Here is a 50,123-nt window from a genome sequence, read left to right on the forward strand (position 1 = left end):
CGAGACCGGGTGGCGGGTGTTGCACCTCGGTGACGGCACGCTTGAGTGGACGTCGCCGACCGGGCGCACGTTCGTGAGTGAGCCGGCCACGGTCATCCGCTCGGCGTCGCCTGTGCCGAGACCCGCACCGGAACCGCGCACGCCTGCGGCTGAGTCCGAGCCCGAGCCCGATCCCGAGCTCGACCCGGCGCGGTACTGACGGGCGGCTCGCCCGGCCGCAGATCCAGAACTCAGTCCCGCTCCCAGAGGCTCAGTCGGTGCTTTGAGGGGCTAGCGTTGGGTCATGACTGCGATCACTGACGATCTGCCCGCCCGCCTCCTTCACGAAGAGCACGAAGGGTGGCAGGCGATTCTCGCCGGCCGCGGCGGAGACTATTACCGGCGAACGATGACCGCGGACGGACTGCTGATCCTGCCGGGCAGGATCGTCACCCGCAACGAAGCGATCGCCTTCTTCAAGGAGATGCCCGCCATCACGAGCTACCAGCTCCGCGAGCCGGCCGTGGTGCGCCAGAACGAACACGCCGGGGTGCTCGTCTACCGGCTCCTGGCCCACCGCGGCGACGAGGTGATCGAGGCGAACGCGGCCACGACCTACGTATTCGCCGACGGCGGCTGGTGCGTCGCGACGCACCAGCAGACCGCCCTGTAACGACCGGAGAGGGGCCGCTTTTCCGCTCCGCTGCGGACCGTCCGGCAGGGTTGTGAACGCCGGAACCCGGGGATACCGTGGTTAATAAACTGCCACAGAAAGGACTCCGCAATGGCTGATTTCGGTAATGAGGGGCTCGCGGACTTATACCGTCGATCCGGTTCGGTGTCGAGTGCCTACGTTGACGTGACCCAGGATGCGCAGAACCCCCGGCGAACCTCTTCCCTGCGCCAGCGCACCCTGCGGGAAGCGCTGACCGATGCCGGTGCCCCGGAGATCGACATCAGCACCATCATCGAGCTGATTGAGGAGCCGCCGGGCGTGGGCGGTTCGATAGGCAGGCTGATGTTCGTGCGGCAGGGCGTGGTCGAATTCAACGAGGTGCTCTCGGGGGAGCCGCTCGGCGAGTTGCTGGTCTCCTACGGGCCGGTGCCCGCTCTGATCCCCCTGCTGATCCACCGCCCACGGGACCTCAGGTACGTGGTGGCCGAGGCCGGGCGCGACGGCGGCGAGGTCACCCTCTACCGGCTCAGCCGCTCGCACCCGGTTTCCAAGGTGAAGGTGGAGGGCGACACGGAGTTTCTCACGAAGGTGGGTTCCGAAGACGACTTCCTTGCGAACGGGCGCTATCAGCACCGCACCGAGGAGGTGTGGAAGCGCAACGAGGGCCAGATCGCTGCCGCGATCGACGAGGTCGTGCGGGACAGTAAGGCCGAGCTGCTCGTGCTCACCGGCGACGTGCGTGCCCGCCAGTTGCTCGTCGACCAGCTCTCTCCCGCCAGCCGCGAGGTGCTGCACGTCGTTGCCACGAACACCCGCCCGGATGGTGCCACGCAGGAGGAACTCGAAGGTGACCTCAATCGCCACCTCGCGGCGATTCTCGCGCAGGAGGAGCACGACGCCCTCGAGCGGCTGGGGACGGGACAGGGCAGCGGCCTCTCCGAGCTCGACTTCGCGGCCGTGGTGCGGGCCCTGCAGCAGGGCCAGGTCGATGTGCTGATGCTGGCCCCGGACCGGATGGCGGGGACGACTCTGATCGCCCTCGACCGCGAGCCGTGGCTGGCAGCCACCTCGGCCGATGCCCTCGGCGCAAGTGAGCTCGGCTCGGTGCCGGCCGCCGACGCGCTGATCCGGGCGGCGATGCTGACGGATGCGCGGGTGATGGTGGTGTCTCCCGGGGAGCTTCCGGCGGAGACGAGCGCCGCCGCTCTGCTGCGCTGGTCGACCCTCCCGGCCCCGGCCGAAGCTCCCACCCCCGCGGAGGCCGAGCTCGCGAAGCTTCCCAGCCGCGGCGACGCGGTGACATTCCCGCGTCGTCGCGCAGCATCCGGTACTCCGGAGTCTTAGCCGCGGCCAGAACGGCGTTCAACGTGGCGAAGGCCACGTCACCGTCCGGGCGGCACCCGGGGCGCGCCGGCCTGAGCCGTGGCACGCGGCACGTCGATCCCTTGTTCTATACTGACTAGTCAGTACAAACGAGAGGATCGACGTGCAGTCGACAGTGAGGGCGCACGACCTGGCCCTGCGATTCAAGCGGGGCTCGGTTTACGGGCCCCTGAGCTTTGAGGCCGGTACCGGCCTCACCGTGCTCTGCGGCCCCACCGGCAGCGGCCGCACCAGCCTGATGCTGACCCTGGCCGGTCGCATGAAGCCGAGCGAGGGAACCCTCGAGGTGCTTGGCCACGAGCTGCCCCGCCGGGCCCGCCGGGTGCAGAAGCGCACCGGCATCTCCGGCTTCCACGACATCGACACCCTCGAGGAATCGGTCACCGTCGGCGCCGCAATCCGTGAGCGCACGGCCTGGATCTCCCCCTGGTGGGCGTTCATCCGCTCGGTCGACGACACCGAGGTGCGCCGCGTCTGCGCCCCCGTGTTCGGCGGCGTGCCGATTCCGGCTGCCGACACCGTGATCTGGGACCTCAATGAGGTGCAGACCGTGCTGCTGAGGGCCGCGCTCGCGGTCATGAACGAGCCGAGCATCCTCTTCTTCGACCAGGTCGAGCAGGTGCACGCACCGGAGTCCCGGCGCATCCTCTGGCAGCGCCTCGCCTGTGTCGCCGCCGCCGGAACCAGCGTGATCGCGTCCGCGACCGCGCCCGAAACCGAGATGTGGGCCGAGCTCGGCATCGACCCGGCCGTTGTCGTGATGACCAAGGCCGGGATGACCTCGGCCCTCCCATTGAATCAGGAGACCCGCTGAATGTTCGCCTTCCTCTCCTCCGGCACCGAACTGCACCGCTTCGGCAAGGGCAAGATGCCCAAGATCGCCCTCGTCGTGCTTATGTTCATCCCGCTCATTTACGGGGCGCTCTACCTCTGGGCCTTCTGGGCGCCCGACCACGAACTCGACCACCTCCCCGTGGCGCTCGTCAACGGAGACGCCGGCGCCAGCCGGGACGGCGAACCGGTCACCGCCGGCCAGGACCTGGTTGACGAGCTGGTCGACGGCCACGAGCTCGGCTGGACCGTGACGAACGGGGCGGATGCCGCCGCGGGCGTCAGGGACGGCGACTACTACTTCTCGGTCACCATCCCGAGCGACTTCTCGGCCAGCGCCGTCTCCGCCGGCACCGACACCCCGCTTTCGGCCACCGTGCAGGTCGACTACAACGACAGCAACAGTTTTCTCGCCACGACCATGGGCAAGCAGGCCATGGTTCAACTGCGGGACGCGGTCGCCACCGAGATCGGCGACCAGACCGTCAATGCGCTCCTGGTGGGGGTGAACGAGGCCGGTGACGGCATCCGTTCGGCAGCGGGTGGCGCCGGCCGGCTGTTCGACGGGCTCACCACAGCGTCGGCCGGGACCGGCTCCCTCCTGGTCGGCCTCGATGCCCTTGCCGAGGGAGCGCTCACCCTCGACGACGGCGTTGCGCGCCTCACCGACGGCGCCGGCACCCTGGCGACCGGACTGGACACGCTGTCCGACGGCGCCCGGGCGCTCGCCGGCTCCTCGGTGACCCTCTCCGACGGCACCGTGCAGGTGTCCGAGGGGATGCAGGCCGCCGCCACGGGTGCCGCGACCCTCTCCGAGAAATCGGTGCAGCTCGCCGACGGCGCCGACCAGATCGCCGCGGGAACCGGCACGCTGGCCGGCGGCACCGCCTCGGTGTCGACCGGACTGCACGACCTGCTCCTGCAGATACAGGCGGCACCGGAAGGCACCCCCGCGTCGGCGTTCCTGCCGGCCGTGGAGCACCTCGACGCCGGCGCCGGCGCCGTGAACGCGGGTGCCCAAGGCGCGCTCACCCAGACCCAGACCTATGCCGGGCTCAGCGACCAGTTCTCCACCGGAGCCGGGGAACTCTCCGGCAAGCTGATCGCCGGGGCTTCCGGCGCCGCCCAGGTGGCCACCGGTGCCGGGCAACTCTCGGCCGGCGCGGCCTCCCTGGCCGAGGGGGCCGCCACCGCGGCCTCCGGGGCGGACTCCGTACTCGCCGGCAGCGAGCTGCTGGGCGAGGGCACGGGGTCACTGTCCGACGGCACCCGGCAGCTCGTCGACGGCGGCGTGAGCCTGAACACCGGCGCCGCCGAACTCGCCGCCGGCAGCGGCACCCTCGCCGACTCCCTCACCACGGGCGGGCAAAGTGCGCCCGACCTCACCGCGGACCAGATTGCAAAGAAGACGGCCGTAATCGCCAGCCCGGTCACGCTCGTGCAGAAGTGGGAGAACGCCTCCGACAGTTTCGGCGAGGGGTTCGCACCCTTCTTCCTGGCCCTGGCCACCTTCGTCGGCGGGCTGATCACCTGGCTGATCCTGCGGGCTCTGCCAACCCGGGCCCTCGCCAGCGCCGCCTCCGGGCTGCGCTCGACCATGACCGGCTTCCTGCCGGCGATGGCCATCGGGCTCGCCCAGGTCGTGATCATGGTGCTCGTGCTGGTCTACGGCATCGGCCTGCAGCCCGAACACTGGTTCGGGATGAGCGCGTTCCTCTACCTGACGACGCTCGCCTTCCTGGCTCTGCAGCAGATGTTCATCATCCTGCTCGGCGCCGCGGCCGGCCGTGTGGTCAGCCTCGTGCTGCTCATGCTGCAGCTGAGTTCGTCGGGCGGCACCTATCCGGTGGAGACCACGCCCGTGTTCTTCCAGGTGCTGCATCCGTTCATGCCGGCGTCGTACGTCGTGACCGGGCTGCGCGAACTGATCACCGGAGGCATCGACTCTAGACTGTGGGTTTCGGTTGCCGTCCTCGCCGTGATGCTGGTCGGCTCGATCGCGATCAGCGCCTGGAGCGCCGGCCGCCAGAGGATCTGGACCGTGGGCCGGCTGCACCCCGAACTGACCATCTAGCGCGGCCCCGGCACCGAACCGAACCTGCCGGCACCGAACCTGCCGGCACCGAACCTGCCCGTGGAAAGGAACTCCAATGGCACGCGCCACCGGAACGAAACGCGCCATCCTCGACGCCACGCTGGAGCTGGCCGCGACCAGGGGCATCAGCGGCACCACGATGGATGAGGTCGCCGAGCGGGCCGGGGTGGCCAAGGGCAGCCTGTATTACAACTTCAGCTCCAAAGACAAACTGTTTGAGAAACTGCTGCAGGAGGGGGTCGGCGCGCTCGCCGAAACCCTCCGCGCCGCGTCGGCCGGCCTGCACGGCAGCGCGGCCCTCGAGGCGCTGGTGCGCGCGCTGCTCGACCGGATCGCGGCGAACACAGCACTGTCCAAGCTGATGGCGGCGGAGATCTTCCGCACCGACCGCACCTGGCAAAAGACGCTCTTTGCGCTACGGCACGAGGCCCTCGCCGTGTTCGCCGACGCGATCGCGGAGGCGAAGCCGGGCAGCCGTGCCGACGCGACCTGCGGTCTGATGGCGTCGAGCGTGTTCGGTGCCGTGCTGATGGCGGGCCTGGAATGGCTCGTTTTCGAACCGGACCGGCCGCGGGACGAGGTCGCCGCGGCCATCCTCGGTTCCCTCTCCGGTGGCCTGTTCGGCGAGGAGCGGTCCGGGCCTTGTTAGGATCGAGTGTGACCGGCGACAATTTGATTGAGCAGCCCGAGACCCTTCTTCCCGCGGAACCGGAGGTGATCGAGGCGCTCCGCCGAGCCGATAGCGGCAGTATTTCCGGCGTGGTGGAGGCCCATCCGACGTCCTCCCTGGCGTGGGCCGTGCTGGCCGACGCCACGTACCTCGAGGGTCGAACCCTGGAGTCCTATGCCTATGCGCGCGTGGGCTACCACCGCGGCCTCGACGCGCTCCGCAAGGCAGGCTGGCACGGCCAGGGCCCGGTGCGCTGGACCCACGAACCCAATCGCGGATTCCTGCGGGCGCTCTATGCGCTGCGCCGGGCCGCGGGCGAGATCAATGAACAGAACGAGTTCGACCGTCTCACCACCTTCCTGAATGGCGCCGATCCCACGGTGATCAGCCGCCTTGATCAGGAGACCAGCACACCGGACGGCTACCGGGCCACCGACCCGGCCCCGCCCACCGAGGCGTTCTTTATCCGAGGAGAAAACTAAATGCCAGCGATCGTTCTGATCGGAGCCCAGTGGGGCGACGAGGGCAAGGGCAAGGCCACCGACCTCCTCGGCAGCCGGGTTGACTACGTGGTCAAATTCAACGGGGGAAACAACGCCGGCCACACCGTGGTCATCGGCACCGAGAAGTACGCGCTGCACCTGCTGCCGTCAGGCATCCTCACCGCCGGTGTCACGCCGATCATCGCCAACGGCGTGGTCGTCGACATTGAGGTGCTCTTCGAAGAACTTGACGCGCTGATCTCCCGCGGCGTGGACGTGTCCGGACTCAAGGTGAGCGCCAACGCTCACATCATCACCCAGTACCACCGCACGGTCGACAAGGTCACCGAGCGTTTCCTCGGCAAGCGCCAGATCGGTACCACCGGCCGTGGCATCGGCCCGACCTACGCCGACAAGATCAACCGCGTCGGCATCCGCGTGCAGGACCTGTTCGACGAGAACATCCTGCGCCAGAAGGTCGAGGGTGCCCTGGCCCAGAAGAACCACCTGCTGGTCAAGGTCTACAACCGTCGCGCGATCACGGTCGACGAAATTGTCCAGGACCTGCTCAGCTACGCCGAGCGTCTGCGCCCGATGGTCGCCGACACCGCCCTGCTGCTGCACGAGGCCCTCACCGCCGGAAAGACCGTGCTCTTCGAGGGCGGCCAGGCCACGATGCTGGATGTCGACCACGGCACCTACCCGTTTGTCACCTCCTCGAACGCGACCTCCGGCGGCGCCGTGACCGGCTCGGGCATCGGCCCGAACCGGATCGACCGGATCATCGCCGTCGTCAAGGCGTACACGACCCGCGTCGGCGCCGGCCCGTTCCCGACCGAACTGTTCGACGAGTCGGGCGAGTTCCTGCGCGCCAACGGTTTCGAGTTCGGCACCACCACGGGGCGCCCGCGCCGCTGCGGCTGGTACGACGCGCCCGTCGCCCGCTATACGGCCCGCATCAACGGGGTGACCGACTTCGTGCTGACCAAGCTCGACGTGCTGACCGGCCTGGACACGATTCCCGTCTGCGTCGCGTACAGCGTCGACGGCGTGCGCTTCGACGAGGTGCCCGTGTCGCAGTCCGACTTCCATCACGCAAAGCCCATCTTCGAGGACTTCCCCGGCTGGACCGATGACATCACCGGCGCCCGCACCTTCGAGGACTTGCCGCGGAACGCGCAGGCCTACGTGCTCGCGATCGAGAAGATGAGCGGCGCCCGCATCTCGGCGATCGGCGTCGGTCCTGGCCGCGAGGAGATCATCTCGCGCCACGATCTCGTCGACTGAGGCAAGCGCGGCTGTGGGCCGCGGGCCACGGGCTGTCAACGGCGGGCTGCGGGCGGTGCTGAAGGCCTCCGCTCGGTGCCCTGACGAATTCGACGGAGATTTTGCTGCTGGAGGGCGAAAACCGGCCCGCGGCATCCGGTTTCGCCAAAATCTCCGTCGAATTCGTTCGCGCCGACCTGACCGCTGCCGTTCATTCGGTGGCAACCTGGCGCTGCCACAGTGTCGGCATGACTGCCGAACGACCTCAGAGCATCGCCATCGTGGGCCACTATGTGCGGCTCGAACCTCTCACCCGTGCGCTGCTGTCCGAGCTGCACGGCGCGATCGCGCATCCAATGGTTTTCGACGGCGGTTTTGGCGGTGGCCCGGGCGGGCTCCGCACGGACCCGGCCGAGTTCACCGACTGGGCGGATGCCTACGTTCACTGGGCGGGACTGCCCTATGCGGTGCGCTTGGCCGGCGGCCCGCACGCCGGTGACCTCGTGGGCATGTCCACGCTGGGCGACCTGCACCTGCAACACGAGTCGGCCCACGTGGGCTGGACCGCTTACGATCCGCGGGTCTGGGGCACCGCCGTCAACGCGGAGACGAAGCTACTACTGCTCGGGCTGGCCTTCGACCATGGGTTCGGGCGGGTGAAGATCCAGGCGGATGTGATGAACGTGCGGTCCTGCGCGGCTATCGCGGGCATCGGGGCCACGTATGAGGGGATTATCCGCCGGGAGCGGCGGCGGGCCGACGGCAGCTGGCGGGACACCGTGATCTACTCGATCCTCGACAGCGAGTGGCCTCGGGTGCGGGCCGGGCTGCGGGCGCGGCTCGACGGGTACGGCGCGCCTTCGGTTCAGTACCGGGTGCGGCCGCTCGAGACGAGAGAAGTGGCCTGACGGCGGCACCGCCGGATGCCCGTTTGCGTGCTCCGGCGCGCTTCGGCGCGTCTTCCGGCGCGTTCCGGCGCGTTCCGGCGCGTTCCGGCGTGCTCCGGCGTGTGCAGCGGGCCGCGGTCGAGCGCGTCCGTGCGGAGTGTCGGCGGGGCGCGGTACAGTCGGCAGGTGAGAGACGTTCCCGCCGCCGGACGAACCCGGGTCACCCTGCAGTTCCTGGGCATGGGTGTGGTCTGGGGATCCAGTTTCCTGTTCATGAAAGTGGCCCTCGAGGGGGTCACGTTCGGCCAAGTGGCGTGGTCGCGGCTGGTGCTCGGCGGTTTCACGCTCGGCCTGATCGTGCTGACCAGCCGTCCGCGTGTGGCCAATGGGCCGGTGCTGCCGCGCGAGAAGATGGTCTGGCTGCATTTCCTGGTGATCGCGATCACCGGATGCGTCGTGCCGCACCTTCTGTTCGCGTGGGCGGAGCAGTACGTGTCGTCGAGTCTGGCCAGCATCTACAACGCCGTGACGCCGATCATGACCGCGGTGATGGCGACGCTCGCGTTCCGGGTGGAGCGGCTCGCGCGCGGGCAGGTGGCAGGCATCCTTGTGGGCATCGCCGGCGTGGTCGTGATCATCGCGCCGTGGCGCTACGCGGCCCTGACCGGCGACCTCTGGGGCCAGCTGGCCTGCCTGGGCGCGGCGGTCTGCTACGGCTTCACGTTCGGCTACACCCGCCGGTTCCTGAGCGGCCGGCCGATCGCCCCCGCGACTTTCGCGTTCTTGAACATCGGCATCGCCGGGGCGATCATGCTTGTGGCCACCCCGGTGGTGGCGGCGCATCCGGTGGCACTGACCGTGCCGATCGTGGCCGGACTGCTCACTCTCGGCGCGCTCGGCACTGGCGTGGCCTACATCTGGCACATCAACGTGCTGCGCGCCTGGGGACCGACGAACGCGTCGACGGTGACGTATGTCACACCCGTCGTCGGGGTGCTGCTGGGGGTGCTCGTGCTCTCGGAGACCTTCTCGTGGCACGAGCCGGCCGGGGCGGCGCTGGTGCTGCTCGGCATCCTGCTGACCCAGCGGCGGCTGCGCTTGCCTGGGCGGGCGGGGTCGGCGCGGCGGTCGGCGCGGCCGGTGAGGGCGGCCCGGTCGGCGGAGTCGTCTGGGTCGTCCGAGTCGTCTGGGTCGTCCGGGTCGTCCGGGTCGGCGGAGTCGCCCGCGCCGCTGCAGTGGTCACGGAGTTAATGGCGACCGGTATGGCGCCGGAATCGACACTTCCGGTCGAGATCGACTCGCGCGCCGGGCGAAGTCGACCGGAACTGTCGACCTCGGCGGAGCGGGCGTGGAATGCGTTGGAGCGGGTGACCGCTTCCGGGTGGTAGCCCGCGGCCTCCATCGAAGACGGCGGGCAGTGCCGGTCGTGCGGTCACCGCGCGCGAAACGGTATCGTCGAACCATGGCTGCACACGAGGAATTGCCCGCCGGCGCGGGGCAGGAAGCGATCGACGAACTGGGCAGCATCCGTCAGAGTATCGACAACATCGACGCCGCGCTGATCCACTTGCTGGCGGAAAGGTTCAAGTTCACCCAGCAGGTCGGACGGCTCAAGGCCGCGCACGGCCTGCCCCCCGCCGACCCCGAGCGGGAGCTGCTGCAGATCCAGCGACTGCGCGGACTGGCCGAGGAGGCTCGGCTCGACCCGGCCTTCGCCGAGAAGTTCCTGAACTTCATCATCGCCGAGGTCATCCACCACCACGAGAAGATCGCCGGCACCGAGTCGGCGAACGGGTCCGCGCCGCGAGCTGCGGGGGCACGAACGGATGTCGCACGGCCGGTCGTGGGCACCAGCCCCGATTCTTCCGCCACCACGTCGCCGGCCACCTCATGACTTCTCAGACCTCCGCGCTCCCCGGGGCGTCGCGCGCCCTTCCGGCCCAGTTCGGGAAGACCTTCGTCGTCACCGGCGCCAACGCCGGCCTCGGCTACTTCACCACCGAGCAACTCGCCGCCGCGGGCGCCCACGTCGTGCTGGCCTGCCGCAATCTCGCGAAGACGGAAGCCGCGGTCGCGGCCATCCACGCCCGGGTGCCCGGGGCATCCGTGTCGGCGATACCGCTGGACCTGAGCGACCTCACCCAGGTACACCGTGCCGCGGACGCGCTGCTGGAGCTGCCGCGGATCGATGGGCTGATCCTGAACGCGGGCATCGTGCACCCGCCGCGCACGCGCGAGCTGAGCCCCGACGGGCACGAACTGGTCTTCGCGACCAACTACCTCGGCCATTTCGCGCTCACCGCGCGGGTGCTGCCGGCTCTGCGGCGCACGCCCGGCAGCCGGGTCGTCGCGCTCGGGTCGATGATTTCGCGGCTGCTGGACTCGCCGCTGCTCGACCTGCAGTTGGAGTCCGGCTACAACCGGTGGAAGGCCTACGCGCAGTCGAAGATCGCCATGCAGGTGTTCGGCTTCGAGCTCGATCGACGGCTGCGGGCGGCCGGAGCCGGCGGCACTGACGGGGTGCAAAGCCTCGTCGCACACCCCGGTTACTCGATTTCGGGTCTGACGCCGGGCATCCGCGGGGTCAATCAGCCGTCGCGTGCGAGCCGATTCGCCGACACCCTGCAGTCCTTCGGTGCTCAGGGTAAGGACGCCGGGGCCTGGCCCACGGTGAGTGCGGCCGTCGACCCGGACGCCCGTGGCGGCGACTACTACGGCCCTCGCTATCTCACGCGCGGCCTGCCGACGCTGCAGGAGCCCACGCGCACCTCGCTCGACCCCGCGGTCGCAGAGTCGCTCTGGTCACGCTCGGAGCTCCACCTCGGCGCCCCCTTCTCGATCTAGCGGGCGCCCCGCTGCACGGCCCCGCGTGCGCTCAAAATGCCGCCATACGACGGGGAATGGCGGCGTTTCTAGCGCACGCGACCCCTGGAGAGGGTGTGGGGCTGGAGGTGGGATTTAGGGGATCCAACCGCGATCGAGAAGGGCGGTGCGAATTCGGGCGATGACCGCATGGGGAGAGTGGGATTTGTTGACACGGATGACCCGCCACCCTTCTTCCATGGGCTCGTCCAGCCGGTCGATGTCGCGGTGAAACTGTCGTTCGTCTTCGCGGTGCTGGCCGCCGTCATACTCGATCAGGACCTTGTAGCGCAGGTAGGCGAGATCACCCAAGGCCATGAAGGCGCCGTATCGATTGACGAGGGTCAGGTTCACTTCCGGCTCCGGCAGGCCTGCCCGCACGATGAGAAGTCGCAGCACTGTTTCCTTTGCAGAATCGGTGCGCGGACGGACCAGGGCGAGGGCCTCGCGGAGACGACAGGCACCGGGCAAGCCCGCGTGCCGCGCAACGGCCAGGTGAAGTTCCGCCATCGTGGCCGTAGGCCGCTGGCGGCGCACGAGGGAGTCGCCAATGATGATCAACTCATCGAGGGTGAGGACCGTCGACAGCTGGACCCACGCGTCGACCGCTGAAGCGACGGCGAGGTGTCCCACCGAAACGACGCGCACCCGGTCCAGCGGAATCAGATGTCCGCGCACGCCCGTGCCCCGGCGGCGCCGGGTCCGAATGCCTGTGCCTACATCCACGATTGACCGCTCGAGGAGTCGCGCGGGGAGAGGCAGCCCGTGGAGAAGCGCGGCCGTCGCGTGGCTGAAGAACTGATCTGACGGCATCCGCACCGCGTAGTCATAGGCCCGGGTGCGCGCTGCTGCACGGATCCGTGCCCACCTGTCCGCGTCGCTGATGGGGGCCGGTGACGGGCCGCGCCCCACAGGCGCCCGCACGCCGTGGAAGGGCCGCGCGAGGTCGCTGCGCCGCAGTCGCCCGGAATTGACTCCCCGCTGTCGAGCGTCGGCGACGGAAAACGGCCCATCACCGAGCTCGGCCGGCAGCTCAGAAGGCGGTCTCATCGCACGATGATGCCACCCACTGCGATTCGCACGGTGCTCTATCCACAGGCGCCGACCGCAGGCGCTCGCGCGTGCGCGGAAAGTGCCACTTTGATCCCGGCGATGGCGGCCGATTGGTCGCACGCAGGGGCGAAACGGGGTCGGTCGGTCGGAGGGGAGCGGGAGAACGGGCGGAGGAGGAACCCCTACTGCGCGAAACGGGAGGGGAGGGTGCTGCGGTGACGCGTCTGCAAGTCGGCGAGCGACACCGTGAAGTGGTCCTGGATCTCCAGGCTCGCCGAGGTCGAGTCCGTCACGCCGATGCGCAGCACCGGGTAGCCTCGCCCCTCGCAGAGGCCGAGGAACTTCACGTCGTCTTCCCGAGGAACCGATACGATCACGCGCCCGGCCGACTCCGAGAACAGGGCGACGGATGCGTCGATCCCGTCGCGCTCGCAGATGTCGCCGAGCCACACGCGGGCTCCGACCCCGAACCGAAGCACCGCTTCGGCCAGCGTCTGCGCCAGCCCGCCCGAGCTGAGATCGTGAGCGCTGTCGATGAGCGCCTCGATCGACGCCGCGTGCAGCAGCCCCGCCAGGGCGGCTTCGCCGGCCAGGTCGACGACGGGCGGCAGCCCGCCCAGGTGGTCGTGGATGACTTCGGCCCAGGCCGAGCCGTCCAGTTCCTCGCGGGTCACGCCGAGCAGGTAGATGTTGTGGCCGTCGTCCTGCCAGCCGCTGGGCACGCGGCGGGCGACGTCGTCGATCACGCCGAGCACGGCGACCACAGGGGTCGGGTGGATCGGCTGGTCGCCGGTCTGGTTGTAGAACGACACGTTGCCACCGGTGACCGGGATCTCGAGCGCCAGGCATCCGTCGGCTAGACCGTCGACGGTCTGGGCGAACTGCCACATCACCTCGGGGTTCTCCGGCGAACCGAAGTTGAGGCAGTCGCTGATGCCGACCGGCACCGCGCCGGTCACGGCCACGTTGCGGTAGGCCTCGGCCAGAGCGAGCTGCGCGCCGCGGTACGGGTCAAGCTGGCAATAACGGCCGTTCGCATCGGTGGCGATGACGAAGCCGAGGCCCGACTCCTCGTCGATCCGGATCATGCCCGCGTCGTCGGGGAACGAGAGGGCCGTGTTGCCCATCACGTAGCGGTCGTACTGGTCGGTGATCCAGCTCGGGTCGGCCAGGTTCGGCGAGCCGAGCAAGGCCAGGAACTGCTCGCGCAGCACCTCGGGTGAGGTCGGGCGGGGCAGCGCGGAGGCGCTGTCGGCCTGCAGCGCGTCGAGCCAGGTGGGGTAGGCGACCGGGCGGTCGTAGACCGGCCCGTCGACCGCGACGGTGCGCGGGTCCACGTTGACGATCTCCTCGCCGTGCCAGTCGATGATGAGCCGGCCGGAGTCGGTGACCTCGCCGAGCACGCTGGTCTCGACATCCCATTTGGCGGTGATGGCGAGGAAACCGGCGAGCTTCTCCGGGGTGACGACGGCCATCATGCGTTCCTGGCTCTCGCTCATCAGGATCTCTTCGGCCGTCAGGGTGGGGTCGCGCAGCAGCACCTTGTCGAGCTCGATGAACATGCCGCCGTCGCCGTTGGAGGCGAGCTCGCTGGTGGCGCAGGAGATGCCTGCGGCGCCCAGGTCCTGGATGCCCTCGACGAGCTTCTCGCGGTAGAGCTCGAGGCAGCACTCGATCAGCACCTTCTCGGCGAACGGGTCGCCGACCTGCACGGCGGGGCGTTTGGTGGGGCCGCCTTCGGAGAAGGTGTCCGAGGCGAGAATGGATGCCCCGCCGATGCCGTCGCCGCCGGTGCGGGCTCCGAAGAGCACCACCTGGTTGCCGGTGCCGGTGGCGTTGGCGAGGTGCAGGTCCTCGTGGCGCAACACTCCCACGGAGAGTGCGTTGACGAGCGGGTTGCCCTGGTAGACCTTGTCGAACCAGGTCTCGCCGCCGAGGTTGGGCAGGCCGAGGCAGTTGCCGTAGAAGGAGATGCCGGACACGACGCCGTGCACGACGCGGGCGGTGTCGGGGTCGTCGAGACGTCCGAAACGGAGGGCGTCCATCACGGCGACGGGGCGGGCGCCCATCGAGATGATGTCGCGCACGATGCCGCCGACGCCGGTCGCGGCACCCTGGAACGGCTCGATGTAGGAGGGGTGGTTGTGCGACTCGATCTTGAACGTGACCGCCCAGCCCTCGCCGACATCCAGCACACCGGCATTCTCGCCCATGCCGACCATGAGGTTCTTCTTCATGGCGGGGGAGACCTTCTCGCCGAACGAGCGCAGGTATTTCTTCGAACTCTTGTAGGAGCAGTGCTCGCTCCACATCACCGAGTACATCGCGAGCTCGCCGCTCGTGGGGCGGCGGCCGAGGATCTGTCGGATCTCGGCGTACTCGCCCGGGGTCAGCCCCAGCGCGTCGAACGGCTGCTCTTTCTCGGGCGTCGCAATCGCGTTTGCAACGGTGTCGGCAATGCCGCGGGAGGGTGTGGTGGTAACAGCGGTCACGAGTGGCGTTCTCCCAGAGATAACGGATGCTTGACCTGGCGAGTCTACCCGCCGCGCCGCTCCAGCGCCGGTTCCGAGGCCGCCCGGCTATAGCCTGGCAGCGGCCTGGCCGCCCGCTAGCTGCGCCCGCCGGGGGGACCCAGCGACAGCATCACCGTCATGATCGCCACCGCGGCCACGGCGAAACTGCTGATCAGGATCACCGGACGGTTCAGCATCCAGCGCAGCAGCGTGCCCACCCAGGTGTGGTCGCGCGGGTCGTCGGTGGCGACGCGGCGCCAGTCGCCGTCGAGCCGGCCGCTGCGGTCGAGACGGATGTCGAACGGCACCGTTGCGTAGGGCACGATCGCCGTGGCGACGGCGAGCACCATCAGCCGGACCGGCCAGCGCTGGTTCAGGCCCACCAGCACGGCGGTCAGGGCGTAACTGATGAAGACGAACCCGTGCAGGGAGCCGGCGATCCGCACCGGGGTGCCGCCGGCATCCGCCACGTATTTCAGCAGCATGCCGCCGATCAGGAGGGTCCAGGTCACCGCCTCAGCGATGGCGATGGTGCGGTAGAAGAGGCGGGGAGACACGGGGGAACACTCCAGGGGGTGGGGAACGGGACGAAAGAAGGGGGAGCTTCGATCTTCGCAGGGTTGCGGGGGAGCCGCGCATCGGCCGAACGGATGACACGGCGGATCAGTGGGGCAGAGGGCTACCCAGCCGACTGTGCGAGTCTGAAGGGATGACGTACCTTCCCGCGGACACCCGCTACGACTCCATGCCCTACCGCCGCACCGGGCGCAGCGGCCTCAAACTACCCGCGATCTCGCTGGGCCTCTGGCAGAATTTCGGCGGCACCGCACCGATGGAGACGCAGCGCGCCATCCTGCGCCGCGCCTTCGACCTAGGCGTCACCCACTTCGACCTGGCCAACAACTACGGTCCGCCCAAGGGCAGCTCCGAGAGCAACTTCGGCGTGCACCTCGCGCAGGATTTCGCCCCGCACCGCGACGAGCTGGTCATCTCGACCAAGGCCGGCTACGGCATGTGGTCGGGCCCGTACGGCTCGTGGGGTTCCCGCAAGTATCTGCTCTCGAGCCTCGACCAGTCCCTCGGCCGCATGGGCCTGGACTACGTCGACATCTTCTACTCCCATCGGGCCGACCCGGACACCCCGCTCGAGGAGACGATGGGTGCGCTGCACACGGCCGTCACGAGCGGTCGGGCGCTGTACCCCGGCATCTCCTCGTACTCGCCCGAGCGCACCCGGCAGGCCGCCGCGATCCTGGCCGAGATGGGCACGCCGCTGCTGATCCACCAGCCCTCGTACTCGATGTTCAACCGCTGGGTCGAAGACGGACTGCTCGACACCCTGGACGACCTCGGCGTCGGCTGCATCGCCTTCTCCCCGCTGGCGCAGGGGCTGCTCACCGACCGCTACCTGAACGGGGTGCCCGAGGGGTCCCGAGCCTCGCAGGCCGGCTCGATGAGCCGCGACATGGTGAACGACCAGACGGTGGGGCGCATCCGTGCCCTGACCGAGATCGCGGATGCCCGCGGTCAGTCGCTCGCCCAGCTCGCCCTGTCGTGGGTGCTGCGACGCGAAACCGTCACCACGGCGCTCGTCGGCGCCTCCTCGGTGAAGCAGTTGGAGACGAACATCGCCGCGATCGACAACCTCGCGTTCACCGACGCCGAGATCACGGCGATCGACGAGCACGCCGTCGACATGGGCATCAACCTGTGGGAGCCGTCCAGCGCCGTCTAGCCCGGGCGACATCGACGGATGATTCGGGCGGGCCGCTGCGGCGCCCGCGCCGTGATCGCCGGGCAACTTTCCTGGACAGGTTATTAAAAGCAGAGTTATCCTTTTAATAAATCACACGATGAGATCGAGGAGACTGCTAGTGGCAAGAATGAGTGTGGAAGTGGAACTCGAGAAGGGCCAGGTGACGAAGTACCGGCGTCACGAGAACGGGCGTGGACTGGTGTCGCCCGGTGCCCAGGTGAACCCGAGCGCCTACGTGTCGAGCGCAACGTATGTGGAAAGTGACGCCCAGGTCGGGCCTGAATCGTGGATCGGGCAGGGGAGCTGGATCGACCACGGGGCGATCATCGGCGCGCGGGTCTTCGTCGGCGCGAACGTGCATGTCGGGGCCGATGCGATTGTCGGAAACGAGGCGCGCCTGGCCAGCAACACGGACATCGGCCGTGGGGCTTTCATCGCCGACGGTGCGGTCATCGACCACGAAATTGCGGTCCCGGAGTTCACCGACGTCAGTGCACGGCCGACCACCCGAGCACGCACTGTTCCACCGGGGGGCCTGTCGGCGGCATCCGGTCCCGACCGTGCCGGATGGCGGCGAACCTGGGGTGCTCGACGCACGCCGTCACCTCGCCTGCCGGTCCCCCCGGTGTTGGTCACGGTGTCCTAAGCCTCAATCCACCGGTGAGGCTGGGGAGTTGACGGCGCGTTAAACAGAGAATGCCTTCCAGATCAGGAAAAATAGAACTCACTCAGGGTTCATTTCGACTGACACGAAAGGCATCTCGTAGATGCAATTTTTCCATAGGCCCACGGCCTTGTCAGCGTCCCTCGATGACACCAATCTCGTGTCGGCCGCCGGACTCGTCCCTGCGATGATGTTGGCCGCCTCCACGGGCCTGGGCGAGCTTGCCAGCCGGTGATTGACGTTGCCGGGGTACCTCGGGGCGAACGCAGGGTTGAAAGTCACCGCGTTGGTCGCGGGGATGCTCGCCGGCGCGGACTCGATCGATGACATGGCTCTGCTCCGCCACGGCGGGATGAAGAAACTCTTCGCCGATGCCAGACATCAGGCGCCTGCGCGGAGATCGAAGGGGCCATTCGCCCGGCTCGCGCGGCCGCCTGAAACCACTCACCCCTGGAGTCAACTGAACTCGAGGCAGTCCCTCGTGAGTCTTGTGAGTCTGGTGCGATTTGTGAGTCGTGTGAGCTTGGGCCGCACCCGACATTCCTGCCAAATGTGGGCACGCGTGAACCTCTCCGCCCGTAAAGGCACCGGAGTCTGCCCGCCACACGCCCGACACGCGGCACACTCGTCCGGTGCGCTGCGATCCGCCGCAGACGGGAAACCAATTTAAGGCGAAGTATCAAATGCTTTATAAACGTTAGTGTATAAAATAATAGACGTTAGGGAGGAGAGTCAATGGTTGAGAAGCGATTAACCCCCATCCCCGTCCGGCGTGCTCTCCGTGAACTTGGCACAGACATTCAGACGTGGCGGAAACTTCTCGGGTTGACTGCTGCGCAGGTCGCGGACCGCGCGGGCATGAGCCGGGCAACCCTCCACAAGCTGGAATCAGGGCAGGGAGGCGTCAGCCTCGAGACCGCGCTGCGTGTCTTCCGGGCACTTGGAATCATGGACACGGTCGTTGAGAGCGCCGACCCTTATCGCAGCGACATCGGCCGGCTTCGCTCCGAGGAAGTTCTCCCGCAGCGTGTGCGTCAGAGCCGGCCGAAGAAACAGGCCGATGTCTGACGCGGAAGTCTGGGTGCAAATAGACGGTGTCGACGTCCGCGCGGGCACGGTCTACGCGCATCGTCGACGCAACTCCGAGAGCGCCACTTTCACCTACGACATCGATTATCTGGCCAGACCAGACGCGTACTCGCTCGATCCGGGACTACCCCTCTCATCCGGGTCTTTCAACACTGCGGACGGGCGTCGCCTTTTCGGGGCGTTCACGGACTGCGCTCCCGACCGCTGGGGACGCAAACTCATCGAAAGATCCGAACACCACCGTGCCGCACAAGGCGGTGGAGCTGCACGCAGTTTCGGCGAACTTGATTACACGCTCGGTGTTCGCGACGACCTTCGTCAGGGCGCCTTCCGGTTCCGTCGTCCGGGGACCACTGATTGGCTGGGGCCGGCGGCTGCAAGCGTGCCGCACCTGGTCGGCCTGCCGAGACTTCTCCACGCTGTTGAATCTGTTGAGAGCGACCATCCCGATGACGAATCGTTGCGGCTACTCCTGCGTGCGGGAAGCTCTATCGGTGGTGCCCGGCCCAAAGCTTCCGTTGTCAACGGCCGGGGTGCATTGCTCATTGCGAAGTTCCCCCGTGTTGCCTCCGACGAATGGGACGTCATGGCGTGGGAGCAGCTTGCTCTGACGCTGGCCAGCCGGGCAGGCATTCGAACGCCGCGCACTGAATTGATGAGTGTCGCAGGCCGGAACGTGCTGCTGCTCAACAGGTTCGACAGAGTTGGGGATAGTCGCATCGGATATGTGAGCGCTATGACGATGCTCGAAGCAGTTGACGGCGAGCACCGCAGCTACTTGGAAATCGCCGAGGTCATTGAGCAGTCATCCTCATCTGCGACGCGTGACCTTCGCGAGCTGTGGCGCCGGATCGCGTTCTCAATCCTGATCTCTAACACCGACGACCATCTCAGAAACCACGGGTTCCTCCGGTCGGACACCACACGCAGCTGGGACTTGTCTCCCGCGTTCGACCTCAACCCCAACCCGGCAGCGGGACCCAAAGAGTTGTCCACGTCCATCGACTACGACACCTTTTTCGCGGACACCGCCGCCCTCCTAGACGTGGCTCGGTACTTCCGTGTGAAAGACGCCGTCGCACTGCTATTAGAAGTCAAGGCCGCTGTTTCCGGGTGGGTCGTGGAAGCCCGCCGACTCAATATCCCGGAAAGCGAAATTGACCTGATGGCTGGCGCGTTCGTTGCCGGATGAGCCCAGAAGGCTGGACGGACCGAGTGTTCAAGTACTCGACGCCGGTAGCGGGGGTTTCGCGATCTGATTCATCTGCTCACGCTGGCGCTGAAGAGCCGGAGCGAGCACGGTATCCGCGATTTCCGAGACCAGGCGTAGGAGTAATCGGATAAGCCGTTCGAGGGGCATTGTTGCGCGGAGGCTAACCGCGCGCAACAGAGACTCGGTCGATGGAGCTCTCCCTCGCTCCATATCCGCTGAGGGTTCTGCGAGGATTGAATTCCAGTAGATACTGACCGGACTCGCCCGGCCGACCATTGGCGTCGTGCAGATCGTCGGGAACAACGCTATTGGTGGATGGCACAGCCCGCGCCCGCAGTAGTTTCTGCCCGACGTGCCCGACTTCTAGGGCTGAATGTCGGCCAAGGAATTTATTGCGGGGACTCGGGCGACTCGTCGCGATCGACCGGCGCATCCTGGGCGGTCTCGTCGGAACGTTACCCGGCAGCGGCCCCGACGCGACTTTCCCAAATTGCCTCAGTAGAACCTTCGTGCAGGGCCTTGGCCAGTGGCAGGAGAGTTCGGCAGTGCGCCACCGATCGCGGTGAGCACGACGTCGTTGACCGTGGCTTTCTGGGCGTGACCGGCGTTGCGGATCCCGTCCAGCGCCACCGTGACCGTAGCGAGGCTTCGTCGCGGGCCGGTCGGCCGGTTAAGCGACGTTGGCCTCAGGCGCGTCCACCGCACCGACCGCAATTCCCGGGCCGCGTCCTGGAGGCGGCGCAGCAGAGCGGGGAGAGCTCGCAGTGAACCTAGCCGGCGGGTCCAGGCGTCGATGGCGAGCTGGCGAATGGATGCTTGCGGCCGCGGGAAATCGGATTCATGCGTCTTCGGGCCCACGGCCCTGGGCGTCCCGGTAGCGTCCGACTGGTCTACGAGCCCGCCCAGCACGACCAGGCCGGCCACTCCGTCGGCGAGCACGTGGTGAAAGACGACGATCAACGCGGCTTGGTGCCGCGCTACTCCGGTGACAAGTGTGGCTGCCCAGAGCGCACGGGTGCGCGGCAGCGGAGCGACGAGCAGCACTGCGGCTAGATCGAGTACCGCCTGCTAGCCCCCGGGGGCCGGGCAGCCGGGGCGAACAATCTGCTTTCCCGCAGGCACGCCTGGTGGCCCTGGCTGAGTGCGGAACGCATGCCATTCTGGACGCGGTGATTGGCCCGTGCGCGACGTTGGAAATTGAACTCTCCCGAGAGCTCGCAGGGCGCTTCGAACCGGGCATGTTGGTCCTCGCCGACCGCGGCTTCTCCGGCTTCCGGTTGTGGGCTCAAGCGGCAGCGACGGGCGCTGACCTGCTCTGGTGGGTCAAGACGAACCTCCGCCCTCGGCATCAGGAGACCCTCGCTGACGGGTCCTGGCTGGCGACGATCATCCCGACCTCGGGCCGGGGCGGCAATCGACACCACCATTGACCGTGCGGGTCGTGGACTACACGATCGACGACGGACGCGACAACCCTGACGCCGACCGGCTGCTGACCACGATCCTTGATCCGGCCGAGGCCTCCGCGATAGAACTCGCGACCGTGTACTACCCCTCCACGAGCCAAAATCACCACTCAAACGCTTAACTGAACGGTATTGAGGCTAAACGGAGGAGGAACCGGCGAGGGAGAGAATTCAATTTTGAGTCGTCCTCAGTCGTGGCTGGCAGGCTCTGTTTCGGGGCCCGCCGAGTGCCGGGCAAGCACGTAGAGCAGGTCGGAGAGCCGGTTGAGGTAGTGCCGCGCGTCGTCGCTGACCGGATGCCCGACCACACCGGCCCGCACCGTGTGCCGCTCGGCCCGCCGCACCACCGTTCTGGCCAGATCGATGGCGGCCTCGGTGGGCGTCGACCCGGGGATGAGGAAAACCGGCCGCAGCGGCCGGGCGGTCACCAGCCCGTCGATGATTCCCTCCAGCTCCGTGACCATGTCCGGAACGACCAGCGATATGCGCGGGACGAGGCGGTCGCGGTGAGCTGGGTTCACGACCAGATCAGCTGCGACGACGAACAAATCGCGCTGCACGCGGAACAGGATCGCGGCATGCTCGGGCTCGGCGCATCCCGCTCGCGCCAGACCGAGGGCAGACACCGCTTCGTCGATGTCGCCGACCGCGTCCATGAGTTCATCACCCTTGGAGACCCTGCCGCCATGAAGCATCCCGGTGCTGCCGGCGTCGCCGGTTCTGGTGTAGATTCTTGCCATTTCGTGGCCTCCCGTTGATCGCCGGACTAGGTTGACGAAGCTGGGCCGGTACCGGACAAATCCATCGTTTCATGCATTCGCGTGCCGGTGCGGCTGTCTGCCGTCGGTGCGCGGGTGCCCGGCCACCGTCGGGATGCTGCACACCGCACGGAACACCACCCCTCTATCGACGTGGTTGCGCCGCGGGGCTCAGATTTTCCCCTTCAGCAGCGCAACGTTTTTTGGTGGGGATCTGATGCGGGCCGTCGTCCTGGCCGACGGCGCGGCACTGATCGGCCGGCCTGTGCGTGCAGCCCTGCTCCGCACCGCCAGGCGGGCTTTTTTCTGCAGCACTGCCCGTCGAGGACACGCCCGAGCCGAAGCAGAAAAACACAATCACTACATGTAGTGGTTCACTGAGGAGTCGACACCCACTGGTAGTAATTCGGCATTCGGGTGTCGTGAGTGGGGAGCGAACGTGAGTAGCAGGAATCAGAACGCCGAAGCCGGGTCTGACGGAAGCGATCAGGGTGCGCATAGTGCCGGACTGGCCATCGAGCGCCACTTCAGCACGCCCGGGGTCCACCCGTACGACGAGGTGGTCTGGGAGCTTCGCGATGTCGTGCAGACGAACTGGAAGAATGGCGAAACCGTCTTCGAGCAGAAGGGTGTCGAGTTCCCGGACACCTGGTCGGCGAACGCCTCCACCATTGTGAGCACCAAGTACTTTCGCGGGGCCATCGGGTCGCCCGAGCGGGAGTCCAGCCTCAAGCAGCTGATCGACCGGGTGGTCACGCGGTATGTGGTTGCCGGGTCGGCGAACGGTTACTTCGCCGGGGACGGCGACGCGGAGGTCTTCGGTGCGGAACTGACCTGGCTGCTCCTGCATCAGGTCTTCTCGTTCAACTCCCCGGTGTGGTTCAACGTCGGGACGCCATCGCCGCAGCAGGTCAGCGCCTGCTTCATCCTCTCGGTCGAGGACACAATGGAGTCCATTCTCGGCTGGTACCGCGATGAGGGGATGATCTTCAAGGGCGGTTCTGGGGCGGGGGTGAACCTGTCCCAACTGCGTTCCTCCAAGGAACTGCTCTCCTCCGGCGGAACGGCCAGTGGGCCCGTCTCGTTCATGCGCGGCGCCGATGCCAGCGCGGGCACGATCAAGTCCGGCGGGGCGACCCGGCGTGCTGCCAAAATGGTGGTGCTCGACGTGGACCACCCGGACATCGTGGAATTCATCGAGGCCAAGTCGAGGGAGGAAGGCAAAATCCGTGCTCTGCGGGATGCCGGCTACGACATGGACCTCGGCGGTGCGGACATGGCGAGCGTGCAGTACCAGAACGCCAACAACACCGTTCGGGTCAGTGACGAGTTCATGCGAGCCGTGGAAAACGGCACCAGCTTCTCCCTCACCTCCCGGCAGGACGGAAGCGAGATCGAGTCAGTGCACGGACCGGGCCTGTTCCGTCAACTCGCCCAAGCGGCGTGGGACTGCGCCGACCCGGGAATCCAGTACGACGACACCATCAACGACTGGCATACCAATCCCGAATCGGGTCGGATCACGGCGTCGAATCCCTGCTCGGAGTACATGTCGCTCGACAACTCGTCCTGCAACCTGGCCTCGCTCAATCTGCTCAAGTTTCTGCGCGCCGACGCCGTCCCGGGGGAGGACGTGTTCGACACGGATGCCTTCGTTCGGGCGGTCGAGCTGATCACCACGGCGATGGACATCTCGATCTGCTTCGCCGACTTCCCGACGCCGGCCGTCGGTGAGACGACCCGCGCGTTCCGCCAGCTGGGCATCGGCTACGCCAACCTCGGTGCTCTCCTGATGGCCGCCGGTCACGCCTACGATTCCGAGTCGGGCAGGGCCGTGGCCGCCGGGATCACCTCCCTGATGACCGGAACCGCCTACCGGCGTTCGGCCGAACTGGCCGGGGTGGTTGGCCCGTACGAGGGCTTCGCGCGCAATGCGGAGGCCCACACGAGAGTCATGCGCAAGCACGAGGCAGCCGACATCGCCCTGCAGACCTCGGGTGGCATGAGCGGCGAGATCCATGATCGCGCGTCGGCGGCCTGGCAGCAGGCCCTGATGTTGGGGGAGGTGTCCGGCTGGCGAAACGCGCAAGCCAGTGTTCTCGCTCCGACCGGCACGATCGGCTTCATGATGGACTGTGACACCACGGGAATCGAACCGGATTTCTCACTGGTGAAGTTCAAGAAGCTGGTGGGTGGCGGCTCCATGCAGATCGTCAACCAGACCGTGCCCCGAGCGCTGCGCGGCCTGGGGTACCCGCGGGAGGCCGCCGAGGCGATCGTCGAACACATCGCCCTGCACGGACAGGTCATCGGTGCCCCCGGGCTCGAACCGGAACACTACGCGATCTTCGACTGCGCCATGGGGAAGAGGGCCATCGCGCCGATGGGCCACGTGCGCATGATGGCCGCGGTTCAGCCGTTCCTCTCCGGAGCCATCTCCAAAACCGTCAACCTCCCGCAGAGCGCAACGGTCGACGAAGTGGAGGAGGTCTACTTCCAGGGCTGGAAGCTCGGGCTCAAGGCGGTGGCCATTTACCGCGACAACTGCAAGGTCGGTCAGCCCCTATCGAACGGCAAGGCCGCCCCGGCGTCCGTGCCGGTCGTGCAGCCCGCGTCGCCGATCCGGCGGCGACTCCCGAAGTCCCGCACGTCGATCACCACGTCCTTCGCCGTCGCCGGCGCCGAGGGGCATCTCACGGCGGGGTTGTACCCCAACGACGAACTCGGCGAGATCTTCCTCCGGCTGGGCAAACAGGGTTCTACTCTGTCCGGGGTCATGGACGCATTCTCCATCGCGGTCTCGATCGGCCTACAGTACGGGGTGCCGCTGCCGACCTACGTCGAGAAGTTCACCAATCTGCGCTTCGAACCGGCGGGGATGACCGATGACCCGGACATCCGGATGGCGCAGTCGATGATGGACTACATTTTCCGCCGCCTGGCCCTGGACCACCTGCCGTTCGCCACGCGCTCGTCGATGGGGATCTTCACGACCGCCGAGCGCGTTTCCCAGCTCAATGCGGGTGGCTCTGAAGCAACGGAAACGGCGCCACCGAGCCAGGTGCTGCCTCCGGCCCAGCCGCCTGCAGGGGCGACTCGAGCGGTGCATTCCTCGGCGGAACTACTCGAGGCTCAGCAGGGTCTCAGCTTGGATTCGCCGCTGTGCATGTCGTGCGGCACCGCCATGCGTCCGGCCGGTTCGTGCTACGTCTGCGAAAGCTGTGGCAGCACGAGCGGCTGCAGCTGAGGCCCATCGCTGCCTGACGGCGGTGGGCTGTCGGCGCCGATCTTCGACATCGTGCTCAAGGGCCTCACCATTCGCGGTTCGATCGGGGGCACCCGCCGTGACCTTGTCGAAGCCCTGATTTCCACAACCGTGGAGTGTTCCACCCGGCTGTCGCCACTGGCCGCCTCGAGGAGCTGACCGACGTCCTCGATGAGATGCGCCAGGGCAGGATCGACGACCGGGTCGTCATCACGGACTCGGCGCACCCGCTGCCGATGCGGCGCCGGACAGGGGGCTCGCCGTCGTCAACTGGATGACGGCCAGCGCGGACCGAGCGTGGACCGCGGCCTCGGCGGCGGTCACCGGTTCGAGCAGCCCGAGCAGCCGCCGCCGGTAGTCTTCGCCCAGCAGCAGTGCGTAGAGCTGCTCGGCATGGGCAGCGGCCGCCTGGCCGTGCTCGGCCCGAATGTGGTCTGCGAGGCGCGCGATGTGGCGCATGTCGCCGTTGTCGTGCAGCCGTCGGGCGAGTTCGGGAAAACGCAGCGACTCGGCGATCACGAGGCGGTGTAGTCCGATCATCTGGGCCGAGTGCAACCCGTACACGATACGCGCGGCGAGTGATTCCAGCGTCTCCGTGCGGAGAGGCTCGCCACTGACGTTCGCGGCCAGGCGTCGCTGCATCTCGGTGAAGACGCCATCCTTGTCACCGAAGTAGGTGTAGATCGTGCGCTTGGTGACGCGGGCCGCGGCGGCAATCCGGTCCACCGTCGCCTTGCCGAAGCCATATTCAAGGAAGACCGGCAACGCGGCGTCGAGGATCTGGCCTCGACGCTCGACGCGCCCCGCCTCCGTGGGTCGGCCGCGCTTGCGAACCGGGCTCGCTGGGGTCGCTGAGTCCATGTCCGGCCCTTCGGATCTTCAAAAAAACGTTAAACGCAAACGTACTCTCGGATGTAGAATGAAACTAATTCGTATCATTAAAATTCGATGCGACTCTTCGATCTCCGACCTCACGAAGGCCGAGCAGGGAGTTCTTTCATGACCACTCGAGCGCGTACATCCGTGGCGACTCAGTCCCGACCAACCACCTCCCCGGATCGGCCGACCCCGGGCGCAAAACCCGATGTCTCCCCGGCCGACCGGGAACTCTTGACCGGGTTCTACCGCCAGATGATGCTCATCCGCCGGTTCGAAGAGCGAGCCGCACGGGCCTACACGCAAGCGCTGATCGGCGGCTACTGCCACCTGAATCTCGGCGAGGAGGCTGCGGTCGTCGGGCTCATGTCCGCGCTGCGCCCGAGCGACTACCTCTTCACCAACTACCGCGAGCATGGCTACGCGATCACCCGCGGCATCCACCCCAACCGGGTGATGGCCGAACTGTACGGCCGATCCGACGGGGTGTCCAAGGGGTGGGGCGGCTCGATGCACATGTTCGACTTCGAGAAGCGGATGCTGGGCGGCTACGGCATCGTCGGCGGCCAGATCCCGCTGGCGACGGGGGCCGCCCTGGCCATCGACTACCGCGCCGGCGACGAGATCGTGCTGTGCACGATGGGCGATGGCACCACGAACATCGGAGCATTCCACGAGTCTTTGAACATCGCGTCTCTCTGGAACCTACCGATCGTCTACGTCATCATCAACAACAGGCTGGGAATGGCCACGACGGTCGACAAGGCTTCGGCTGAGCCGGACCTCTACAAGCGCGCATCCGCGTACCGGATGGCGTCGGAACGCGTCGATGGGCTCGATCCCGTCGCCGTGTTCGAGGCCGCCCAGCGTGCCGTTGCTCAGGCTCGCAGCGGTAAGCCCTTCCTTCTCGAGGTCGTGACGGAACGACTGCGTGGGCACTCCGTCGTCGACCCGGCCAAGTACCGCTCCGACGAGGAGATGTCCCTGGTCAAGGAACGAGACCCGGTGCACACCTTCGCCGCCAAGCTGGTCGCGGACGGTCTGCTTGACGAGCAGGAACTGGCGAAGATCGACGAGGAAGTAACCCTTCAGGCAACCGAGGCGGCGGCGTTCGCCGAGAACAGCCCGTTCCCGGATGTGTCGACCCTGTTCGACTACACCTACGCCACAGCCGTGGCCAATGACTCCCATCGGTTGCCCGGGCAGCCTCTGTTCGAGCCGGCACCGATCCCCGACTACGGAGTCAACCAATGAGCATCATGACCTATCGCCAGGCACTGCACGACACGCTGCGTTCCGAGATGCTGCGTGACGAGAATGTGTTCCTGATGGGTGAGGAGATCGGTCTCTTCGAAGGCGCGTACAAGATCACCGCGGGCATGCTCGACGAGTTCGGCGAGAAGCGCGTGCGGGACACCTCGATCGCCGAAGAGGGTTTCACCGGTGCCGCCATCGGCGCCGCGATGCTCGGGCTCCGCCCCGTGGTCGAGATCATGACCATCAACTTCTCCCTGCTCGCGCTCGACCAGATCGTGAACCACGCCGCCAAGATCTACGGCATGTTCGGTGGACAGGCCCGAGTGCCTCTCGTCATCCGCACGCCGGGTGGCGGCGGACAGCAGCTGGGTGCGACCCACTCGCAGAACATCGAGCTCTTCTACGCCTTCGTCCCCGGGATGAAGGTCGTCGCACCCAGCACGCCGGCCGACGCCAAGGCGCTTCTGATCGCGGCGATCCGGGACGATGACCCCGTGCTGTTCCTGGAAAACCTGTCGCTCTACAACATCAAGGGCGAGGTGCCTGACGGCGACGTGTCGGCCGAAATCGGCAAGGCTGCCGTCACCCGCAAGGGAAGCGACATCACTCTGATCGGCTATTCACGGATGGCCCACGTCGCGTCGCAGGTCGCGGCGCAGCTCGCGGAATCGGACGGCCTCGACATCGAGGTCATCGACCTGCGCAGTCTGCGTCCATTGGACCGCGAAACGGTTGTGGAGTCCGTCAAGAAGACGCATGCCGCCGTCATCCTCGAGGATGACTGGCTGACCTATGGAATCGGCGCTGAGATCGCGGCCACGATTTCCGATGGCGCCTTCGACTACCTGGACGCGCCCGTTCGACGCGTCGCGATGGCAGAGGTGCCGCTCCCGTACTCAAAACCTTTGGAGACGGCCGCGTTGCCGTCGGCGGAGGACGTCATCGGCGCCATCCGTCAGACCCTCGACGCCGTCGGTCGCCGCCGCTACCCGATGGGTGAAAAATCATGATCGAAATCACAATGCCCCGCCTCTCCGACACGATGGAGGAAGGCGCGATCGCGATCTGGCACAAGCAGCCCGGTGACCGGGTCGAGGTCGGGGACCTGCTCGTCGAGATCGAGACCGATAAGGCCACGATGGAGTACGAAGCCTACGAGGCCGGCACACTCTCGGAGCATCTCGTGGCAGAGGGGAAGCTGGTCTCCATCGGCGAGCCCATCGCACTGCTGGACGACGGCAAGCCGAGTGTCATGCCGGGGGCGACGCCGGCCGCCGCTGCCGACGCACCGGCGGCTACGCCGGAGGCCGAGGCCGCACCGGCAGTTCCTCCGACCGATGGCAATGCGGACGGGAACGCCGCCGGGCGCGGTGAGCGCCTCTTCGCGTCACCGCTGGTGCGCAAGCTCGCGCGGGAAAACCATCTCGACCTGAGCCAGGTGCGCGGCACGGGCCCCGGCGGCCGCATCATCCGCTCGGATACCGACGCACTGCTCGCCCAGGCGACCGCGCCCGGTGCCGACTCCGCCGTCCCTAACGCGACCGTGGTCGCTCCGAGCGCGGCAGCCGCCGCACCCTCACCGGACACCCTCGACAAGCGCGCGTCCGAGGCGATCCCGCTGAGCAACATGCGCCGCATCATCGCGCGGCGGCTGGGTGAGAGCGCCCGCACCATTCCGCACTTCTTCGTCACCGCCGCGGCCGACGCCGAGAACCTCGTGCAGTTGCGCACCGAGCTGAACGCGCAACTCGTTCAGGCCGGTCGGCCGAAGGTGAGCATCAACGACCTGCTGATTCGGGCGAGCGCGCTCGCCCTCCGCGAGCACCCCGAGGTCAACGCGTCCTACATCGACGACGCGAGCGTCGAGATGCTGGTGCACCACCGCGTCAACATCGGTGTGGCTGTCGCCTCGGGCAACGGCCTCGTGGTTCCCGTGATCGAGGACGCGGACCAGAAGACCGTCAGCCAGCTCGGTACGGAAGCCAAGCAGCTCGTCTCCCTGGCCAACGCCAAGAAGCTCACAGCCGGTCAGATGTCGGGCGGCACGTTCACCATCAGCAACCTCGGCATGTTCGGTGTGGAGCAGTTCACCGCGATCATCAACCCGCCCGAAGGGGCGATCCTGGCCGTCGGCGGCACCGTCCGCGAGGCTGTCGTGGTCGGGGACGAGATCGTTGCCCGGCACAGGATGCGCTACACCCTGTCGGCGGACCACCGGATCATCGACGGCGCTGTGGCCGCACAGTTCCTGCAAACGCTGACCCGACTGATCGAGAACCCGTGGACGATCATCGCCTGATCACCGGCACGGGGGACCGCTGCGCGCCTGTCGCGGCGGTCCTCGATCTGGCGTTCTAGCCCTTCTTGGCAACGGTCATCAGGACCGTGGAATCTACGACCGCCTCAAGGCTGTGCCGTGCGTCCGGAACGATCAGGAAATCACCGGCGCGCCCCTCCCAGACGTCGTCGCCGGCTCTTAGCCGCACGCGCCCGCTGAGGACATAGACCGTCGCCTCACCCGGATTCTCATGCTCGCTCAGGGAGATCCCGGCCAGCAGCGCGATGACGGTTTGACGCATCACCTTCTCGTGGCCGCCGAAGACCGTTCCGGCTGCGCGACCACTGGTGCCGGCTGCGGCTGCCTTCAGGTGTTCGCGGGCGAACGCCTCGATCGAAATTTTCTGCACGGGTCGGTTCTCACTTTCTCGGTTGGCCGGTGACTGCGGGCTCAACGGTCAGGTGCCGCGGGTCAGGGGATCCACGAAACAGTCCACCTGCCCGCAGCGGCTGGCGGACCATCGCGGTGAACATGACCAACCACACCACGAGAGCCACCCAGAGTGAGACGGTCCCGATCTGCCCGACCAGTGGAAGGTCATCGGCCTGGCCCAGGTAGATTCCGGCGACCGCGTACATCCCGACGGGAAATGCGATGCTCCACAGCGTCGCTTCGTAGCGCAGTGGCACTCGGTGTGTGACGTGACGCCAGAACCCCACCGCGATGAGCACGGGGATGAGCCAGGTGGCGAACGCCCAGAACATGACGGAGACGCCCGCAACGAGCCCCCGGGTCGCGGTCACCATCGGGGCGTCCGCCATTTCGACGATGCGGGCACCGGCCAGCACCGTGATCGCGCACGCGCCCATAGACACCCAGTAGGGCGGGTCCAACTGCTCAGGCCGGATGTCATAGAGCACCAGCCGTAAGGATACGAAAACACCCGCGGCACCGTAGAGGAAGATGCCCACCGACCAGGACAAGATCGCGAGGACTGCGAGCAGTGCCCTGGCATCGCCCGACACGGGCTCCAACGAGGCCGCCACGACGGCGACCGACTGGCTGGCGACGACCCAGATGAACCAGGTCCCGTTCGCGGCGTTGAGCACGGGGCGCACGCTGCGGCCCAGGACCGCGAACCACGGGAGAGCGTAGCCGAGCAGCAGCCAGGTGATTCCGGACACGCCGAGGAGAACTGTCGCCAGGCCGAACCAGCCCTCGATGGCGAGACGGGCAGCCAGGACGTTGGTGCCGGCGACGAAAGTGAAGAACTGGAATCCGCGGTGGGGATCGTGCATGTCCGCAAGGAAGGCCGCGGAATAGGCGATGAGCCGCCACCCGGTAAGCGCCACGAGAATCAGGTAGGCCGCGGCACACACGACCATGAGGATGAAGCTGAGCGTCTGGACGCCGATCAGGTGCATCCCGACCGAGATGATCCCCGTGGCCATGACCAACGCGAAGTAGCCAGGCGGCATCCCTCGGACAGCGGCACCCACACGCACACCGCTGTTAGACGTCACCCTGACAGGCTAGCGCGCCGGCGCTCCGGCGCGCCGACAACCGCATGGTGCGGACGCTGTTACGCGCTGACGAGCATCCGTTCGATCACGGAGGTGAAGAAGGTGATCCCGTCGGTGCCGCTGCGCATGGCGTCGACGGTGTCGGGGCCGAAGCCCGGCTCGACCGCGTGCTCGGGGTGCGGCATCAGGCCGACGACGTTGCCGCGCATGTTGCTGATGCCGGCGATGTCGTTGAGCGAGCCGTTCGGGTTCATGCCGACGTAGCGCACGACCACGCGGCCCTCACCCTCGAGGCGCTCGAGCGTGTCGGCGGAGGCGATGAAGCCGCCCTCGCCGTTTTTGAGCGGGATGGTGATCTCCTGGCCGGCCGCGAAACCACCGGTCCAGTCGGTGAGGGCGCTCTCGACGCGCAATTTCTGGTCGCGGCAGATGAACGAGCCGTGGTCGTTGCGGATCAAGCCGCCCTCGAGCAGGTGCGCCTCGGTCAGCATCTGGAAGCCGTTGCAGACACCGAGCACGGGCATGCCGCTGTTGGCCGCGCTGATGACCTCCGCCATGATCGGAGAGAGGCTCGCGATGGCGCCGCAGCGCAGGTAGTCGCCGTAGCTGAAGCCGCCGGGCAGTACGAGCGCGTCCACGCCGTGCAGGTCGTGCTCGCCGTGCCAGAGGGCGACGGGCTCGGCGCCGGCCAGGCGGATCGCGCGCGCGGCGTCGCGATCGTCGAGCGAACCGGGGAACGTGACGACGCCGATGCGCATCAGTGCGTCTCTCCGGCGGGTGCCTCCAGCACGTGGATGCCGATGACATCCTCGATCACCGTGTTGGACAGCACGGTGTCGGCGAGTTCTTGCACCTCGGCGAGCACGGCGTCGTCGACGTGGCCGTCGATGGTGAGTTCAAATCGCTTGCCCAGGCGAACGCTGGTGAAACGGGTCTTGCCGAGGCGACCCAGGGCGCCGGCGACGGCCTTCCCCTGCGGGTCGAGCAGCTCGGCCTTGGGCATAACTTCTACGACGATTGTTGGCATAGCTCACTCCGGAGGCGTCGGGGGGTGGATTCCACGATCCTACAGGCCGACCCCCGGGCCGCCGAGCGCACCGGCCAGGCCGGTGCCCAGGCCGGTGCCGAGACCACCGTTGGCTCCGCCGGCAAGCCCGCTCTGCCCGAGCAGCACACCGCGCAGCACGTCCCGGATCGCCGCGACCCCCTCGAAGGTCTCGACGAAGCTTGTGCTCAGCGGGGACAGGCCGATGCGCAGTGCGTCGGGCATGCGGAAATCGGGGATCACATCGTGCTCCCACAGAATCTGCGTCACCTGCCGCATGGCGGGGTGGTTCACGGTCACGTGACCGCCGCGGTGCGTGGGCTCTCGCGGCGACGACACAGTCACGCCCATCGGGGCAAGCCAGACATCCACGAGGGTCAGCGCGAACTCGGTCAGCGCCACCGACTTGGCGCGCACCTGGTCGATGCCCGCCTCCTCGATCATCGCGAGCGAATCCTGCATGGCCAGCATCCCCACGATCGGCGGGGTTCCGCTCATGAAACGACGGATGCCGTCGGCCGGCACATACCCCGGGCCCATCGTGAAGACATCCTTCGTTCCCATCCAGCCCTGAATCGGCTGGGTGAGAACGTCTTGCAGGTCGCTGCGCACATAGGCGAACGCGGGGGCGCCGGGGCCGCCGTTCAGGTATTTGTAGGAGCAGCCGACGGCCAGGTCCACGTCGCACAGGTCGAGTTCGACCACCACGGAGCCGACCGAGTGGCTGAGGTCCCAGAGCACGAGGCCGCCCGCGGCGTGCACCACCGCGGTGATCTCGCGCATATCGGCAAGGAAACCGGAGCGGTAGGCCACGTGGCTGAGCAGCACGAGCGCTGTCTGCGGGCCCACGGCCTGCCGCACCTGCTCTACTGTGACGCCGCTCGCGGGGTCGGAGTGGATCCAGTGCAGCGTCATGCCACGTTCGGCCGCGATGCCCTCGAGCAAGTAGCGGTCGGTGGGGAAGTTGTCGGTGTCCAGCACGATCTCGGTGCGCGTCGGTTCCGCGTCGACGCGAAGGTAGTCGACGGCCGCCCGCGCCAACTTGTAGAGCAGCACGGTGGTCGAGTCGCCGACGAAGACCTGGCCGGGCGCGGCACCGAGGGCGGCGCGGCCGATGTCGTCGCCGATTTTCAGCGGAAGGTCCAGCCAGGCCTCGTCCCAGCCGCGGATCAGGCGGGTGCCCCAGTCGTGGGTGAGGAACTCGGTGATGCGGGCCACGCTGGCCCGGGTGGGCCGGCCGAGGGAGTTGCCGTCGAGGTAGGCAACGAGGCTCGGGGTGTGCCCGGTCGCGCCGGTCGCGCTGTCGGGTTCGATGCCGACGAACTGCCGCCGGTAGTGTCCGAGCCCGTCGATGCGGTCCATCCGGCGGGCGAAGGCGAGCTGGGCATCCTGGCTGCCGTTGCCGGAGGGGCTGGTGTCGGTGTGGGGGGTCATCTGGATTCCTCGAGGTCGAACGGATGATGGGCAGCCATCTCTCGCAGCGATGCGCGCTTCCCGGGGACTCGCCGACACCGTGCCGCGCTGGAAGTATCCCACCCACGCGGGTGACCGCGCGACTACGGAAAGCGCGGACGGCCGTGCGGCGGTGGATGCGGTCGGGGGTGCGCTCAGGAATCCGGCGGGTCGAGGGTGCTGAGGTCGCCGAGGTCGCCGAGGTCGGCCGGGCTGATCGCCCGGGCGGTGCCGAGCCAGGCGCTGAACGCGGCCGGGTCGGCCGGGCGCTTGCCACGCAGCACCGTGACCAGGCGCTCGCTGCCTGTTGGGCCGCGCAGCACGGTCCGGAAGCCGCCGAGGTTTCCCATGGTCAGGCTCCGCAGCACGTCGTCGCCGCTCAGGCCGGCGCCGAGCAGCGCGTTGATCTCCCGCCGGTTCAGCCCGAGCGGCAGCGGGCCGTTGCCGAGGTCGGTGCCGTAGAGCACCTGTCCGCCGGCCCGGTGGAAGCGGCGCAGATTGTCGACCGCGCGATCGAAGTCGTCGGTCGGCTCGCCCCAGCCGTGGATGTCGAGGGTGCTGATCCATGCCATTCGCCTGGCCATGGCCGCAATCACCTCGTCGCCCAGCCGCTCGCTGAACGGCGTGTGCGCCAGGGCGTCCACCCCGGCCTCGAACGCGCGGAGCGCCTGGCCGGCCCCCTCGGCGTGGGCGAGAACGGGGGCCCCGCGATCGTGGGCGTGCCCGACTATGGCCGCGAGAACCGCGCGCGGCAGCACTGGCCCGGCGTCGCCGTTCAGCGTGACCTTGATCACGGATGCCCCGAGCGCCAGCTGATCGTCGACGGCGGCCGCGGCATCCGTTGCCTGGGCCACGAAGCGCACGCTGCCTGCCGGGGCCCAGGACCGTTCGCTCGGGTAGCCGCCCGGCGCGGCGAGAAACTGCCCCGCGAACACGGTCTCGGGAAGGACCGCGCTCGCCTGACGCCCCGCTCGCTGGGGCTCTCCCGCGCCCACCTCCACCCGCCGAGGTCGAGCACCCGGGTCGGACTCGACCGGAAGCGTCGACCTCGGCGGCGTCCACCCGCCGAGGTCGAGCACGCGGGCGATGCCGGCCGCGGTGAGCGGGGCCGGGTCGATCAGCGCGAGGTGAACATGCGCATCGAGGAAGCCCGGGAGCACGGTCCTGCCGACCGTCCTGCCGACCGTCCTGCCCGGCACCGATCCGCCCGGCACCGATCCGCCTGGCACCGATCCGCCTGGCCGGCCGCCGGTCATCCGTGCCTCATGTGCCGAGTTCGGTGCGCACGGCGAACAACTCGGGGAAGAAGGTCAGCTCGAGCGCCTTCTGCAGGAAGGCGGCCCCGCTCGACCCACCGGTACCGGTCTTCATGCCGATGATGCGCTGCACGGTCTTGAGGTGACGGAACCGCCAGAGCTGGAAGTTGTCCTCCAGGTCGACGAGTTCCTCGCAGGCCTCGTAGGCACCCCAGTGCTCGCCCGCGTTCTCGTAGATCCCGCGAAAGGTGGCCACGAGTTCCGGATGCAGCACCCACGCCTCCGTGACGTCGCGCTCCAGCACGGATGCCGGGATAGCGAACCCCTGCCGGTGCAGGTAGCGCAGAAACTCGTCATAGATGCTGGGGGCCGCAAGCATCTCGGAGAGGAGCGCGTGAGCATCCGGATCGCTCTCGAACACGCTCAGCATGCGCCGGTTCTTGTTGCCGAGCGCGAACTCGACGGCCCGGTACTGATACGACTGGAACCCGGACGAGTTGCCCAGGAAATGCCGGAACTCGGCGTATTCGCTGGGCGTGAGCGTGGCCAGCACCGACCACTGCTCGGTCAGGGTGCGCTGGATGTGCTTGACCCGGGCGATGCATTTGAGGGCCGGGGCGATCTGGTCCTGGCGCAGGAACGCGGTCGCGGCGCGCAGCTCGTGCAGCACGAGCTTCAGCCAGAGCTCGGTGGTCTGGTGCTGGATGATGAACAGAAGCTCGTCGTGATGCTCGGGTGAGCTGACCGGCTTCTGCGCACCGAGCAGGGTGTCCAGATCGAGGTAGGAGCCGTAACTCATCCGCTCCCGGAAATCCGTCACGATCTCGGGATCGAACTCGCGGGTGTTGTGCTCGACCGACATGGTGCTCCGTTTCGTTCGGGTGCTGACTGCATTGTGCGGGACAGCCCCGGCCCGGCGCAACTGGCTGACACCTGCCAGGGGGAGGCGTGGAGGTGAGCCTCCGCGATGCCAAGGTTCGGGACCTAGACTCAGGGTCATGACTTCGCCCGAATCGACCCCGCAGGATGGGGCGCAGCCTCGACGGCGTGACGCCCGGCAGAACCGTGAGCGTCTCCTCATTGAGGCGCGGGCACTGATCGCGGTGCACGGCGTTGACGCTTCGCTGGAGGAGATCGCTCGCCGCGCCGACGTGGGCGTAGCCACGCTGTACCGCAATTTTTCCACCCGGGACGACCTGGTCAGGGCCCTGCACGACATCTCCCTCGCCGAGCTGGCCTCGGTGCGCGACGAGATCGCGGCTGCCCCCACCGCGTGGGACGGCATCGTCGTCTACACCGAACGCGTCGCCGAGTGGCTCGTCGCCGACCCGTCGCTGCCGCCCATCCTCAAGCGCATGGAGACGGTCGACCCGGCGCGCGGCAAGGCGGCCTCGTTCAAAGCGGTGCTGTCGGCCCTCGTCACGCAGGCCAAACGCGACGGCGACCTCCGAACGGATGTCGATGCGGTCGACCTCGCGGTCCTCGTCACCATGGTGGGCTCGCTCGGCACCCTCGGCGGCGGTTACACCGGCCAGTGGCGGCGCCAGCTGTCGATCGTGCTCGACGGGCTGCGGGCCGTCGACCGGGGCCGGCCCAAGCTGCCGGGACGTCCGCTGGGAGCCAAGGAATACCAGGCGGCCGTGCACGGCCTGAGCCGCCGTGCCACCCGGGCGGCCTCCCGCGGCACGGGTGCGGCGCCGGGAGCCGGTGCGGCGCCGGGAGCCGGCGCATAGGACATCTGCGTTCGGCGTCGGCGGGGTGCGCCGCGCTGACGCCGTGCGCTGACGCCGTGCGGGCTACTTCGTGCGCACCACGATCTGGTTGCCCCACGGGTCGTCGAAGCCGAGGGCCTGCCCGTCGTGACGGGTCTGCACGCCGAAGTGGGACATCCGTTCGTTGAGGGCGCCGATGTCGTCGGAGCCCGGCAGGATGATATCGACCTCGCCGAGCCCGAGGGCCAGTCGGCGCTTGCCGGCGCCGGCGCTGTTCCAGGTGTTCATGGCCATGTGGTGGTGGTAGCCGCCGGCCGAGACGAACAGGGCCTGGCCGCCGAGGGTCGCCGTCGCCTCGAAGCCGAGGCGGTCCACGTAGAACTCGCGGGCCGTGCCCACGTCGCCGACGGAAAGGTGCACGTGCCCGACGATGGCGTTGCCGACCGACGGATGCGCCTGACCGTCCCGGGTCAGGTGCTCGCCGATGAAGGTGTTCGGGTCGAGGTATAGGGTGGCCATCTCGACCTGGCCGTGGGTCCAGCTCCACTCGGTGCGGTCGCGGTCCCAGTACAGCTCGATGCCGTTGCCCTCCGGGTCGGTGAAGTAAAAGGCCTGGCTGACCAGGTGATCGGCACTGCCGGTGAACGATCCCGGATGCGTTGTGCCCACCGAGTAGACGGCCGCGGCGAGCTGCGCCTGCGTATCGAAGAGGATGGCGGTGTGGAACAGCCCGCTCGAGCGGGGCTCGGCGGCGGCCAGCTCCGGGGCGTGCTGCAGAACAACGATCGGTGTGGTTCCGCGCCCGAGCACGGCGACCGGCCCCTCGTGGCTCTGTAGCTCGAGGGTCACCGCGTCGCGGTAATACGTGATCATGGCGTCGAGGTCGCCCACCCGCAGGGTCACCGCGCCCATGCCGGTGGATGCGGGCAGCAGATCGTTCGCAAATCGATTCACACTGGCCCCAACGGATGATCCGGGCCCGGTATTCCGGCCGTGCGCCGCGTGGCGGGGGCTAACTCAGGAGATCCGGCGGCACGGTCGCGATCGGACGCCATCCGCCGCGGAAACAGTGGCCCCGGGGACGGCCTTGGTCGGGATCTCCTGAGTTAGCCCCAGATTGGAGTCGGGAGGTGGAGTCGGGAGTTGTAGGGGGATCGGGAGTCGGGAGCGGGTCGGAGCGCAGAACGCGACCCGGCAGTCAGGGCGCTCGCTACTGCTCGTCTTCGTGGAGCTGGATCAGGTTGCCGCAGGTGTCGTCGAAGATGACGGAGGTGCCGTAGGCATCCGTGCTGGGGGCGCCGGCGAACTGAACGCCCAGGGTGCGGAGTCGCTCGTACTCGGCCTGCACATCCGGTGTGCCGAACACGATGGCCGGCAGCCCGAGGCTGCGGATGCCCTGAGCGTACTTCTGGTAGACCTTGTTGTCGCTCGGCTCGAGGAGGAGGCCGACCCCGTCGGGGTCTTCCGGGGACTTCACGATGTACAGCTGGTGCTCCGGCATGGATATCAGCTTCTCGAATCCGAGCACGGACGTGTAGAAGTCGAACGCGGCGGACGGATCGTTCACGTGGACGCTGCACATCTTGATTCGCATGGCCGGAGCGTATCAGTTTGCGGCCCGTGGCCGCCGGGCCGTGACGCCTCGCGACGGCACGCCCGGCTGCGGGGAAACCCAGCGACGGTGCGGTGCCCGCGGAGAAACGCGGGCCACCGCGGCCTCGCCTACGCCGCGCCGGCCGCGGAAGCCGCGTGCGTCAGCCGCGCCAGCAGTTCCAGGTAACGGGCCGCGGTCTGCCCGATGATCTCCGCCGGAAGTGCCGGCGGTGTGCCGGTCAGGTCCCAGTTGGCCGCGAGCCAGTCGCGAACGATCTGCTTGTCGAAACTGGCCATCCGTTGTTCCGGGGTCGTGCCGGACTGCCAGAGCGAGGCGTCCCAATAGCGGCTCGAGTCGCTGGTGAGCACCTCGTCGGCGAGCGTGATGGCGCCCGTGAGGCGGTCGGCGCCGAACTCGAATTTCGTGTCGGCCAGGATGACCCCGGCTTTCTCGGCGATCGCCGAGGCGTGGCCGAAGATCTCCAGCGACAGGCGGCGCAGCTCGTCGGCAACGGAGGCCCCGACCAGCTCCACCGTGCGCTCGAACGAGATGTTCTCATCGTGCTCGCCCATCGGGGCCTTCCACGCCGGGGTGAAGATGGGTTCGGGCAGGCGGTCGCCGTTCTGCAAGCCGGCAGGCAGTTGGATGCCGCACACCGTCTGGGTGGACTGGTATTCCTTCCAGCCCGATCCGGTCAGGTACCCGCGCACGACGCATTCGATCGGGAACATGTCGAGGGTCTTGCAGAGCATGGCGCGCCCGGCAACGGCGGATGGGAGCAGGCTGGTCACAGCCCCGTTGACAGTGTGATCCGGCACGAGGTGGTTGGGGAAGCCCACGAGCTGGTCGAACCACCAGAGGCTGAGAGTGGTGAGCAGTTCGCCCTTGCCCGGGATGCCGGGCTCGAGAACGTGGTCGAACGCGCTGACGCGGTCGCTGGCGACCACGAGCACGCGTGCGGCGGTCGCGAGGTCGGCCGCGGCATCCGGAACATAGAGGTCGCGCACCTTGCCCGAGTAGGCGTGACGCCATCCCGGCAGGTCGGGCAGAGCGGATGCGGCGGGCTGGTCTAGTGCGGTCACGGCTATATTCTTGCGCACCGGCCGGTGCCCGCGCCAACGCGGTGCCGGTGTGGGCTCGTGCCGGGCTCGTGCCGCCCGCGGCGTGCCGCGCTTCCGCGCCGAGGATCCCAGGGGGAGGGGCTAACTCAGGAGATCTGCGCTGCCGGTGTCATCCGGCCTGGTGTTCTCGGGTGTTCTCAGCGCTCGCCGAATGGATCTCCTGAGTTGGCCACGGAAACGGCGGGCGGCGACAGCTCAGCCGGGCCAGTGAGACGAGGGTTCGGCGGGCTCGGCGGGCGACGCCGGCGACGCGGGCTCAGCGGGCGACACCGGCGACGCGGGCTCAGCGGGCGACAGCGGCGACGCGGGCCGCGATGTCGGTGCGGAACTGGCAACCCTCAAGCGTGATCAGGGTGAGCGCCTCGTAGGCGCGGGCGCGGGCATCCGCAAAGCCGTCGCCGACCGCGACGACGCTGAGCACGCGTCCGCCGGTGGACACGAGGGTGTCGTCGACGACGGCCGTCGCCGCATGCGCAATACTGACGCCGGGCACAGCGGATGCCGCGGCCAGGCCGGTGAGAGCGCGTCCGGTGACCGGCGCATCCGGATAGTTCTCGCTCGCGAGCACGACCGTGACGCAGGCGTCAGCCGAGAATACCGGGCGGGCCAGGCCGCCGAGGCCGCCGGTGGAGGCCGCGAGCAGCAGACCCGACAGTGGCGTGACCAGGCGCGGTAGAACCACCTGGGTCTCCGGGTCGCCGAATCGGGCGTTGAATTCGATCACCCGGATGCCCTCGGTCGTGAGAATGAGGCCGCAGTAGAGCAGACCGATGAAGGGGGTGTCCTCGGCGGCGAGCTTGCGCACCGTGGGCAACGCGATCGTTTCGATGACCTCGTCTATGAAAGCCTGTTCACTGCCGAATTCGGCGTCGAGCCAGGGCAGCGGCGAATAGGCGCCCATGCCGCCGGTGTTCGGGCCTAGGTCACCGTCACCGAGGCGTTTGTAGTCCTGGGCGGGGGAGAGCGGCAGCACGCTGTGGCCGTCGCTGAGCAGGAAGAGGGAGACCTCCTGCCCGTCCAGGAATTCTTCGATCAGCACGCTGCCGTGCTGAAGCCAGTAGATGGCGTGGTTGATCGCGGCCGTACGGTCCACGGTGACGAGCACGCCCTTGCCGGCGGCGAGGCCGTCGGCCTTCACCACGTAGGGCGCCCCGAACTCGTCGAGTGCGGACGTGGCTTCGGCGAGCGACCCGGCGCGTTCGGCGCGTCCGGTGGGCACGCCCGCGGCGTCCATGATGCGTTTGGCGAAGGTTTTGCTGCCTTCGAGGGCGGCTGCGGCCCGGTCCGGACCGAATACCGGGATGCCCCGGGTGCGCAGCGCATCGGCGACCCCGGCGACGAGCGGCGCCTCCGGCCCCACCACGACGAGCTCGATGCCGTTGAGATTCGCGTAGTTCGTGACCTGCTCGGGGTCGGCCGGGTCGAGCGGAATCACCGGCACATCCCGGGCGATGCCGGCATTGCCTGGCGCCGCCACGATGTCGTGGCGCGGCTCCTCGCGGAGCAGCGCGGTGATGATGGCGTGCTCGCGGGCACCGGAACCGAGGACCAGAATCTTCACCCCGTCAGATTAGCGGATGCCGCGTAGCCCCGCGCGGGCGGCGGACAGCGGGCATTGGCGCAAGAGCGCTGCGCCCATGCTGCGCTGATACGCGCATGGTGTGCCAGGCGCGCAGCGGCGCAGCATGCGCGCGAGGTGGGCTGGCGGCGCAAGGAGCGGGCGGCCGGCACGGACCGCAGACAGGAGGCAGACTGGTGGCGTGGCACGAGCGAGGATTGACGACGGCGTGGGGCGCGCGGCGGTGCGCGAATACGCGGCGCAGCAGGGTGAGGCGAGCCGGGACATCCGTGCCCTGGCGGTTCGGTACACGCTGCAGCTGCTCGCCGAGAAGGCCACCGGCAACACACTCGAGGTTCGCGTGCCGCCGTTCGGGGCCGTGCAGTGCATCGCCGGTCCGCGCCACACCCGCGGCACACCGCCGAACGTCATTGAGACGGATGCCCCCACCTGGCTCGCCCTCGCCACCGGAACGCTCTCGTGGGCTGATGGCATCGCATCCGGTCGCATCGCCGCCTCCGGCCAGCGCGCCGACCTGGTCGGGCACCTACCGCTTCTCTGACGCCTCCCACCTCCGTCTCGGACGCGACCCTCTTTTTTCTCCCTCGTGAGTTTTCCCCGTCGTTGTGGTTCGGTGGCAGCATCATCCGATCACAACATTTAGCGACTAAACTAATTCTCATGACAGTGATTGCTTTGTTCGGTGCGACCGGTAAGACCGGTCATCGCGTGCTGACGCGCGCTCTTGCCGCGGGATGCGAGGTGCGGGCTCTGGTGCGTGATCCGGCCAAGCTCGTCACCACGTCGCCGGCTCTGACGGTCATTCGCGGTGACGTGTTGGACGCGGATGCCGTGGATCAGGCGGTGGCGGGGTCAAACGCCGTGCTCAGCCTGTTCGGGCAGGTCAAGGGGTCGCCGCCGACCCTGCAGACCGAGGGCAACCAGCTCATCGTGGACGCGATGGGGCGGCACGAAGTAAAGCGGATCGTCACCCTGTCGGGCGGCGGGCTAACCGCTCCACTGGACCGGCCCGGGCCCGCAGACCGCGTCATCAGGTTCTTGCTGAAGACCCTGTCCGGGCATGTTCTCGCCGACGCGGAGCAGCACCTTCGGGTGCTCGAGGCGTCCGGGTTGGAGTGGACGGTCGTTCGTGGTCCGCGGTTGACCGAGAAGCCGGGTGCTGGAACTTACCGGGTGGGATGGGTGGGCGTTGACGCGAGCACCCAGATCAGTCGAGATGATCTCGCGGACTTCATCCTCACCCAGGTGGAGGATCGCACCTTCATCGGGCAGATGCCGTTTATCAGCGCATGACACAATCGGCGCGCCTGCTCACCTCGCACCGGTCCAGGCAGATGGGGGAGGTCCTGGCGGCGGTCGTTCGTCTGTCGCGGTCGATCGCGAGCCCGCGATCGACTCCGTTCGGCAGCACGGTCCTCACACGCACCCAGCTGGATGTCCTCTTCGTCCTCGCTCACGCGCAGGACTCTGTCACTCCGGGCCGGCTTGCCGCACTGTTGCACGTCACACCGGGGGCCATCACTCAACTCGTCGACCAATTGCGCGAGCATGACCTGGTCGAGCAGTTCGCATCCGACCAGGACGGACGGGTGCGGCTCCTCAGGCTCACCGGATTCGCGCGTTCCCAGGTCGAGGCGTTCGAAACTCTCGCGATAGAACGCTCCGCACCATGGTTCGACACGCTGACCGATGACTCACTGACCGAGCTCGCTGGACTGCTCGCACAGGTCAAGGGATCCTGAGAGGTGCGGTCATTGTGACAGGCGCGACCGGGGCGCTCGGCTCGGCCGTGGTGGAACGTCCACCGGCCGCCGCGGCTGCCGCACGACGAGGTCGATGTTCGCGCTCCCGCGTACCGCAATCTCATTCATCCGGGCAGGCTGGCATCCGCCGGGCAGAGCCAACACACAGCCGCAGGACCGACCAGGCGTGCGAGAATGAAAGCGTGATCTCAGACCAACAGCCCGAGCAGGAGTCCGATTCCGGCACCGTTGAGAGTGCCGGCGAATCGATCGTCGACAAGTCCACCGTCACCGTGCGGCGCTCGCCCCGCTTCTTCAACTTCATGCTCCTCGGCGCCCTGATCGGTGCGATCGCGGCCCTGGTTCTCACGGTCGTGTTTCCCGAGAACGCCGAGTTCGGGGCTACCCAGGTCTTCGGATTCCTGTTGCTCGCGTTCCTCACGCTGGGCGTCGCCCTGGGTGCCGTCGTCGCCATCATCATCGACCGTGTCATCTCCCGCCGCGGGAAGACGGTCGTCGTCGATAGAATGGCAGCTGTCGGTCCGAGCGATTCCGAGTCTCCGGATGCCGTATCCGACTCGTCGAATTCTGATCGGGGCTAGCTCAACCCGCCCGTTCCAACAACACGGCTCACCGGACCGAAGCGGAGAAGCTCCCGGTCACCCCACAACTCTCAGCACACACTTCCCCGAGCACTGATAGTAGAAGAGGCACCGATTTGGCTGGCGGCGACGGACTTTTAGGCCATGATCTACTCCCCGGAGAGAAGGGGCCGCAGGATGCCTGCGGCGTTTTCGGCGTCTGGGCTCCCGGTGAGGAGGTGGCTAAGCTCAGCTATTTCGGCCTCTATGCCCTGCAGCACCGGGGCCAGGAGTCGGCCGGGATCGCCACGAGTGACGGCTCGAAGATCCTGATCTACAAGGACATGGGCCTGGTCTCCCAGGTCTTCAACGAGGCCGCGCTGAGCACACTGATCGGCCACATCGCCGTCGGGCACACCCGCTACTCGACCACCGGATCGTCCAGCTGGCAGAACGCCCAGCCCACCCTGGGCCGAACCTCGGGCGGCACGGTCGCCCTCGGCCACAACGGCAACCTCACCAACACGGCCGAGCTCCTGCAGCTCGTGCACGAACGCTACCCGAAGGTGGAGGGCGAGCTCGCCCGCGGCAACACCACCGACACCGCAGTGATCACCGCCCTCTTCACCGGCGATCTCGACCACACCCTCGAAGCCACGGCGCTCGAGGTTCTGCCGCGTCTGCGCGGCGCTTTCAGCCTCGTCTTCATGGACGAGACCACCCTCTACGCCGCCCGCGACCCGCAGGGGGTGCGCCCGCTGGTGCTCGGCCGCCTCGAGCGTGGCTGGGTGGTCGCATCCGAAACCGCCGCCCTCGACATCGTGGGCGCCAGCTTCGTGCGCGAGGTCGAGCCGGGCGAGCTCATCACCATCGACGAAGACGGCCTGCGTACGCAGCGCTTCGCCGAAGCGAAGCCCGCCGGCTGCGTGTTCGAGTACGTCTACCTGGCCCGGCCCGACACCACCATCGCCGGCCGCGGCGTGCACGAGGCGCGGGTCGAGATGGGCCGTCGCCTCGCCCAGGAGTACCCCGTCGAGGCCGACCTCGTCATCCCGACCCCCGAGTCCGGCACGCCGGCCGCGATCGGGTACGCGCAGGCATCCGGAATTCCGTTCGGCCAGGGTCTGGTGAAGAACTCCTACGTGGGGCGCACCTTCATCCAGCCGTCGGAGACCATCCGCCAGCGGGGAATCAAGCTCAAGCTCAACCCGCTCAAGGCCGTGATCAAGGGCAAACGGCTGATCGTCGTCGACGACTCGATCGTGCGCGGCAACACCCAGCGTGCCCTGGTCAGCATGCTACGGGAGGCCGGTGCGGCCGAGGTGCACGTGCGCATCTCGAGCCCGCCGATCACCTGGCCCTGCTTCTACGGCATCGACTTCGCCTCCCGCGCGGAACTGATCGCGACCGGCCTCGGCGTCGACGAGGTGCGCCAGGCCATCGGCGCCGACTCGCTCGGGTACCTCTCACCGGAGGGTATGATCGCCGCCACCGAGCAGCCGCCCGAACGCCTATGCACGGCCTGCTTCACCGGGGTCTATCCGATCCCGCTGCCCGACTCAGCACACCTGGGCAAGAACCTGTTGGAACGTCCGGCCGCCGCCTCGAACGGATGCGACCCGGGCCCCGACTCGGAATTCGAGCCTCTGCTCGCCCCCACCTCACTGCGCCAGGAAGCACTGCGCGAAGAATCCTTGGTCACACAGGGTAAGCCCCCGATCGGCGACCCAGGAAGACAAGAATGAGCAACGCATCCTATGCGGCGGCCGGAGTGGACACCACGGCCGGCGACCTCGCCGTCTCCCTGATGAAGGAGGCCGTGTCGAACACGCACGGTCCCGAGGTGCTCGGCGGGTTCGGCGGTTTTGCCGGCCTCTACGACGTCTCCTTCCTCACCGGCTACACGCGCCCGCTGCTGGCCACGTCAACGGATGGCGTCGGCACCAAGGTTGCGATCGCCCAGGCCATCGACAAGCACGACACGATCGGCCAGGACCTTGTGGGCATGGTCGTCGACGACATCATCGTCGTCGGGGCCCGCCCGCTCTTCATGACCGACTACATTGCGTGCGGCAAGGTCGTCCCCGAGCGGATCGCGGACATCGTCGCGGGCATCGCCCGCGCCTGCGCCGCCACCGGCACCGCACTCGTCGGCGGCGAGACCGCCGAACACCCCGGCCTCCTCGGCGTTGACGACTACGACGTGGCCGGCGCCGCCACCGGGGTGGTGGAAGCCGACCAGGTGCTCGGCGCGGAGAAGGTCCGCCACGGTGACGTCGTCGTGGCGCTGGCCTCTTCCGGCCTGCACTCCAACGGCTACTCGCTCGTGCGGCACATCCTCGCCAACCGCGGCATCGGCTACACCGACACGTCCGCCGATTTCGGAGGCGTGGTCGGCGAGGTCCTGCTCGAGCCGACGCGGCTCTACACCGGGCCGCTGCTCGGCGTGATCTCCGACCCGGAGCTCGCCGGCGTCGTGCACTCGCTCAGCCACGTCACCGGCGGCGGCATCGCGGCGAACCTCGCTCGCGTGCTCCCGCTCGGCGCCTGGGTGGAGGTCGACCGGTCCACCTGGTCGCCGTCCCCGGTCTTCCGGGTGCTCAGCGAACTCGCCGGCTCCTCGCTCGAGAGCGCGGAGGGCACCTGGAACCTGGGTGTCGGCATGTTCGCCGTCGTCGCGGCCGAATCGGCGTCATCCGTCATCGCGCGCCTCGCCACCGAGGGAGTGCCGGCCTGGGTGGCCGGCCGTGTCTCGACCGCCCCGCACGACCTCGCGGGCTTTGAGCAGGGTGCCAAGGGCGTGAACGGCGGCGCCGTGCGCCTGGTCGGCGGCTACGCGCTCTAGCCAGGCCGCCCGGCGGGGCGCCTCGTGGGGCGCCCCGCCGGGCGCCCCGTGCGCGTAAATGGCCGCCATCGGTGAAACGATGGCGGCCATTTGCGCGCACCCGCTGAGGCACGGGGCCGCGGAGGAGCAAAGCTCGGCGAGCCGAGATGAGCCGAGCCGAGCCGAGATGAGCCGAGCCGAGATGAGCCGAGCCGAGATGAGCCGAGCCGAGATGAGCCGAGATGAGCCGAGCCGAGATGAGCCGAGATGAGCCGAGCCGAGATGAGCCGAGATGAGCCGAGCCGAGATGAGCCGAGCGTCAGGCGCGCTTCTGCTCGTCTTCGGTGGCGTAATGGTCGACGTATTGGTCGTCGGCGTCGGCGTCGGCGTCGGCTTCGTCGTCGGTGTCTGCGTCTTTGCCGGGCTTGCCGGCCTCGTACTCCGGCCACTTCGCCAGGTCCTCATCGAGGCGCGGGTCGTTGGCCGGATGCCCGGTGAGCTCGCGCTCAAGCGCGTTGTAGTTGGTGTCCGGGCTGAAGTACTTCAGCTCGCGGGCAACCTTGGTGTGCTTTGCTTTTTGACGGCCGCGCCCCATGCGAGACCCCCTAACGATGCCAGGCCGGGTGAGAGGAACGTCTCCCGGGAGTTGCCGAATATTGTGAAAACTAGCCGTCAGTTTAGCATGGCGGGCCGAACGGGCCGAGGATGCAAATCCTGAGCAGCGGTTCGCCGAGCACGTTCACAATCAGCGTTCCTTCACTGTACCTCAGCGGGAGAGGAGGTAGCCCGCACCACAGACCAGGAACCCGAGCAGGAGAGTGCCGATCAGGTTGACAATGCCAGCTCGCCGACGCCCGGTGAGCGTCAGTTCGACGGTCTCGACGCTCCAGGTGCTGAACGTGGTCAGGCCGCCGCAGACCCCGGTCAACAGGATCAGCTGCACGTCGGCGGACACCGCGGCACGCTCGGAGAGACCGAGCACCACGCCGCCGATCAACGATCCGGCCACGTTCACGATCAACACGCCGAGCGGCAGCCGCCCGGGGCCGACGGGGAGGGCACGCGAGACGAAGTAACGGATGACCGCCGCCGCGCCACCGGTGACGAGTACGCCGAGGACCAGCCAGGTGCTCACAGAGTGCTCCCGGCATCCGGAATGTCCGGCAACACGCGGTGTCGAAGCTGCGCCCCCAGCTGCAGGCCGAGGGCCGCGGCCCCGAACCCCATCAGCAGAGTGGCCGCCAGGTAGATCCAGCCGAGAGTCGGGAATCCGGCCGCGCCGAGCGCGACCAGGGACACCATGACGGCGGAGTAGGTCGTGAACGACCCGAGCACCCCCGTGCCGAGGGCGGCCTTGACCCAGGCCGACAGGCCCGGGCGGGTCCACAGGCCGGCCACCAGCCAGCCGAGGATGAACGCGCCGATCGTGTTGGCGATCAGCGTGCTCGCCGGGAAGTCGGTGTCGGCGTGCGGGAGAGCCTGATCGATGCCGAGTCGAAGGCCCGTGCCGACCATGCCGCCGAGAAAGACGCCGGGAGCAAGGCGCATCCGTTACTTCCTCTTGCGGCGCCGCGCGGCGGACGGCCGGGAATTCGGCGGGACCGTGCCGACGACCGGCGTGGGTCGGATCGGGATGTCCTTGGTCGCCGGAGCGAGCGGGCGGCGCGGGATCGGGCGGGGGCGCACGGGCTCGCCGCGGCGGTCCTGGCCGGGCACGGGCCGGGAGCGCCGGCCGTAGATGAGCTCGGAGGAGTCGAGCAGCCACGGCACCAGGGCAATGGTGACGCCGTGCACGAGCATGAGTTTCTGGCGCAGCCGCCGGGCCTTGTGGTTGTGCAGCAGACCCTCCCACCAGTGGCCCACGATGTAGATCGGGGTGTACACGGTGACGACCTCGGAGCCGTGGTCCTCGCGCCGATCCTTGATGTAGCTGATCAGAGGCCAGCTGATATCCCGGTAGGGCGACTGTACGATGCGCAACGGCACCTGGATATTCTGCTGCACCCAGGCGCGCTTGAGCGCCTTGGTCTCGTCGACGTCGACGGAGATGTGTACGGCCTCGATGCTCTCGTGGCGGGCCGCGATCGCGTAGTCCAACGCCTTGAGCACGGGCTTCTGCATCTTGCCGACCAGCACGATCGCGTGGTCGCCCGACGAGCCGAAGATGGTGTCGGCATCCACTTCGATTTCCTTGGCGACGTCGCGGTAGTACCGGTTGACGCCGAGCATGAGGGTGAACAGCACAGGCATCAAAACGAAGACGAGCCAGGCGCCGTGGGTGAACTTGGTGATGGTGACCACTATCAGCACCACGCCGGTGAGCAGCGCGCCGAAGCCGTTGATCGAGAGGCTGGCGATGATGGATGCCCGGTTCGGCGGGTTCGTCTTCAGCAGGGTCAGCCAGTGCCGCACCATGCCCGTCTGCCCGAGTGTGAAGGAGACGAAGACGCCGATGATGTAGAGCTGGATCAGCACGGTCAGGTTGGCCTGGTAGATGACCAGGATGATGCAGGCGAAGAGGGCCAGCAGCAGCACACCGTTGGAGTAGATCAGGCGGTCGCCGCGGGTGCTGAGCGATTTCGGGGCGTAGGAGTCTTTGGCGAGCACGGAGCCGAGCAGCGGGAAGCCGTTGAACGCCGTGTTGGCGGCCAGCAGCAGCACCGCCGCGGTCGCGGCCTGGAGCACGAAAAACATGATCGAGTTGTTGCCGAAGGTGGCCGCCGCGATCTGGGCGATCAGGCTGCGCTGCGGGGAAGTCGCACACTCCTCCCAGCCGATCAGGTCGCAGGGATTCTCCGCGTAGTGCACCTTCGAGAACAGGGCGAGCGCGGTCAGGCCGATGAAGAGCGTGATGGCGATGCCGCCCATGAGCACCAGCGTGCGCTGGGCGTTCTTGACCTTCGGATGCTTGAACGCGGGCACCCCGTTGGCGATCGCCTCGACGCCGGTGAGCGCGCTGCACCCACTCGCGAAGGAACGCAGCAGCAGCAGGATGAACGCCGACTGGGCCAGGCTCTGGGCCTCTACGTCGTAGTTCGCCGACTCGGCCATCGGGGTATCGCCGAGGGCTACCCGGGCGAGGCCCACGACGACCATCAGCAGCACGCTGGCGATGAACAGGTAGGTGGGGATGGCGAAAGCCTTGCTCGACTCGTGCACGCCGCGCAGGTTGACCGCCGCGAGCAGGATCACGAAGAAGACCGCGAACTCCACCCGGAACGGCGCCAGGCCCGGCAGTGCGGAGATGATGTTGTCCACGCCGCTGGCCACCGACACGACCACGGTCATCACGTAGTCGACGAGCAGGGCGGACGCGACGACGAGGCCGGCCTTCTCTCCGAGGTTCTTGTGCGCGACCTCGTAGTCGCCGCCGCCGGACGGGTAGGCCTTGATCAGCTGGCGGTACGACGCGACGACCACGACGAGCAGTAGCACGACGCACGCCGCGACCCAGGGCGCGAAGCTGAGAAAGGCCAGCCCGCCGAGCGTCAGGATCATCAGGAGCTCTTGCGGCGCATACGCGACGCTCGACAGCGGGTCGCTCGCGAAGATGGGGAGGGCGAGGTGCTTGGGCAGCAACTGGCCGTCGAGCTTTTCGGTCGAGAGCGGGTCGCCGATGATCCACCTTTTCGGTGAACGTGTTTCTGGTGCCTGGGGGGTTCCCTCTGGTGTCACGAGGGACGACACTACTCCCTTGGATTCCTCTGTCAAATCCAGGGGAGTCGGCCGCCGTGCGGGCGTGTCGGGTGCGCCCGGTCTGCCCGATCTGCGGCGCCCTGATGTCCCTGCACGCGATCGACCGTTCGGGGGGATGCACCGACCGCGCCACCCCACCGCCGAGGAGATCGCGGCCCGTCCCGTCTGACCCGGTTGCGACGGTGACACACAGAACACCCGCGCAGCTGGCGAGGGTGTTCTGTGTGCGGGGTGCTGTTGCACCGCTCCGGGCTAGTGGCCGCGCTGCCGGTGCAGGGCGGCGAGGATGTCCGCGCGCACCTCGACCAGGCGAGCCCGAAGTTCCGGCACGAGCGTGGTCGGCACGCCGGACCGTGTGGCAGCCTGGCGCAGGTCCGCGCGCAGCTGCTGACGGAACTCGTTCAGCACCAGGTCGGCCTCATGCAGCGCCCGGTTGGACTCGAGACGCGGGTCGGGCGTCGAGGCGGCGGTGGATCCCGAATCGCCTTCGACGGTTCCGGCGCGGGCACCTGTTCCGTCGAATGTGGTTCCCGATGTGCTGCCGCTCGCTGCTGATTCCGCTGGGCCGGTCTGCCATCCCGCACCGGCCGAGGCTGAAGCTGCGGCTGATGCGGCTGCCGCACCGGCTCGGGCCCCGGCCGCGGCGCCGGCTGCCGCGCCGGCGGCGGCCCCGACCGCG

The 50,123-nt window shown here is 67.9% G+C and carries 47 protein-coding genes and 6 pseudogenes; 31 read left to right on the plus strand and 22 right to left on the minus strand.

The genetic code is table 11. The features are described 5' to 3' along the window. The 12 genes and pseudogenes from E3O47_RS16310 to E3O47_RS15560 form a co-directional block, all read left to right on the plus strand. Positions 1–199: pseudogene (locus E3O47_RS16310) on the plus strand (hypothetical protein); the annotation flags it as partial. An 84-nt stretch (positions 200–283) separates the two neighbouring features. After that, entirely contained in the window at positions 284–652 is a 369-nt protein-coding gene (locus E3O47_RS15510; RefSeq protein ID WP_104099425.1) for a DUF4440 domain-containing protein, read from the plus strand. A 111-nt stretch (positions 653–763) separates the two neighbouring features. Next, positions 764–1,999, plus strand: a complete 1,236-nt coding sequence (locus E3O47_RS15515; RefSeq protein ID WP_104099426.1) for a hypothetical protein — start codon at positions 764–766, stop codon at positions 1,997–1,999. A 142-nt stretch (positions 2,000–2,141) separates the two neighbouring features. Further along, the gene (locus E3O47_RS15520; protein WP_134416535.1) at positions 2,142–2,852 is read left to right on the plus strand and encodes an ATP-binding cassette domain-containing protein; all 711 of its coding nucleotides are present in this window, start codon (positions 2,142–2,144) and stop codon (positions 2,850–2,852) included. After that, positions 2,853–4,943 (plus strand): YhgE/Pip domain-containing protein, encoded by a 2,091-nt coding sequence (locus tag E3O47_RS15525; protein WP_134421224.1) that lies wholly within the window; start codon positions 2,853–2,855, stop codon positions 4,941–4,943. Between the two features lie 76 nt (positions 4,944–5,019). Beyond that, entirely contained in the window at positions 5,020–5,613 is a 594-nt protein-coding gene (locus E3O47_RS15530) for a TetR/AcrR family transcriptional regulator (protein WP_104099429.1), read from the plus strand. A gap of 8 nt (positions 5,614–5,621) precedes the next feature. Next, positions 5,622–6,116: a DUF3151 domain-containing protein gene (locus E3O47_RS15535; RefSeq protein ID WP_233191138.1), complete on the plus strand. Its 495-nt coding sequence runs from the start codon at positions 5,622–5,624 to the stop codon at positions 6,114–6,116. Then, the gene (locus E3O47_RS15540; RefSeq protein WP_104099431.1) at positions 6,117–7,403 is read left to right on the plus strand and encodes an adenylosuccinate synthase; all 1,287 of its coding nucleotides are present in this window, start codon (positions 6,117–6,119) and stop codon (positions 7,401–7,403) included. It begins immediately after the preceding gene. Positions 7,404–7,630: 227 nt separating this feature from the next. Continuing rightward, positions 7,631–8,290 (plus strand): GNAT family protein, encoded by a 660-nt coding sequence (locus tag E3O47_RS15545; protein WP_233191139.1) that lies wholly within the window; start codon positions 7,631–7,633, stop codon positions 8,288–8,290. A gap of 165 nt (positions 8,291–8,455) precedes the next feature. Further along, complete coding sequence (locus E3O47_RS15550) at positions 8,456–9,520, plus strand: DMT family transporter (protein WP_347232591.1); 1,065 nt, start codon at positions 8,456–8,458, stop codon at positions 9,518–9,520. Between the two features lie 211 nt (positions 9,521–9,731). Then, positions 9,732–10,052, plus strand: a pseudogene (locus E3O47_RS15555) (chorismate mutase); the annotation flags it as partial. Between the two features lie 107 nt (positions 10,053–10,159). Next, entirely contained in the window at positions 10,160–11,113 is a 954-nt protein-coding gene (locus tag E3O47_RS15560; protein ID WP_104099433.1) for an SDR family NAD(P)-dependent oxidoreductase, read from the plus strand. Between the two features lie 114 nt (positions 11,114–11,227). Here E3O47_RS15560 and E3O47_RS15565 read toward each other — a convergent pair whose 3' ends face one another. The 3 genes from E3O47_RS15565 to E3O47_RS15575 form a co-directional block, all read right to left on the minus strand. After that, the gene (locus tag E3O47_RS15565) at positions 11,228–12,181 is read right to left on the minus strand and encodes a hypothetical protein (protein WP_134421225.1); all 954 of its coding nucleotides are present in this window, start codon (positions 12,179–12,181) and stop codon (positions 11,228–11,230) included. Positions 12,182–12,366: 185 nt separating this feature from the next. Continuing rightward, positions 12,367–14,676: a phosphoribosylformylglycinamidine synthase subunit PurL gene (gene purL / locus E3O47_RS15570; RefSeq protein WP_134421227.1), complete on the minus strand. Its 2,310-nt coding sequence runs from the start codon at positions 14,674–14,676 to the stop codon at positions 12,367–12,369. Positions 14,677–14,792: 116 nt separating this feature from the next. Next, positions 14,793–15,254: a DUF3817 domain-containing protein gene (locus tag E3O47_RS15575; protein WP_134341998.1), complete on the minus strand. Its 462-nt coding sequence runs from the start codon at positions 15,252–15,254 to the stop codon at positions 14,793–14,795. Between the two features lie 152 nt (positions 15,255–15,406). On the opposite strand from E3O47_RS15575, the gene mgrA reads away from it, so the two are divergent. The 5 genes and pseudogenes from mgrA to E3O47_RS15600 all read left to right on the plus strand — a co-directional run bounded on the left by mgrA (position 15,407) and on the right by E3O47_RS15600 (position 19,398). Then, a complete protein-coding gene (gene mgrA / locus E3O47_RS15580; RefSeq protein WP_134421229.1) occupies positions 15,407–16,432 on the plus strand; it encodes an L-glyceraldehyde 3-phosphate reductase in 1,026 nt (341 codons plus the stop codon). Between the two features lie 148 nt (positions 16,433–16,580). Next, entirely contained in the window at positions 16,581–17,099 is a 519-nt protein-coding gene (locus E3O47_RS15585) for a hypothetical protein (protein ID WP_233191140.1), read from the plus strand. A 121-nt stretch (positions 17,100–17,220) separates the two neighbouring features. Beyond that, positions 17,221–17,484, plus strand: a pseudogene (locus tag E3O47_RS15590) (IS1380 family transposase); the annotation flags it as partial. A gap of 368 nt (positions 17,485–17,852) precedes the next feature. Next, complete coding sequence (locus E3O47_RS15595; RefSeq protein WP_104099439.1) at positions 17,853–18,185, plus strand: helix-turn-helix transcriptional regulator; 333 nt, start codon at positions 17,853–17,855, stop codon at positions 18,183–18,185. Then, positions 18,178–19,398, plus strand: a complete 1,221-nt coding sequence (locus E3O47_RS15600; protein ID WP_134341996.1) for a type II toxin-antitoxin system HipA family toxin — start codon at positions 18,178–18,180, stop codon at positions 19,396–19,398. Before E3O47_RS15595 ends, E3O47_RS15600 begins: the two co-directional genes overlap by 8 nt. A 516-nt stretch (positions 19,399–19,914) precedes the next feature. Here E3O47_RS15600 and E3O47_RS15605 read toward each other — a convergent pair. Continuing rightward, a pseudogene (locus E3O47_RS15605) lies at positions 19,915–20,469 on the minus strand (wax ester/triacylglycerol synthase domain-containing protein); the annotation flags it as partial. Between the two features lie 188 nt (positions 20,470–20,657). Here E3O47_RS15605 and E3O47_RS16165 point away from each other — a divergent pair. Both E3O47_RS16165 and E3O47_RS16170 read left to right on the plus strand, forming a co-directional pair. Then, complete coding sequence (locus tag E3O47_RS16165) at positions 20,658–20,849, plus strand: hypothetical protein (RefSeq protein WP_134401846.1); 192 nt, start codon at positions 20,658–20,660, stop codon at positions 20,847–20,849. After that, positions 20,846–21,007 (plus strand): hypothetical protein, encoded by a 162-nt coding sequence (locus E3O47_RS16170; protein ID WP_166805260.1) that lies wholly within the window; start codon positions 20,846–20,848, stop codon positions 21,005–21,007. Before E3O47_RS16165 ends, E3O47_RS16170 begins: the two co-directional genes overlap by 4 nt. A 66-nt stretch (positions 21,008–21,073) precedes the next feature. On the opposite strand, the gene E3O47_RS15615 is transcribed toward E3O47_RS16170, so the two are convergent. Further along, on the minus strand, positions 21,074–21,625 hold the full coding sequence (locus E3O47_RS15615; protein ID WP_104099443.1) for a cob(I)yrinic acid a,c-diamide adenosyltransferase: 552 nt from the start codon (positions 21,623–21,625) through the stop codon (positions 21,074–21,076). A gap of 457 nt (positions 21,626–22,082) precedes the next feature. On the opposite strand from E3O47_RS15615, the gene E3O47_RS15620 reads away from it, so the two are divergent. Together E3O47_RS15620 and E3O47_RS16725 are read left to right on the plus strand one after the other, a co-directional pair. Continuing rightward, positions 22,083–24,890 (plus strand): vitamin B12-dependent ribonucleotide reductase, encoded by a 2,808-nt coding sequence (locus E3O47_RS15620; protein ID WP_134421233.1) that lies wholly within the window; start codon positions 22,083–22,085, stop codon positions 24,888–24,890. A 33-nt stretch (positions 24,891–24,923) separates the two neighbouring features. Beyond that, positions 24,924–25,186: pseudogene (locus tag E3O47_RS16725) on the plus strand (hypothetical protein); the annotation flags it as partial. Here the strand turns inward: E3O47_RS16725 and E3O47_RS15630 are convergent. Further along, positions 25,119–25,769, minus strand: a complete 651-nt coding sequence (locus E3O47_RS15630; RefSeq protein WP_134341991.1) for a TetR/AcrR family transcriptional regulator — start codon at positions 25,767–25,769, stop codon at positions 25,119–25,121. The pseudogene E3O47_RS16725 and the gene E3O47_RS15630 overlap by 68 nt on opposite strands. A gap of 138 nt (positions 25,770–25,907) precedes the next feature. Between E3O47_RS15630 and pdhA the strand changes: the two genes are divergently transcribed. Genes pdhA through E3O47_RS15645 form a run of 3 tightly spaced genes read left to right on the plus strand, consistent with a single transcriptional unit; the run spans position 25,908 to position 29,340 of the window. Next, the gene (gene pdhA, locus E3O47_RS15635; RefSeq protein ID WP_134341990.1) at positions 25,908–27,038 is read left to right on the plus strand and encodes a pyruvate dehydrogenase (acetyl-transferring) E1 component subunit alpha; all 1,131 of its coding nucleotides are present in this window, start codon (positions 25,908–25,910) and stop codon (positions 27,036–27,038) included. After that, entirely contained in the window at positions 27,035–28,051 is a 1,017-nt protein-coding gene (locus E3O47_RS15640; protein WP_104099447.1) for an alpha-ketoacid dehydrogenase subunit beta, read from the plus strand. The genes pdhA and E3O47_RS15640 overlap by 4 nt, the downstream gene beginning before the upstream one ends. Continuing rightward, positions 28,048–29,340 carry a dihydrolipoamide acetyltransferase family protein gene (locus E3O47_RS15645; protein WP_174722159.1) on the plus strand — a complete coding sequence of 431 codons (1,293 nt, stop codon included), beginning with the start codon at positions 28,048–28,050 and terminating at the stop codon, positions 29,338–29,340. The genes E3O47_RS15640 and E3O47_RS15645 overlap by 4 nt, the downstream gene beginning before the upstream one ends. A gap of 55 nt (positions 29,341–29,395) precedes the next feature. On the opposite strand, the gene E3O47_RS15650 is transcribed toward E3O47_RS15645, so the two are convergent. From E3O47_RS15650 to kynA, 7 genes are all read right to left on the minus strand, one after another. Then, positions 29,396–29,728: a cupin domain-containing protein gene (locus E3O47_RS15650; protein ID WP_104194316.1), complete on the minus strand. Its 333-nt coding sequence runs from the start codon at positions 29,726–29,728 to the stop codon at positions 29,396–29,398. Positions 29,729–29,738: 10 nt separating this feature from the next. Next, the gene (locus E3O47_RS15655) at positions 29,739–30,842 is read right to left on the minus strand and encodes a tellurite resistance/C4-dicarboxylate transporter family protein (protein ID WP_104099450.1); all 1,104 of its coding nucleotides are present in this window, start codon (positions 30,840–30,842) and stop codon (positions 29,739–29,741) included. Positions 30,843–30,901: 59 nt separating this feature from the next. Continuing rightward, complete coding sequence (gene purQ / locus E3O47_RS15660) at positions 30,902–31,600, minus strand: phosphoribosylformylglycinamidine synthase subunit PurQ (RefSeq protein ID WP_104099451.1); 699 nt, start codon at positions 31,598–31,600, stop codon at positions 30,902–30,904. Then, positions 31,600–31,869: a phosphoribosylformylglycinamidine synthase subunit PurS gene (gene purS / locus E3O47_RS15665; RefSeq protein WP_104099452.1), complete on the minus strand. Its 270-nt coding sequence runs from the start codon at positions 31,867–31,869 to the stop codon at positions 31,600–31,602. The genes purQ and purS overlap by 1 nt, the downstream gene beginning before the upstream one ends. Positions 31,870–31,908: 39 nt before the next feature. Further along, positions 31,909–33,249, minus strand: coding sequence for an aminotransferase class V-fold PLP-dependent enzyme (locus E3O47_RS15670; protein ID WP_174722160.1), 1,341 nt, complete (start codon positions 33,247–33,249; stop codon positions 31,909–31,911). A gap of 245 nt (positions 33,250–33,494) precedes the next feature. Continuing rightward, positions 33,495–34,499 carry an amidohydrolase gene (locus tag E3O47_RS15675; RefSeq protein WP_134421237.1) on the minus strand — a complete coding sequence of 335 codons (1,005 nt, stop codon included), beginning with the start codon at positions 34,497–34,499 and terminating at the stop codon, positions 33,495–33,497. 103 nt (positions 34,500–34,602) lie between these two features. Further along, positions 34,603–35,457, minus strand: coding sequence for a tryptophan 2,3-dioxygenase (kynA, locus tag E3O47_RS15680; protein WP_104169576.1), 855 nt, complete (start codon positions 35,455–35,457; stop codon positions 34,603–34,605). Between the two features lie 136 nt (positions 35,458–35,593). Between kynA and E3O47_RS15685 the strand changes: the two genes are divergently transcribed. Then, positions 35,594–36,328 (plus strand): TetR/AcrR family transcriptional regulator, encoded by a 735-nt coding sequence (locus E3O47_RS15685; RefSeq protein ID WP_166785416.1) that lies wholly within the window; start codon positions 35,594–35,596, stop codon positions 36,326–36,328. 63 nt (positions 36,329–36,391) lie between these two features. On the opposite strand, the gene E3O47_RS15690 is transcribed toward E3O47_RS15685, so the two are convergent. From E3O47_RS15690 to purD, 4 genes are all read right to left on the minus strand, one after another. Next, a complete protein-coding gene (locus E3O47_RS15690) occupies positions 36,392–37,219 on the minus strand; it encodes a VOC family protein (RefSeq protein WP_134342006.1) in 828 nt (275 codons plus the stop codon). Positions 37,220–37,517: 298 nt separating this feature from the next. Beyond that, positions 37,518–37,901 (minus strand): VOC family protein, encoded by a 384-nt coding sequence (locus tag E3O47_RS15695; RefSeq protein WP_134401841.1) that lies wholly within the window; start codon positions 37,899–37,901, stop codon positions 37,518–37,520. A 128-nt stretch (positions 37,902–38,029) separates the two neighbouring features. Further along, positions 38,030–38,950 carry a phosphoribosylaminoimidazolesuccinocarboxamide synthase gene (locus E3O47_RS15700; RefSeq protein ID WP_134342005.1) on the minus strand — a complete coding sequence of 307 codons (921 nt, stop codon included), beginning with the start codon at positions 38,948–38,950 and terminating at the stop codon, positions 38,030–38,032. A gap of 355 nt (positions 38,951–39,305) precedes the next feature. After that, a complete protein-coding gene (gene purD / locus E3O47_RS15710) occupies positions 39,306–40,583 on the minus strand; it encodes a phosphoribosylamine--glycine ligase (protein ID WP_134341986.1) in 1,278 nt (425 codons plus the stop codon). 199 nt (positions 40,584–40,782) lie between these two features. Here purD and E3O47_RS15715 point away from each other — a divergent pair, with 199 nt between their 5' ends. The 6 genes from E3O47_RS15715 to purM all read left to right on the plus strand — a co-directional run bounded on the left by E3O47_RS15715 (position 40,783) and on the right by purM (position 45,769). Continuing rightward, entirely contained in the window at positions 40,783–41,142 is a 360-nt protein-coding gene (locus E3O47_RS15715; protein ID WP_104099459.1) for a sterol carrier family protein, read from the plus strand. 119 nt (positions 41,143–41,261) lie between these two features. Then, positions 41,262–41,894, plus strand: a complete 633-nt coding sequence (locus E3O47_RS15720) for an SDR family oxidoreductase (protein ID WP_104099460.1) — start codon at positions 41,262–41,264, stop codon at positions 41,892–41,894. Continuing rightward, entirely contained in the window at positions 41,891–42,343 is a 453-nt protein-coding gene (locus tag E3O47_RS15725) for a MarR family transcriptional regulator (RefSeq protein ID WP_134341984.1), read from the plus strand. The genes E3O47_RS15720 and E3O47_RS15725 overlap by 4 nt, the downstream gene beginning before the upstream one ends. A gap of 203 nt (positions 42,344–42,546) precedes the next feature. Then, positions 42,547–42,945, plus strand: a complete 399-nt coding sequence (locus E3O47_RS16175; RefSeq protein WP_174721915.1) for a hypothetical protein — start codon at positions 42,547–42,549, stop codon at positions 42,943–42,945. Between the two features lie 116 nt (positions 42,946–43,061). Beyond that, positions 43,062–44,669, plus strand: coding sequence for an amidophosphoribosyltransferase (gene purF, locus E3O47_RS15735; RefSeq protein WP_104099462.1), 1,608 nt, complete (start codon positions 43,062–43,064; stop codon positions 44,667–44,669). Continuing rightward, a complete protein-coding gene (gene purM, locus E3O47_RS15740) occupies positions 44,666–45,769 on the plus strand; it encodes a phosphoribosylformylglycinamidine cyclo-ligase (protein WP_104099463.1) in 1,104 nt (367 codons plus the stop codon). The genes purF and purM overlap by 4 nt, the downstream gene beginning before the upstream one ends. Before the next feature lie 298 nt (positions 45,770–46,067). Here the strand turns inward: purM and E3O47_RS15745 are convergent, their stop codons facing one another. The 5 genes and pseudogenes from E3O47_RS15745 to E3O47_RS16120 all read right to left on the minus strand — a co-directional run. Further along, the gene (locus tag E3O47_RS15745; protein WP_134421239.1) at positions 46,068–46,343 is read right to left on the minus strand and encodes a DUF3073 domain-containing protein; all 276 of its coding nucleotides are present in this window, start codon (positions 46,341–46,343) and stop codon (positions 46,068–46,070) included. A 171-nt stretch (positions 46,344–46,514) separates the two neighbouring features. Then, complete coding sequence (gene crcB, locus E3O47_RS16115) at positions 46,515–46,883, minus strand: fluoride efflux transporter CrcB (RefSeq protein WP_166784841.1); 369 nt, start codon at positions 46,881–46,883, stop codon at positions 46,515–46,517. Next, positions 46,880–47,296, minus strand: a complete 417-nt coding sequence (locus E3O47_RS15755) for a CrcB family protein (protein WP_134401837.1) — start codon at positions 47,294–47,296, stop codon at positions 46,880–46,882. Before E3O47_RS15755 ends, crcB begins: the two co-directional genes overlap by 4 nt. Before the next feature lie 3 nt (positions 47,297–47,299). Further along, positions 47,300–49,423: an APC family permease gene (locus E3O47_RS15760; protein WP_104099145.1), complete on the minus strand. Its 2,124-nt coding sequence runs from the start codon at positions 49,421–49,423 to the stop codon at positions 47,300–47,302. Positions 49,424–49,696: 273 nt separating this feature from the next. Then, positions 49,697–50,123 (minus strand): annotated as a pseudogene (locus E3O47_RS16120) (hypothetical protein); the annotation flags it as partial.

The organism is Cryobacterium sp. TMT2-17-1 (assembly GCF_004402765.1).
In the GTDB taxonomy this organism is placed as follows: Bacteria; Actinomycetota; Actinomycetes; order Actinomycetales; family Microbacteriaceae; genus Cryobacterium; species Cryobacterium sandaracinum.

Excerpts from the sequence above, each read along its gene's own strand:
- E3O47_RS15510 (WP_104099425.1), top strand. The coding sequence starts at position 284 with ATGACTGCGATCACTGACGATCTGCCCGCCCGCCTCCTTCACGAAGAG.
- E3O47_RS15515 (WP_104099426.1), top strand. The coding sequence starts at position 764 with ATGGCTGATTTCGGTAATGAGGGGCTCGCGGACTTATACCGTCGATCC.
- E3O47_RS15525 (WP_134421224.1), top strand. The coding sequence starts at position 2,853 with ATGTTCGCCTTCCTCTCCTCCGGCACCGAACTGCACCGCTTCGGCAAG.
- E3O47_RS15530 (WP_104099429.1), top strand. The coding sequence starts at position 5,020 with ATGGCACGCGCCACCGGAACGAAACGCGCCATCCTCGACGCCACGCTG.
- E3O47_RS15540 (WP_104099431.1), top strand. The coding sequence starts at position 6,117 with ATGCCAGCGATCGTTCTGATCGGAGCCCAGTGGGGCGACGAGGGCAAG.
- E3O47_RS15545 (WP_233191139.1), top strand. The coding sequence starts at position 7,631 with ATGACTGCCGAACGACCTCAGAGCATCGCCATCGTGGGCCACTATGTG.
- E3O47_RS15560 (WP_104099433.1), top strand. The coding sequence starts at position 10,160 with ATGACTTCTCAGACCTCCGCGCTCCCCGGGGCGTCGCGCGCCCTTCCG.
- E3O47_RS15565 (WP_134421225.1), bottom strand. The coding sequence starts at position 12,181 with ATGAGACCGCCTTCTGAGCTGCCGGCCGAGCTCGGTGATGGGCCGTTT.
- mgrA (WP_134421229.1), top strand. The coding sequence starts at position 15,407 with ATGACGTACCTTCCCGCGGACACCCGCTACGACTCCATGCCCTACCGC.
- E3O47_RS15585 (WP_233191140.1), top strand. The coding sequence starts at position 16,581 with ATGAGTGTGGAAGTGGAACTCGAGAAGGGCCAGGTGACGAAGTACCGG.
- E3O47_RS15595 (WP_104099439.1), top strand. The coding sequence starts at position 17,853 with ATGGTTGAGAAGCGATTAACCCCCATCCCCGTCCGGCGTGCTCTCCGT.
- E3O47_RS15600 (WP_134341996.1), top strand. The coding sequence starts at position 18,178 with ATGTCTGACGCGGAAGTCTGGGTGCAAATAGACGGTGTCGACGTCCGC.
- E3O47_RS16165 (WP_134401846.1), top strand. The coding sequence starts at position 20,658 with ATGTTGGTCCTCGCCGACCGCGGCTTCTCCGGCTTCCGGTTGTGGGCT.
- E3O47_RS15615 (WP_104099443.1), bottom strand. The coding sequence starts at position 21,625 with ATGGCAAGAATCTACACCAGAACCGGCGACGCCGGCAGCACCGGGATG.
- E3O47_RS15630 (WP_134341991.1), bottom strand. The coding sequence starts at position 25,769 with ATGGACTCAGCGACCCCAGCGAGCCCGGTTCGCAAGCGCGGCCGACCC.
- pdhA (WP_134341990.1), top strand. The coding sequence starts at position 25,908 with ATGACCACTCGAGCGCGTACATCCGTGGCGACTCAGTCCCGACCAACC.
- E3O47_RS15640 (WP_104099447.1), top strand. The coding sequence starts at position 27,035 with ATGAGCATCATGACCTATCGCCAGGCACTGCACGACACGCTGCGTTCC.
- E3O47_RS15645 (WP_174722159.1), top strand. The coding sequence starts at position 28,048 with ATGATCGAAATCACAATGCCCCGCCTCTCCGACACGATGGAGGAAGGC.
- purQ (WP_104099451.1), bottom strand. The coding sequence starts at position 31,600 with ATGCGCATCGGCGTCGTCACGTTCCCCGGTTCGCTCGACGATCGCGAC.
- purS (WP_104099452.1), bottom strand. The coding sequence starts at position 31,869 with ATGCCAACAATCGTCGTAGAAGTTATGCCCAAGGCCGAGCTGCTCGAC.
- E3O47_RS15670 (WP_174722160.1), bottom strand. The coding sequence starts at position 33,249 with ATGGACCGCATCGACGGGCTCGGACACTACCGGCGGCAGTTCGTCGGC.
- kynA (WP_104169576.1), bottom strand. The coding sequence starts at position 35,457 with ATGTCGGTCGAGCACAACACCCGCGAGTTCGATCCCGAGATCGTGACG.
- E3O47_RS15685 (WP_166785416.1), top strand. The coding sequence starts at position 35,594 with ATGACTTCGCCCGAATCGACCCCGCAGGATGGGGCGCAGCCTCGACGG.
- E3O47_RS15690 (WP_134342006.1), bottom strand. The coding sequence starts at position 37,219 with ATGGGCGCGGTGACCCTGCGGGTGGGCGACCTCGACGCCATGATCACG.
- E3O47_RS15695 (WP_134401841.1), bottom strand. The coding sequence starts at position 37,901 with ATGCGAATCAAGATGTGCAGCGTCCACGTGAACGATCCGTCCGCCGCG.
- E3O47_RS15720 (WP_104099460.1), top strand. The coding sequence starts at position 41,262 with ATGACAGTGATTGCTTTGTTCGGTGCGACCGGTAAGACCGGTCATCGC.
- E3O47_RS15725 (WP_134341984.1), top strand. The coding sequence starts at position 41,891 with ATGACACAATCGGCGCGCCTGCTCACCTCGCACCGGTCCAGGCAGATG.
- purM (WP_104099463.1), top strand. The coding sequence starts at position 44,666 with ATGAGCAACGCATCCTATGCGGCGGCCGGAGTGGACACCACGGCCGGC.
- E3O47_RS15745 (WP_134421239.1), bottom strand. The coding sequence starts at position 46,343 with ATGGGGCGCGGCCGTCAAAAAGCAAAGCACACCAAGGTTGCCCGCGAG.
- E3O47_RS15755 (WP_134401837.1), bottom strand. The coding sequence starts at position 47,296 with ATGCGCCTTGCTCCCGGCGTCTTTCTCGGCGGCATGGTCGGCACGGGC.